Annotated in this window: 56 protein-coding genes (2 of these 56 only partly in view); 33 read left to right on the forward strand and 23 right to left on the reverse strand. The window is 72.0% G+C overall.

What is annotated here, in order from left to right; translation table 11 throughout:
- Window positions 1-1,261, forward strand: the 3' portion of a protein-coding gene (locus tag JJI54_RS06130; protein WP_203071847.1) for an NADP-dependent isocitrate dehydrogenase. It extends 206 nt beyond the left edge of the window; only the last 1,261 of its 1,467 coding nucleotides appear in the window; the start codon falls outside the window, past its left edge; it ends in the stop codon at window positions 1,259-1,261.
- Between the two features lie 199 nt (window positions 1,262-1,460).
- Here the strand turns inward: JJI54_RS06130 and JJI54_RS06135 are convergent, their stop codons facing one another.
- From JJI54_RS06135 to phaR, 3 genes are all read right to left on the reverse strand, one after another.
- A complete protein-coding gene (locus JJI54_RS06135; protein WP_203071848.1) occupies window positions 1,461-2,183 on the reverse strand; it encodes a hypothetical protein in 723 nt (240 codons plus the stop codon).
- A 163-nt stretch (window positions 2,184-2,346) separates the two neighbouring features.
- Entirely contained in the window at window positions 2,347-2,817 is a 471-nt protein-coding gene (locus JJI54_RS06140; RefSeq protein WP_203071850.1) for a helix-turn-helix domain-containing protein, read from the reverse strand.
- Window positions 2,818-3,067: 250 nt separating this feature from the next.
- Window positions 3,068-3,679 (reverse strand): polyhydroxyalkanoate synthesis repressor PhaR, encoded by a 612-nt coding sequence (phaR, locus tag JJI54_RS06145; protein WP_203071852.1) that lies wholly within the window; start codon window positions 3,677-3,679, stop codon window positions 3,068-3,070.
- 173 nt (window positions 3,680-3,852) lie between these two features.
- Here phaR and JJI54_RS31885 point away from each other — a divergent pair, with 173 nt between their 5' ends.
- The 4 genes from JJI54_RS31885 (at window position 3,853) to JJI54_RS06160 (ending at window position 9,339) form a co-directional block, all read left to right on the forward strand.
- Window positions 3,853-4,413, forward strand: coding sequence for a hypothetical protein (locus JJI54_RS31885; RefSeq protein ID WP_226381387.1), 561 nt, complete (start codon window positions 3,853-3,855; stop codon window positions 4,411-4,413).
- Complete coding sequence (locus tag JJI54_RS06150) at window positions 4,298-5,440, forward strand: alpha/beta fold hydrolase (RefSeq protein WP_226381388.1); 1,143 nt, start codon at window positions 4,298-4,300, stop codon at window positions 5,438-5,440. Before JJI54_RS31885 ends, JJI54_RS06150 begins: the two co-directional genes overlap by 116 nt.
- 88 nt (window positions 5,441-5,528) lie before the next feature.
- Entirely contained in the window at window positions 5,529-6,704 is a 1,176-nt protein-coding gene (locus JJI54_RS06155) for an acetyl-CoA C-acetyltransferase (RefSeq protein ID WP_203071855.1), read from the forward strand.
- Window positions 6,705-6,846: 142 nt separating this feature from the next.
- On the forward strand, window positions 6,847-9,339 hold the full coding sequence (locus JJI54_RS06160) for a calcium-binding protein (protein ID WP_203071857.1): 2,493 nt from the start codon (window positions 6,847-6,849) through the stop codon (window positions 9,337-9,339).
- A 30-nt stretch (window positions 9,340-9,369) separates the two neighbouring features.
- Here JJI54_RS06160 and JJI54_RS06165 read toward each other — a convergent pair whose 3' ends face one another.
- Both JJI54_RS06165 and JJI54_RS06170 read right to left on the reverse strand, forming a co-directional pair.
- Window positions 9,370-9,993: a protein phosphatase CheZ gene (locus JJI54_RS06165; protein ID WP_203071859.1), complete on the reverse strand. Its 624-nt coding sequence runs from the start codon at window positions 9,991-9,993 to the stop codon at window positions 9,370-9,372.
- 130 nt (window positions 9,994-10,123) lie between these two features.
- Window positions 10,124-10,879, reverse strand: a complete 756-nt coding sequence (locus JJI54_RS06170; protein WP_203071861.1) for a class I SAM-dependent methyltransferase — start codon at window positions 10,877-10,879, stop codon at window positions 10,124-10,126.
- Window positions 10,880-10,944: 65 nt separating this feature from the next.
- Between JJI54_RS06170 and gloB the strand changes: the two genes are divergently transcribed.
- The 4 genes from gloB (at window position 10,945) to JJI54_RS06190 (ending at window position 13,256) form a co-directional block, all read left to right on the forward strand.
- On the forward strand, window positions 10,945-11,679 hold the full coding sequence (gene gloB, locus JJI54_RS06175; RefSeq protein WP_203071863.1) for a hydroxyacylglutathione hydrolase: 735 nt from the start codon (window positions 10,945-10,947) through the stop codon (window positions 11,677-11,679).
- A 10-nt stretch (window positions 11,680-11,689) separates the two neighbouring features.
- Complete coding sequence (locus JJI54_RS06180; RefSeq protein WP_203071865.1) at window positions 11,690-12,286, forward strand: glutathione S-transferase N-terminal domain-containing protein; 597 nt, start codon at window positions 11,690-11,692, stop codon at window positions 12,284-12,286.
- A gap of 1 nt (window position 12,287) precedes the next feature.
- Entirely contained in the window at window positions 12,288-12,896 is a 609-nt protein-coding gene (locus JJI54_RS06185) for a class I SAM-dependent methyltransferase (protein ID WP_203071867.1), read from the forward strand.
- Window positions 12,897-13,043: 147 nt separating this feature from the next.
- Window positions 13,044-13,256: a hypothetical protein gene (locus tag JJI54_RS06190; protein ID WP_203071869.1), complete on the forward strand. Its 213-nt coding sequence runs from the start codon at window positions 13,044-13,046 to the stop codon at window positions 13,254-13,256.
- Window positions 13,257-13,300: 44 nt separating this feature from the next.
- Here the strand turns inward: JJI54_RS06190 and yddG are convergent, their stop codons facing one another.
- On the reverse strand, window positions 13,301-14,146 hold the full coding sequence (yddG, locus tag JJI54_RS06195) for an aromatic amino acid exporter YddG (RefSeq protein ID WP_203071871.1): 846 nt from the start codon (window positions 14,144-14,146) through the stop codon (window positions 13,301-13,303).
- 85 nt (window positions 14,147-14,231) lie between these two features.
- Between yddG and JJI54_RS06200 the strand changes: the two genes are divergently transcribed.
- Entirely contained in the window at window positions 14,232-14,735 is a 504-nt protein-coding gene (locus tag JJI54_RS06200) for a hypothetical protein (RefSeq protein WP_203071872.1), read from the forward strand.
- A 37-nt stretch (window positions 14,736-14,772) separates the two neighbouring features.
- Here the strand turns inward: JJI54_RS06200 and JJI54_RS06205 are convergent, their stop codons facing one another.
- From JJI54_RS06205 to phbB, 3 genes are read right to left on the reverse strand one after another with little or no spacing between them, the layout of a single operon-like run.
- Complete coding sequence (locus JJI54_RS06205) at window positions 14,773-15,159, reverse strand: carboxymuconolactone decarboxylase family protein (protein ID WP_203071874.1); 387 nt, start codon at window positions 15,157-15,159, stop codon at window positions 14,773-14,775.
- The gene (locus JJI54_RS06210; RefSeq protein ID WP_226381389.1) at window positions 15,152-15,784 is read right to left on the reverse strand and encodes a YciI family protein; all 633 of its coding nucleotides are present in this window, start codon (window positions 15,782-15,784) and stop codon (window positions 15,152-15,154) included. Before JJI54_RS06210 ends, JJI54_RS06205 begins: the two co-directional genes overlap by 8 nt.
- Window positions 15,785-15,828: 44 nt before the next feature.
- Window positions 15,829-16,551 carry an acetoacetyl-CoA reductase gene (phbB, locus tag JJI54_RS06215; RefSeq protein ID WP_203071876.1) on the reverse strand — a complete coding sequence of 241 codons (723 nt, stop codon included), beginning with the start codon at window positions 16,549-16,551 and terminating at the stop codon, window positions 15,829-15,831.
- Between the two features lie 539 nt (window positions 16,552-17,090).
- On the opposite strand from phbB, the gene JJI54_RS06220 reads away from it, so the two are divergent.
- Window positions 17,091-17,276: a hypothetical protein gene (locus JJI54_RS06220; protein WP_203071878.1), complete on the forward strand. Its 186-nt coding sequence runs from the start codon at window positions 17,091-17,093 to the stop codon at window positions 17,274-17,276.
- A gap of 6 nt (window positions 17,277-17,282) precedes the next feature.
- Here the strand turns inward: JJI54_RS06220 and metW are convergent, their stop codons facing one another.
- The 3 genes from metW to JJI54_RS06235 form a co-directional block, all read right to left on the reverse strand.
- On the reverse strand, window positions 17,283-17,882 hold the full coding sequence (gene metW / locus JJI54_RS06225; RefSeq protein WP_203072346.1) for a methionine biosynthesis protein MetW: 600 nt from the start codon (window positions 17,880-17,882) through the stop codon (window positions 17,283-17,285).
- Window positions 17,883-17,992: 110 nt separating this feature from the next.
- Entirely contained in the window at window positions 17,993-18,946 is a 954-nt protein-coding gene (locus JJI54_RS06230; protein WP_203071880.1) for an isopenicillin N synthase family dioxygenase, read from the reverse strand.
- Between the two features lie 11 nt (window positions 18,947-18,957).
- On the reverse strand, window positions 18,958-20,835 hold the full coding sequence (locus tag JJI54_RS06235; RefSeq protein WP_203071882.1) for an ABC transporter substrate-binding protein: 1,878 nt from the start codon (window positions 20,833-20,835) through the stop codon (window positions 18,958-18,960).
- Between the two features lie 166 nt (window positions 20,836-21,001).
- Here JJI54_RS06235 and JJI54_RS06240 point away from each other — a divergent pair, with 166 nt between their 5' ends.
- Window positions 21,002-22,549: an ABC transporter substrate-binding protein gene (locus tag JJI54_RS06240; RefSeq protein WP_203071884.1), complete on the forward strand. Its 1,548-nt coding sequence runs from the start codon at window positions 21,002-21,004 to the stop codon at window positions 22,547-22,549.
- Between the two features lie 34 nt (window positions 22,550-22,583).
- On the opposite strand, the gene metX is transcribed toward JJI54_RS06240, so the two are convergent.
- Window positions 22,584-23,738 carry a homoserine O-acetyltransferase MetX gene (gene metX, locus JJI54_RS06245; protein ID WP_318987451.1) on the reverse strand — a complete coding sequence of 385 codons (1,155 nt, stop codon included), beginning with the start codon at window positions 23,736-23,738 and terminating at the stop codon, window positions 22,584-22,586.
- 146 nt (window positions 23,739-23,884) lie between these two features.
- Between metX and hisC the strand changes: the two genes are divergently transcribed.
- The 3 genes from hisC to JJI54_RS06260 all read left to right on the forward strand — a co-directional run bounded on the left by hisC (window position 23,885) and on the right by JJI54_RS06260 (window position 26,529).
- Window positions 23,885-24,970, forward strand: a complete 1,086-nt coding sequence (hisC, locus tag JJI54_RS06250) for a histidinol-phosphate transaminase (RefSeq protein WP_203071885.1) — start codon at window positions 23,885-23,887, stop codon at window positions 24,968-24,970.
- On the forward strand, window positions 24,963-25,850 hold the full coding sequence (locus JJI54_RS06255) for a prephenate/arogenate dehydrogenase family protein (protein WP_203071887.1): 888 nt from the start codon (window positions 24,963-24,965) through the stop codon (window positions 25,848-25,850). Before hisC ends, JJI54_RS06255 begins: the two co-directional genes overlap by 8 nt.
- A gap of 280 nt (window positions 25,851-26,130) precedes the next feature.
- Window positions 26,131-26,529 carry a (R)-mandelonitrile lyase gene (locus tag JJI54_RS06260; protein WP_203071888.1) on the forward strand — a complete coding sequence of 133 codons (399 nt, stop codon included), beginning with the start codon at window positions 26,131-26,133 and terminating at the stop codon, window positions 26,527-26,529.
- Here JJI54_RS06260 and JJI54_RS06265 read toward each other — a convergent pair.
- Window positions 26,514-27,821 (reverse strand): MFS transporter, encoded by a 1,308-nt coding sequence (locus JJI54_RS06265; protein WP_203071890.1) that lies wholly within the window; start codon window positions 27,819-27,821, stop codon window positions 26,514-26,516. The two genes, JJI54_RS06260 and JJI54_RS06265, sit on opposite strands and share 16 nt — an antisense overlap.
- A gap of 182 nt (window positions 27,822-28,003) precedes the next feature.
- On the opposite strand from JJI54_RS06265, the gene atpH reads away from it, so the two are divergent.
- The 8 genes from atpH (at window position 28,004) to JJI54_RS06305 (ending at window position 36,321) form a co-directional block, all read left to right on the forward strand.
- Entirely contained in the window at window positions 28,004-28,609 is a 606-nt protein-coding gene (atpH, locus tag JJI54_RS06270) for an ATP synthase F1 subunit delta (protein ID WP_226381390.1), read from the forward strand.
- Window position 28,610: 1 nt separating this feature from the next.
- Window positions 28,611-30,149: a F0F1 ATP synthase subunit alpha gene (gene atpA / locus JJI54_RS06275; protein ID WP_203071892.1), complete on the forward strand. Its 1,539-nt coding sequence runs from the start codon at window positions 28,611-28,613 to the stop codon at window positions 30,147-30,149.
- Window positions 30,150-30,187: 38 nt separating this feature from the next.
- Window positions 30,188-31,072, forward strand: a complete 885-nt coding sequence (locus JJI54_RS06280; protein WP_203071894.1) for a F0F1 ATP synthase subunit gamma — start codon at window positions 30,188-30,190, stop codon at window positions 31,070-31,072.
- Between the two features lie 16 nt (window positions 31,073-31,088).
- Entirely contained in the window at window positions 31,089-32,516 is a 1,428-nt protein-coding gene (atpD, locus tag JJI54_RS06285; protein WP_226381391.1) for a F0F1 ATP synthase subunit beta, read from the forward strand.
- A 190-nt stretch (window positions 32,517-32,706) separates the two neighbouring features.
- Window positions 32,707-33,117: an ATP synthase F1 subunit epsilon gene (atpC, locus tag JJI54_RS06290; RefSeq protein WP_203071897.1), complete on the forward strand. Its 411-nt coding sequence runs from the start codon at window positions 32,707-32,709 to the stop codon at window positions 33,115-33,117.
- Window positions 33,118-33,269: 152 nt separating this feature from the next.
- Window positions 33,270-34,133 (forward strand): ferritin-like domain-containing protein, encoded by an 864-nt coding sequence (locus JJI54_RS06295; protein ID WP_203071899.1) that lies wholly within the window; start codon window positions 33,270-33,272, stop codon window positions 34,131-34,133.
- Between the two features lie 2 nt (window positions 34,134-34,135).
- Entirely contained in the window at window positions 34,136-35,275 is a 1,140-nt protein-coding gene (locus JJI54_RS06300; RefSeq protein WP_226381392.1) for an endo-1,4-beta-xylanase, read from the forward strand.
- A gap of 59 nt (window positions 35,276-35,334) precedes the next feature.
- Entirely contained in the window at window positions 35,335-36,321 is a 987-nt protein-coding gene (locus tag JJI54_RS06305) for a Bug family tripartite tricarboxylate transporter substrate binding protein (protein ID WP_203071901.1), read from the forward strand.
- 138 nt (window positions 36,322-36,459) lie between these two features.
- Here JJI54_RS06305 and JJI54_RS06310 read toward each other — a convergent pair whose 3' ends face one another.
- The 4 genes from JJI54_RS06310 to JJI54_RS06325 form a co-directional block, all read right to left on the reverse strand.
- Window positions 36,460-36,942 (reverse strand): RNA pyrophosphohydrolase, encoded by a 483-nt coding sequence (locus JJI54_RS06310; RefSeq protein ID WP_203071903.1) that lies wholly within the window; start codon window positions 36,940-36,942, stop codon window positions 36,460-36,462.
- Between the two features lie 31 nt (window positions 36,943-36,973).
- A complete protein-coding gene (locus JJI54_RS06315) occupies window positions 36,974-38,170 on the reverse strand; it encodes a divergent polysaccharide deacetylase family protein (protein WP_203071904.1) in 1,197 nt (398 codons plus the stop codon).
- A 22-nt stretch (window positions 38,171-38,192) separates the two neighbouring features.
- Complete coding sequence (locus JJI54_RS06320) at window positions 38,193-39,602, reverse strand: S41 family peptidase (protein ID WP_404817598.1); 1,410 nt, start codon at window positions 39,600-39,602, stop codon at window positions 38,193-38,195.
- A 180-nt stretch (window positions 39,603-39,782) separates the two neighbouring features.
- Window positions 39,783-41,195 carry a murein hydrolase activator EnvC family protein gene (locus JJI54_RS06325; protein ID WP_203071906.1) on the reverse strand — a complete coding sequence of 471 codons (1,413 nt, stop codon included), beginning with the start codon at window positions 41,193-41,195 and terminating at the stop codon, window positions 39,783-39,785.
- 18 nt (window positions 41,196-41,213) lie between these two features.
- On the opposite strand from JJI54_RS06325, the gene JJI54_RS06330 reads away from it, so the two are divergent.
- The 3 genes from JJI54_RS06330 (at window position 41,214) to wrbA (ending at window position 44,495) form a co-directional block, all read left to right on the forward strand.
- Complete coding sequence (locus JJI54_RS06330; RefSeq protein WP_203071908.1) at window positions 41,214-42,737, forward strand: acyl--CoA ligase; 1,524 nt, start codon at window positions 41,214-41,216, stop codon at window positions 42,735-42,737.
- A complete protein-coding gene (locus JJI54_RS06335) occupies window positions 42,734-43,711 on the forward strand; it encodes a 2-dehydropantoate 2-reductase (protein WP_203071910.1) in 978 nt (325 codons plus the stop codon). Before JJI54_RS06330 ends, JJI54_RS06335 begins: the two co-directional genes overlap by 4 nt.
- Before the next feature lie 166 nt (window positions 43,712-43,877).
- On the forward strand, window positions 43,878-44,495 hold the full coding sequence (wrbA, locus tag JJI54_RS06340; RefSeq protein WP_203071911.1) for an NAD(P)H:quinone oxidoreductase: 618 nt from the start codon (window positions 43,878-43,880) through the stop codon (window positions 44,493-44,495).
- Between the two features lie 69 nt (window positions 44,496-44,564).
- Here the strand turns inward: wrbA and JJI54_RS06345 are convergent, their stop codons facing one another.
- Both JJI54_RS06345 and JJI54_RS06350 read right to left on the reverse strand, forming a co-directional pair.
- Entirely contained in the window at window positions 44,565-45,335 is a 771-nt protein-coding gene (locus tag JJI54_RS06345) for a fumarylacetoacetate hydrolase family protein (RefSeq protein ID WP_203071913.1), read from the reverse strand.
- A 28-nt stretch (window positions 45,336-45,363) separates the two neighbouring features.
- Entirely contained in the window at window positions 45,364-46,581 is a 1,218-nt protein-coding gene (locus JJI54_RS06350; protein ID WP_203071915.1) for an MFS transporter, read from the reverse strand.
- 122 nt (window positions 46,582-46,703) lie between these two features.
- Here JJI54_RS06350 and JJI54_RS06355 point away from each other — a divergent pair, with 122 nt between their 5' ends.
- The 5 genes from JJI54_RS06355 to JJI54_RS06375 are packed head-to-tail and all read left to right on the forward strand — an operon-like array spanning window position 46,704 to window position 50,683.
- On the forward strand, window positions 46,704-47,546 hold the full coding sequence (locus JJI54_RS06355) for a polysaccharide deacetylase family protein (RefSeq protein WP_203071917.1): 843 nt from the start codon (window positions 46,704-46,706) through the stop codon (window positions 47,544-47,546).
- Entirely contained in the window at window positions 47,546-48,325 is a 780-nt protein-coding gene (locus JJI54_RS06360; protein WP_226381393.1) for an SDR family NAD(P)-dependent oxidoreductase, read from the forward strand. Before JJI54_RS06355 ends, JJI54_RS06360 begins: the two co-directional genes overlap by 1 nt.
- A gap of 1 nt (window position 48,326) precedes the next feature.
- On the forward strand, window positions 48,327-49,145 hold the full coding sequence (locus tag JJI54_RS06365) for an alpha/beta fold hydrolase (RefSeq protein WP_203071919.1): 819 nt from the start codon (window positions 48,327-48,329) through the stop codon (window positions 49,143-49,145).
- Between the two features lie 11 nt (window positions 49,146-49,156).
- Window positions 49,157-49,720 carry a carboxymuconolactone decarboxylase family protein gene (locus tag JJI54_RS06370; protein WP_203071921.1) on the forward strand — a complete coding sequence of 188 codons (564 nt, stop codon included), beginning with the start codon at window positions 49,157-49,159 and terminating at the stop codon, window positions 49,718-49,720.
- 3 nt (window positions 49,721-49,723) lie between these two features.
- Window positions 49,724-50,683, forward strand: coding sequence for a Bug family tripartite tricarboxylate transporter substrate binding protein (locus tag JJI54_RS06375; RefSeq protein WP_203071923.1), 960 nt, complete (start codon window positions 49,724-49,726; stop codon window positions 50,681-50,683).
- Here the strand turns inward: JJI54_RS06375 and JJI54_RS06380 are convergent.
- From JJI54_RS06380 to JJI54_RS06390, 3 genes are read right to left on the reverse strand one after another with little or no spacing between them, the layout of a single operon-like run.
- The gene (locus JJI54_RS06380; protein WP_203071925.1) at window positions 50,673-51,659 is read right to left on the reverse strand and encodes a ketopantoate reductase family protein; all 987 of its coding nucleotides are present in this window, start codon (window positions 51,657-51,659) and stop codon (window positions 50,673-50,675) included. The genes JJI54_RS06375 and JJI54_RS06380 overlap by 11 nt on opposite strands.
- Complete coding sequence (locus JJI54_RS06385; protein WP_203071927.1) at window positions 51,656-52,471, reverse strand: alpha/beta fold hydrolase; 816 nt, start codon at window positions 52,469-52,471, stop codon at window positions 51,656-51,658. Before JJI54_RS06385 ends, JJI54_RS06380 begins: the two co-directional genes overlap by 4 nt.
- 17 nt (window positions 52,472-52,488) lie before the next feature.
- Window positions 52,489-53,463, reverse strand: coding sequence for a Bug family tripartite tricarboxylate transporter substrate binding protein (locus tag JJI54_RS06390; protein WP_203071928.1), 975 nt, complete (start codon window positions 53,461-53,463; stop codon window positions 52,489-52,491).
- A gap of 179 nt (window positions 53,464-53,642) precedes the next feature.
- On the opposite strand from JJI54_RS06390, the gene JJI54_RS06395 reads away from it, so the two are divergent.
- Complete coding sequence (locus JJI54_RS06395) at window positions 53,643-54,062, forward strand: CBS domain-containing protein (RefSeq protein ID WP_203071935.1); 420 nt, start codon at window positions 53,643-53,645, stop codon at window positions 54,060-54,062.
- 38 nt (window positions 54,063-54,100) lie between these two features.
- Window positions 54,101-54,601: the 5' portion of a catechol 2,3-dioxygenase gene (locus JJI54_RS06400; RefSeq protein ID WP_203071936.1), read on the forward strand. Its footprint extends 471 nt past the window's final position; 501 of the gene's 972 nt are visible here — the first part of the coding sequence; it begins with the start codon at window positions 54,101-54,103; its stop codon lies beyond the right edge, outside the window.

Here is a 54,601-nt window from a genome sequence, read left to right on the forward strand (position 1 = left end):
CGTGGCGCTGAAGGGGCCGCTCGAGACCCCCGTCGGCTTCGGCGAGAAATCCGCCAATGTCACGCTGCGCAAGGTGTTCGAGATGTATGCGAACATCCGGCCCGTGCGGGAGATTCCCGGCATCCGCACCCCCTTCGCCGGGCGCGGCATCGACTTCGTCGTGGTGCGGGAGAATGTCGAGGACCTCTACGCCGGCATCGAGCACATGCAGACGCCGGGTGTCGCCCAATGCCTGAAGGTGATCACGGAAGCGGGGTGCGAGCGCATCGTCGCCATGGCCGCCGCGCTGGCGGAGGCCGAGGGCCGCAGGAAGGTCACCGTGGCCACCAAGGCCAACATCATGAAGCTGACGGAAGGGCTGATGAAGCGCGTCGGCGAGCGCGTGCTGAAGGAGCACCCGTCCCTCGTCCATGAACACATGATCGTGGACAACGCCGCCCACCAGATGGTCGTGCGGCCCGAGCAGTTCGACGTCTGCGTCATGACCAACATGAACGGGGACATCCTGTCCGACCTCGCCGCCGGCCTGGTCGGCGGCCTCGGCGTCGCGCCCTCGGCCAATATCGGCGACGAGGTCGCGATGTTCGAGGCGGTGCACGGCTCCGCCCCCCAGATCGCCGGCCAGGGCCTGGCCAACCCCACCGCGCTGCTGCTCTCCGCCGTGATGATGCTGCGCCACATCGGCGATTTCGCCACGGCGCGGCGGGTGGAACACGCCCTCTACGTGACGCTGGAGGAGGGGCGGGACCTGACCGGGGACATCGCCGCCCCCGGCCAGGGGGTGGGGACGGATGCCTATGTGGCGCGCGTCATCGCCAATCTCGGCCGCGAATCCGCCCGCGTGCCGGCGCGGGACTACCGCCCCATCGCCATGCGCCACTGGCCCGCCGCCCCCTTCGCGAAGCCGGCCGGGAGCCGGGAGGTGGTGGGCGCCGATGTCTTCATCGAGACCACGGAAGACCCCGCCGCCCTCGGCGCCGCCCTGGCCGCGCTGGCGGAGGGCACGCCCTTCGCGCTGCAGACCATCGCCTCCCGCGGCGCGCAGGTCTGGCCGCCGCAGGGGGGCACGACCTTCCTGGTGGACCAGTTCCGCGCCCGCTTCCGCCTGCGCGCCCCGGCCGCGGACCCGAACCCGGCGGTGCTGGAGTTGCTGGGGCGCATCGGCCAGGGGCGCCGCTGGATGCATGTGGAGCTGCTGCAGCGCTTCGATGGCGTGGACGCCTTCAGCAAGGCGCAGGACGAGATCACGGCGCGGGCCTGATTCCGCTGGCGCCCGGCGCCGTGTTCGTTTTATGTTCCAGCCATCACGCGCCCGGATTCCGCCCGCCACCCCGCCGGCGCCCCTTCGCGGGGGCGCGCCGGGCCGGGAATTTGTCCAAGGCGGGCCCGCGAATCGCGACTAAAGGCGGCTAATCGGCATAAACGGCTAAAAGGGGTTAGTGGCCTCAAAGCCACATCCCTCAGCTGCCGGGGATCCAGACCTCGATCGTCTGCGGCGATGGCTGGGGCTGGTAGGCCCGGAAATCCTGGATCGCCCAGCCGCGGCCGAGCCGCCCCGCGATCCGCGCCGCCGCCGCCTGGTCCTCCTCATGGAAGTAGCGCACCACGGGGGTGGAGGGCACGAAGGGCGCCGTCCGCGTCGCCTGTACCTCCAGCCCCGCCTCCCGCAGCCGCCCGGCCACCTCCTCCGCGGCGGAGGCCCCCTGGGCGGAGGCCGCGCGGTGATGCAGCACGATGCGCAGCGGCGGCTCCGCCGGCGCCGCGGCGGCGGGCGCCACGGGGGCCAGGCGCGTCAGCTGCGCGGGCGCGGGCCCGGCGGGCTCCGCCGGCATCGCCTTCTGCGCGGGCAGGGCGCGCCGCGCGGCCTCCACCTCCGCCCGCAGGGCCTCGACCTCCCGCTCCAGCCCCTCCCGCGCCTGCCGCAGCGCGGCCAGCCGCGCCTCCTCGGCCGCGATCTCCCCGCCGCGGGACGGCAGGGGCGTGGCGGGCGGGGGGGTGAGGGGGAGCGGCGTCGGCGGCGGCACCATGCCGGCGCCGGCCAGGCGGGCGGGCGGCGCGCCATCGGCGGCGAAGAGCGTGACGCCCACCACCACCGCCAGCACGCCCGCGCCGATCCAGGGCAGGCGGCGATAGGGGCGGGCGACGCGCCGCCCCGATTCCGCCCTGCCGACCCGTTGCCGCATCCCATCCATTCCCCACCCGCGCCCCGGGATGGGGCGCCGCAGGGGGCCAACGCGGCGGCGCGGCGGCTGTTCCGCCGCGCGGCGCGCACACTGCGGTCAGGAAGACCCGTCCTGCCCTGGATTCAACGGCTTCGGGGGCAGGCCGCGGGCGGGAAAGGGCGGGTCAGCCGCCCTCGCGTTCCGCCTGGGACTGGGCGGCCAGGGCGCGCGCCATCTGGGACAGCGCCTCCTGGTGCTTCTCGTTGTCGATCAGGGCGAAGTTGCGCGCCAGCTCCAGGCACATGCGCTGGCGCGGCGATGCCTCCTGCCCAGGGCCTTCCACCGCCAGCCCGTCGAAGAACCAGGAGACGGGAACGCCGAGCACCTGGCCGATCTCGAACAGCCGTCCCGCGGAGATGCGGTTCAGCCCGCGCTCATACTTGTGCGCCTGCTGGTAGGTGACGCCGATCATCTTCGCCAGCTGCTGCTGGGACAGGCCCATCATCACCCGGCGCTCGCGGATCCGCGCGCCGACATGGCGGTCGGCCGCATTGGCGCGCTGGCCCGGCCTCTCCCCCGGCGTCGCCGCGGGGGCGGAAGCCTGGGGGGCCGCCTTGGCGCTGCCGTTGCGCCGCTCGGTCTCGGTGGTCGCCATGCTCTGTGTCCCTGCCGGTGTTTGACGCACCGTGCAATGCGATAGATGCTCATGCGTTCGCCCAAGGCGCGCATGACAACGCTGTGATTATCGACTTTTCGGCGCGCCCCGCCGGATCGGATGCCGCCCCGGCCCCGCCCGCGACGCCCACGGAAGGGGGGCGGGCGCGGCGGCTCTGGAAGCGGTCCGGCCAGGGGGCGGGCGGCCTGGTGGCAGCCGGCCTTGCAAGACGCGCGCCAAGCCGCGGGGCCTAGTCCGCCGTTCCCTTGCGGGATGCCTTCAACTGGTCCAGCTGCCGGCGCAGCGCCTCCACCTCCGCCTGCAGCGCCGCCAGCCGGGCCGATTCCGGGGCCGGCTCCGGCGCCTCGGCGCCGGTGCGGAAGGGGGCGAAGAGGTTCATGGCGCGCTCCATCATCGCCATGTTCTGCTTGCCCACTTCCTCCAGCCCGCCGAAGGGCATGAAGCCGCCCATGGTCTGCTCCACGGTCCGCCGCACCTGGTCATGCTGGCGGGAGAAGGCGCCCATCACGCTTTCGAGGTAGCGGGGCACCAGCGACTGCATGCTGTCCCCGTAGAAGCCGATGATCTGGCGCAGGAAGGAGGTCGGCAGCAGGTTCCGCCCCTTCGCCTCCTCCTCCACGATGATCTGCGTCAGCACGCTGCGGGTGATGTCCTCCCCCGACTTGGCGTCATAGACGACGAAGTGCCGGCCGTTGCGCACCATGACGGCCAGGTCTTCGAGCGTGACGTAGGAGGAGGATTCGGTGTTGTAGAGCCGCCGGTTCGCGTACTTCTTCACGACCACCGGGGGGGTCGAGGGGCCTTCCGTCTCCGCCGTCGCCTGCGTGGTGTCGTTTGCCATCCGTTTGCCTTCCCGAAGCGGGTGCACCGCCGCCGATGATGCTAACATGGTGATTGATGCAGTGCGAAAGCCCTGATGCGTAAATATGCGACCGGAATGCCGCCCGCGCTGGTACCCGCTGCCCTGGCCTGTCCCCCTGGCCGGCGCCGGCAGGCCATCCCTGGCGCTGCCTGATGCCCGCCGACCGCCCGCAGGACGCCACCCCGACGCCGGAGGGGGAGATGGAGCTCGATCGCCTGGCGGAGGATTGGATCACCCTCTGGCAGACCGAGATCGCGGGCCTCGCCGCGGACCGGGAGGTGGCGGAGGGCCTGGCCGGCATGGCCGCCGCCTGGTCGGCGCTGGGCGCCGCCTGGCTGCGCGCCGCCACCACGCCGCCCTTCGGCCGCACGCCGCCGGGCGGGCCCGATCCCTTCGCCGCCTTCCGCCCGCCTTTCGGGCCATCCGGCTTCCCGCCGCCCAACTTCGCGCCACCGCCCGGCTGGGCCGCGGGCTGGGGATACCCCCCGCATGATGGCGCCGGAGGCCCGCCACCGCCGCCGGGGCCCCCGCCCGCTGCCGCTGCACCTGATGCTGGGGCTGGGCCGCGGGATGGCGGCGATCGGCAGCACGGGCCTGATGCCGTCGCCGAGCGGATCGCCGGGCTGGAACGGCGGCTGGCCGATCTCGAAGCCGGCGCAGGCGGAGATGGCGCGGATCGCCGCCGCCCTCGCCGCCGGCGGCCACCCGCCTGAGGCCTTCCGCGCCGCGGTGATCCGGCGCCTGCTGCGGGCGGACCGGGCGCTGCTGGCCGGCATCGCCGCCTATCGCCGCCACCCCTTCGCGCGCGACCTGCCCGACCCGCCGGCGATCTGGGGAGAGGGGGAGGCCCGCATCCTGGACTACCAGGCCCCCGGGGCGCCCGGGCCCCTGGCCCTCTTCGTCCCCTCCCTCGTCAACCGGGCGCAGGTGCTGGACCTGATGCGCGGCCGGTCGATGATGCGCTTCCTGGCCGGGCAGGGGGTGCGGCCGCTGCTGCTGGACTGGGGCTGGCCCGGCGCCGCGGAGCGCGACTTCTCCCTGACCGACTACATCGCCGGGCGGCTGGAACGCGCGCTGATGGCCCTGCCCGGGCCGGTGGTGCTGGTGGGCTACTGCATGGGCGGGCTGCTGGCGCTGGCGGCGGCGCTGCGGCGGCCGGACCGGGTGCGGGCCATCGGGCTGCTGGCCACGCCCTGGGACTTCCACCCGACGCCGGCCGATGCCGGCCGCGCCCGCGCCGCCGCCGCCCTGCTGCCGGGGCTGGAGCCGCTGATGCAAGCGACCGGCACGCTGCCGGTCGATGCGATCCAGACCCTCTTCGCGGGCCTCGATCCCTTCGGCATCCCGCAGAAGTTCCGGGCCTTCGCCCGCCTCGACCCCGCCTCCGACCGCGCCGCGCAATTCGTGGCGCTGGAGGACTGGCTGAATGACGGCGTGCCGCTCGCCGCCCCCGTGGCGAGGGAGGCGCTGGGCGGCTGGTACGGCGCCAATACGCCGATGCGGGGCGCCTGGCGGGTGGCGGGCGCGGTGGTGGATCCCGGCGCGCTGGCCATGCCCGCCTTCTGCGCCATCCCGCATCGCGACCGCATCGTGCCGCCGGACAGCGCCCGCGCCCTGGCCGCCCGCCTGCGCCACGCCACGGTGCACGAAGCCGCGGCCGGCCATATCGGCATGGCGGCCGGCGGCCAGGCGGAACTGGCGCTGTGGCGGCCCCTGCTGGACTGGCTGCGCGGCCTGTAGCCGGGCCCTGATGCTTGTAGCGGCGCCCCGCCCGTCCCACACTGCACCGCAATACCCAGTCACGCCTCATCAAGGAGTCCAAGGACCCATGACCGAAATCGTCATCGCCTCCGCCGCCCGCACGCCGGTGGGCTCCTTCAACGGCGCCTTCGCCAGCCTCTCCGCCCATGCGCTCGGCACCGTCGCCATCCAGGCCGCGCTGGAGCGTGCCGGCGTGAAGCCGGAGGAGGTGGATGAGGTCATCCTGGGCCAGGTGCTGCCCGCCGGCGCCGGCCAGAACCCGGCCCGCCAGGCCGCCGTCGCCGCGGGGATCCCGGTGGAGCGCACGGCCTTCGGCATCAACCAGCTCTGCGGCTCCGGCCTGCGCAGCGTGGCGCTGGCCGCGCAGCAGATCGCCTGCGGGGATGCCGCCATCGTCGTCGCCGGCGGCATGGAGAGCATGACGCAGGCGCCGCATTGCGCGCAGCTCCGCGCCGGCCAGAAGATGGGCGGGCTGGAGCTGGTGGACACCATGCTGAAGGACGGCCTCTGGGACGCCTTCCAGGGCTACCACATGGGCAATACGGCGGAGAACGTCGCCCAGAAGTACCAGCTGACGCGGCAGGAGCAGGACGAATTCGCCGCCGCCAGCCAGCGCAAGGCGGGCGAGGCGATGAAGGCCGGCCGCTTCAAGGACGAGATCGTGCCCGTCACCGTCAAGGGCCGCCGCGGCGACACCGTGATCAGCGAGGACGAGTACCCGAAGCCCGAGACGACGATGGAGATCCTGGGCAAGCTCCGCCCGGCCTTCGACAAGAACGGCACCGTCACCGCCGGCAATGCCTCCGGCATCAATGACGGCGCCGCCGCGATCGTCGTGATGTCGGCGGCCGAGGCCGCGAAGCGCGGCGTGGCGCCGATGGCACGCATCGTCAGCTGGGCGACGGCGGGCGTCGATCCCTCCATCATGGGCACGGGCCCGATCCCGGCCAGCCGCAAGGCGCTGCAGAAGGCGGGCTGGTCGATCGACACGCTCGACCTGATCGAGGCGAACGAGGCCTTCGCCGCCCAGGCCTGCGCGGTGAACAAGGACCTCGGCTGGGATCCGGCCAAGGTGAACGTGAATGGCGGCGCCATCGCGCTCGGCCATCCCATCGGCGCCTCCGGCGCCCGCGTGCTGAACACCCTGCTGTTCGAGATGCAGCGCCGCGGCGCCCGGCGCGGCCTGGCCACGCTCTGCATCGGCGGCGGCATGGGTGTCGCGATGTGCGTCGAGCGCGCCTGACCGGTTGAGGGCCTGACGTCGAGGGGGGCCGCGTCCATCCGGGCGCGGCCCCTTTCGTTGCGTGCTGTTTCACGGCCCCTGGACGCCGATGCGCGCCGGCACCGATGCTCTCCCGCAAGCATTGGCGACGGGATCGGGCACCATGGCGCTGTTTCACATCCGGCCGCTATCGGGCGGCCCGCTGGTACGATCGGGCACGGCCGGGGCCGACAATTTCCTGGTGCGGGATCCCGCCAACCTGCTGGTCCCGGGCCTGGCGCAGGATGCGGGCGCGGGCTTCGACACGCTGCGCTTCCGCGTCGCGGGCGACCTCACGCTGGGCGACGACGCCTTCCAGGGCCTGGCGAATTTCGATCGCCTGATGGTGCACACCGCCGGCACCGCCACCTTCACGCTCGGCCCCGCCGCGCTGGCCGCCTTCAGCGCCGCACCCCTCATCACCATCGCCTCCGGCGCCGGCCGCCTGGTGGTGGAGGCATCGAGCGCCGCCGGCCCGCTGCGCATGCTCGGCCGCGGCGGCAACGACGCGCTGCATGGCGGCACCGGCAATGACCTCATCAATGGCGGCGCCGGCGACGATACGGTCTCGGGCGGCGGCGGAAGGGACCGGCTGACGGGCGGCACGGGCGACGATGTCTTCGTCATCGGGCCGGAGGCCGGCCACACCCTGGTCTATGATTTCGGCCGGGGCGCGGACCGGCTGGACCTCAGCGCCTTCGGCATCACCGATTTCGCCGGCGCCATGGCCAGCGCCCGCCAGGCCGGCAGCCAGGTGCGCCTCGAGCTCGGCGGCGGCGTGACCGTGGCGCTCCGCCAGACCACGCTCGCCAGCCTGGACGCCGCGGACTTCCTCTACGCCGCCGCCACGGCGCCGGTCACCATCACGGAGGATCGGAGCCATGACGGCGAAGACGGCACGCCGCCGGGTGGCGACGGGTCATCGCTGTCCATCCAGCTCTACGGCGCCGCGGACCTGGTCACGGGCGGCACGGCGGCGGACAGCGTGCAGCGCAGCGGCACCGTCACCGGCGGCGATGGCGCGGATGGCGCCGCGGGCCCGGCCGGCGCGGCGGGGGCGGAGACGCTGACCCCTGGCGACCCGCTGACCACCCGCGTCACCGGCTATGGCGAGGCAGGCCAGGCCGGTGGCGATGGCGGCGCGGGCGGGGAGGCGACGGCCATCGCCGACGATGCCGGCGCGCGGCTCGGCGTGGCGGGCATGGCGCAGGACAGCTCGGTCCTGCAGGTCGCGGCCCAGGGCGGCTCCGGCGGCGCGGGCGGGCAGGGCGGCGCGGGCGGCGCCTCCGCGCATGAGGAGGATACGGAATTCTTCGTCGCCGGCTCCTCCGTCAGCCTCACCAACCATCTGGCGGGCCAGGGCGGCGCGGGCGGGGCGGGCGGCATGGGCGGCGCGGGCGGCCGCGCGACGGCCCTGGTGACCGACTATGCCGGCGACCACACCGCCGCCATGCAGCACGCCGTGACCGCCCTGGCCACCGGCGGCCAGGGCGGCGCGGGCGGGGCCGGCGGGACGGGCGGCATCGGCGCCTTCGACGATGACCTCTCCGGCGCGCGGGATGGCGGGGAAGGCGGCGCGGGCGGTGCCGGCGGCGCGGGTGGCGATGCCGTGGCGCGGGTGCTGGGCGTGAAGGGCGCCGCCAGCCCGGATGTGGACTGGACGCTGACCGCCACCGCCACCGGCGGGCGGGGTGGCGATGGCGGCGCGGGCGGCGAAGCGGCCTTCAACCGCACCTCCACGCTGCGCAACGATGACGGCACCATCACCGGCGGCGTGGTGGAGGAAGGCCGCGACATCGGCGGCGATGGCGGCCGGGGCGGCGATGGCGGCGATGCGGAGGCCGAGATCAGCGGCGCCTATATCAGCACGCCCGACCTGGTGGAGACGCTGGTGCGGCTGGAAGGCGCGGCCACGGGCGGCGCGGGCGGTGCCGGGGGCGCGGGCCATGCCGGCATCGGCAGCGACGGCAGCGCGACGGTGGACGGCATCACCACCAACAGCCATGCCGGGGTGGCGGGCCTCGATGGCGCGGCGGGCGCGCGGGGCGCGGCCACCATCATCATGCGGGACAACACCATCCTGACCGGCGATGGCCGGGACATCGTGCAGGTCGCCACCTTCTTCGACGGGGCGACCCACACGCTGGTGTTCGACGGCAACCGCTTCGATGGCGGCGCGGATCGCGACAGCCTCGACCTCTCCGCCGTCTATGGCGGCTTCGGTGCCACGGTGGATGTGGCGGCGGGCCGGCTGACGCTGGGCGGCACCGGGGCCAATGTGATGCGGGGCTTCGAGGATTTCGTCGGCACGGAAAGCGCCGACCGCTTCATCGATGGCGTGGGGGAACAGGTCTATCGCGGCGGCAGCGGCGCGGATGTCTTCGTCTTCGCCCCCGGCCACGGCCAGGACAGCATCAAGGACTTCACGCAGGGGGAGGACCTGATCGACCTGACCGCCTTCGGCTATGCCGATTTCGCCGCCGTGCAGGCGCTGATGGGCGCTTCGCCGCCGGGCTACGAGTACCCCTATGTGGTCGTCAGCACCTCCGGCGGCACGGGCCTCAGCCTCAGCTTCGCCGTGGATACCGTGCTGACCGCCGCCGACTTCATCCTGTAGCGCGGCATCCCGTCGCGCGGGGGCCGCGCCTCAGCTGTTCAGCAGGGCGTCGATGTCGTCCTGGCCCAGGTCGCCGCCGGACGGCGCCTCGACCGTGCGGATCGCGGTCGGCACATGCACGCTCTGCCGCGGCGAGTCCGACTTGCTGCCATCCGGCACCATCGTCTCCAGCATGTTCTCCACCTGCTGCAGGTGCTGGATGGCGCGGCGGATGCGCTGGCCGGTCACGTCCTGGAAGCTGCAGGCTTCGAAGATCGAATTGACGCGCGCCGCGATGGCGGCGACGGCGGAGGCATCCTGGCTGCCGCCCGCGACCCAGTCCTGGATCGCCTCCGCGGCTTCCATGATGGTGTTGGCGGCGGCTTCCGTCGCCTGCACCACCGCTTCCAGCTCCAGCCCGCTGTTGCGCGTGGCGGCGGCCGGCACGGCGATGAGCTGCGAGATCTGTTCCTGGATGCGCGCCAGCTCGCCCGCCATGCGGGATTCGCCCATGTCGGCGATCTCCACGCTGGCATGCAGCTCCGCCGACAATTCGGCGATGCGCCGGTCCACGAAGCTGTGGAGTGCCGAGAGTGCCGGATCGAGTTCCGCCCGAAGGGCCGCGCGAATGGCGGCTTCCGAGGTCTCGGCGCCCGGGTCGATCGTCATGGACATGCAGCATCATCCCCGTCGCGCCGGCCCTCACCAATGGTGGCGCGGTAGGAGAGGGATGACATGCTGGAATGAACAACCCGTTGCCGGGTGCCAAATGTGGTCATGTCCCTGGCCGTGCCGCGCGCCGCGCTCAGGCCGCGGCCGGCACCATCACGCGGCGGCGGCGCATCGCGACCGCGCCCGCCGGCATGGCGGAGAAGAGGTCCTTCTCCGCCTCCATGATCGCGACGCCGGCGATGCGCGGGCAGAGCGTCCGCCCCGCGCGCTCCACCGCCGGGGCGGCGGCGCGCAGCAGGCGCAGCCCGTAGGGCGGCAGGAACAGCGCGGCGTCCTCCGCCTCCACCCGGAACAGGTGGCGGGCCAGCAGCCGCGTCAGCTGCCCGGCGGAATAGGGCTGCCCATGGCCGAAGGGCGTGCGTTCCAGCTGCGCCCAGAGGCCGAGGCGGTTCGGCACGACGATGATCAGCCGCCCATCGTCGCGCAGCACGCGCCAGGCCTCCCGCAGCAGGCGCCGGGCGTTCTCCGCCGCTTCCAGCCCATGCACCAGCAGGATGCGGTCGATGCTCGCATCGGCGAAGGGCAGCGCCTCCTCCTCCGCCACCAGCGCGGCGGAGGGGCGGGCGGCGCCGGGCCAGGGGCCGGGCAGCACGGGCGGCCAGGCGGTGGGCGGGTGGCCATGCGCGGCATGCGCGGTGGTCAGCGCCAGGCAGGCCCGCGCCTCCGCCTGCCAGAGGCCGAGATAGGGCGCGGCATGGCCGATGCCGAGCACGGTCATGCCGGGCAGCGCGGGCCACAGCCTGGCCAGCCGGGCGCGCACCAGGCGCGCCGCCGCCTCCCCTCCGGCGGAGGCGTAGAACGCCTCCAGGGCATGGACCTCGATCGTCATGCCGGGGATATAGGGGATGAAGCCCCCGGTTTGGACGGGGGCGCAGGACCGGGAGCCGGATTGCCATGTCGGTCAAGGTTGAGGCGGTCCCCTGCCTCGAGGACAACTACCTCTGGCTGCTGAAGGACGGGCCCACGGGCGCCATCGGGATCTGCGACCCGGGCGAGGCCGGGCCGGCCATCGCGGCGGTGGAGGCGGCGGGCGGCACGCTGGATGCCATCTTCCTCACCCACCATCACGGCGACCACATCAACGGGGTGGAGGAGTTGCGCGCCCGCTACCCGCAGGCGCGCGTCATCGGCGGCAAGCCGGACCTGCACCGCCTGCCGAAGCTGGACGAGGCGGTGGGCGAGGGCGACGAGGTGGTCTTCGGCGCCGCCCGCGCGACCGTCATGCACCTGCCCGGCCACACCACCGGCCATATCGCCTTCCACTTCGCCGCCGACCATTTTCTTCTGTGCGGCGACATCGTCTTTGCCCTGGGCTGTGGCCGCCCGCTGGAAGCCGGGGGGATGGAGGCGCTGTACAAATCCTTCAAGCGACTGGCGAAACTGCCGCCCAATACGCGCTTCTGCTGCGGCCATGAATACACCGAGACGAATGCCCGCTTCGCCCTGACCATCGAGCCCGAGAACAAGGCGCTGCGGGCGGAGGCCGAGGCGGCCGCGGCGCTGCGCGCGGCCGGCCGGCCGACCGTGCCGACCACGCTGGCGCAGGAACTCTCGGGCAATCCCTATTTCCGCGCCCGCGACCTGGCGGAATTCACCGCCCGGCGGGAAGCCAAGAACCACTTCAGGTGAGGAACAGCCGGTGAAACTGCACTACGCCCCCGCCAGCCCCTTCGTCCGCAAGGTGCTGGCCTGCGCCATCCTGCGGGGCATCGACGACCGGATCGAGACGGTGATGACCGATCCGCATTCCTCCCCCGCCCACCTGCTGCGGGACAACCCGCTCTCGAAGATCCCGGCCCTGGTGCTGGAGGATGGGCGGGCGGTCTATGACAGCCCGGTGATCTGCGAATACCTGGACACGCTGGGCGATGCGCCCGCGCTGTTCCCGCCCACCGGCAGCCCGGCGCGGCTGACGGTGCAGATCCGCCACGCGCTGGCGGATGGCATCATGGATGCCGCCGTGGCGCGGCGCGGCCAGTCCGCCCACCCGCAGGACGAGGCCCGCGCCGCCTTCATCGCCCGCCAGAAGGCGGCGGTGGAACGCGGCCTGGCGGCGCTGGAAGGGAGCCCGCCGGCCGGGCTCGGCGATGTCGGCTCCGTCGCCGTCGCCTGCGCGCTCGGCTACCTCGATTTCCGCTTCGGGCATGAACCCTGGCGGGACGCGCATCCGAAGCTGGCCGCCTGGTATGCGGAGGTCTCCGCCCACCCGGCGCTGTCGCGCACCGCGCCGGGCTGAGATGAGCACCAGCCTCGCCTGGGACGAACGCTACGCCGGCGGTGGCTTCCAGTTCGGGGAGGCGCCGAACCTCTACCTCGAAAGCCTCGGCCCGCGGCTGCGGCCGGGGATGCGGGCGCTGGCGCTGGGCGATGGGGAGGGGCGGAACGGCGCCTGGCTGGCGGGCCAGGGGCTGGACGTCACCTCGCTCGACTGGTCGCCGGTGGGATCGGCCAAGGCGGCCGCGCTGGCGGCGCGGCGGGGGGTGGCGATGCGCTGCGTCACCGCCGATGCCAGCGCCTGGGCGTATCCGGAAGCGGGCTTCGACCTCGTGGCCTGGATCTACCTGCACCTGCCGCCGGCGGACCGCGCGGCGGCGGCGGCGGGCGTGGTCCGCAGCCTCGCGCCCGGGGGGCTGCTGGCGCTGGAATGCTTCACCCCCGCCCAGCAGGGCCGGCGCAGCGGCGGGCCGAAGATGGCGGAGCTGCTCTGGTCCCGCGCCATCGTGGAGGATCTCTTCGGCAGCCTCACGGTGCTGGAACTGCTGGAGGGGACCGTCCACCTCGATGAAGGCCCGCGCCACCAGGGCCCCGCCGAGGTGGTGCGCGCGCTGCTCCGCAAGCCGGGCTGAGGGACCGCCGCCGACTTTGTCGGGAAGCGTCGGCGCCCCCCGGCGGTTAACAGGTTTGTTGCGGAGCCAAGGGCAATTGGGACCTGCACGGATGAGCCGTGCCGCCCGGAATAGCCGGGCGGGACTGGGGACGGACAGGAGGTTGCGGTGGCGAAGCAGGAAGCGATGGGCGTTGGTGGGGCGCTCTGTGAACCGGTGGCCGTGGGCATGGGCGCCGAGGGTTTCAGCATCGACCTGGTGACGCGCGCGGGCGAACGCCTGATGCTGCGCATGGATGCGGCCTCCGCGGGCCAGCTGGCGGCGCTGGTCAGCGCCTGCCTGGCGAAGCCGGCGCGGGCCCGGCGGGCGCTGGCCGCCTGATCACCGCGCCTTGGCGGCCTGACTACCGCGCCCTTGCGGCCCGACTACCGCGCCTTGGCGGCGACGAAGCCGCCACCGGCGACCATCAGCGTGGCGACCAGCACGCGGATGGACAGCGTGCCCTCCCCGGCCGCGATGAGCAGCAGGGTGGAGGCGACGGGAACGGCATAGGCCAGCGTGCCGAGCAGGCGCGGATCCCCGCGCTTCATGCCGATGTCCCAGAGGAAGAAGGCCGCGCCCACCGGGCCGAGGCCGAGCAGCAGCACCGCGATCGCCTGCCGCGCATCGGGCATCACCGTGGCCTCGAAGGCCAGGTGCGCCAGCAGGGCCAGCGCGGCGGTCGCCAGGCAGAAGCCGGCCACCGCTTCCGTCGGCACGCCGGCCAGCTTCGCCGTGCCGGATGTGACGGAATAGACCGCCCAGGTGACGGCGCAGCCCAGCGCCGCGAGGAAGCCGGGCAGGGCCTCCGGCGGGAAGCTCGCCCCCGTGCCGACCAGGATGGCGCAGCCCGCGAAGCCGAGGCCGACGCCGGCCAGCCGCGCCGGGCCGAGCGCCAGGCCGCGCAGCGGCGCGGCCAGCAGCACGATCAGCAGCGGCCAGAGGTAGTTGATGAGGTTCGCCTCCACCGCCGGCGCCAGGGCGAGCGCGATGAAGTAGAGCGCGTGGTAGCCGAACAGCCCGCCCACGCCATGCGCCCAGGCGAGCGGGCTCTGCCGCAGCGCGCCGAGCCGCCCCGTGGCCGCGACGACGGCGAGGCCGACGATGCCCCCGACCGCGAAGCCCATGGCCGTGATCTGCAGCGGCGGGATGCCGGCGGCGAGGCGCGAGAGCAGCGCGAGGAAGGCCCAGAGGGCAAGGGCGCCGCAGCCGGCGAGGGTGGCGGGAGACATGCGCCCGCTATAGCGCCTGGCGGTGCTGCTGCGAGCCTCCCGCCCCGTCCTTGCGCGCGGCCGCAACGAACCCGCACACTGGGCCATGTCGGACCAGCCCGCTCCGCGCCGCATCATCCTCCTGGCCCTGCTGGGGGGCCTCTGCCTGGCGCCCCTGACAGGGGCGAGCGCGCAGACAGCGCAGGACCAGGCGGTGGCGCTCGATGCCGTGCGCCGGCTTGGGCTGGGCCGGAACCTGTCGCAACTCGCGGTCCAGGCGGGGATGCGGACCCAGACCTACACCATGGTCGCCACGCAACTTGGCCCTTTCCGCGCCCATGCGCTTCTGTCGCAACACGTCCAGGAGGTCGCCCCGCGCTACCAGGAGGCGTGGGACCGGAATCTCGCTGCCGCGCATCTGGAGCGTCTGACGGCGCCGGAGCTCGCCTCCCTCGCGGAACTTGGCCCGCGTTCGCCAGCCGTGCCCAAGTGGATGGCCGAGCAGGCTGCGATCGGCACCGCCATGCAGGCGCGGTCGAGCGATCTGCTGCAACGGATGCTCGCGGAGGTGCTGGCAGGCATCTTCCAGTCCATGCCGCCTTCGCGCTGAACGGGATGCCCGCGGTCGCGGCAGGCGCTCGCTGGCGTCAGTCGAATTGCGGGTCCACCGGCACGCGCAGCGCCTCCGCCAGCCGGTTCGTCTCCGCCGCCATGCCGACGATGGCGAGCAGCTCCCCGTACTGCGCCTCCGTCATGCCCTTGGCCCGCGCGGCCGCGGTGTGGCTGGCGGTGCAATAGGCGCAGCCGCTGGTCATGGAGACGGCGAGGTACAGCATCTCCTTCACCACGGGATCGATCGCGCCCGGGCCCATGACGGCGCGCAGGCTGTCCCAGGTCCGGCGCAGCAGCGGTGGATCGACGGCCAAGGCCTTCCAGAAATTGTTGACGTCCTCGACGCCGCGCGCGGCCTTGATCTCGTCGAAGACCGCCCGCGCCTCGGGCGCCGCCTCCGCGTAGGACAGCAGCCTAGGCATGCGGCAGGGGCTTGTAGGGCAGGGGCCGGAAGCTGGTGCCGTACAGCGCGATGTCGCGCCAGACATCGCCGGCCACATAGGGGTCCGGCGCCATCCAGTCGCGCACCGCGGCATGCGTCAGGTGGCGCGTCACGGCGATGGAGCCGCGCATCGTCCCCGCCGCATCCAGCAGCGCGCCGCCGAACAGCAGCGTGCCATCGGCCGCCATGGGGCGGACGCGGTCGAAATGCCCCTGCCGGTTCGCCAGGCGCCGTTCCAGCGCGCCCGCATCCGTGCCGTCCCAGGCGATGGCGATGGTGTGGGTCCGGCCCTGCGGCACCGCCTGCGGCCAGCCCTGGTAGGGCAGGGGGGCGATGCGGAAGGGATGCGCCTCCACCCGCTGCCAGACGCCCTGGTGCGCGAAGGGCTCGGCGGCCAGGTAGGCGTCGCGCGCGGCCTCCTCGCCCGCGATCATCATCAGGGAGCCGAGGCTGCGCCCGGCCTCGTCATGCAGCGGCAGGCCGAGCAGCAGGCGCCCAGCCTCGGCTTCCGCGGTGATGAAGGCGACATGCGCGTCGCGCGCCGCCGCGCGGCGGGCGGGGGCATCGGCATCCGTGCCGTCGAAGGCGATGATGGCGGTGGTCATGGCGGTCTCCAGGGCGGGGGAGGACGCGCCTCCCCCCGCCGGCCTCAGTACATGTGCTGGCCGCCGTTGATGGACAGCGTGGAGCCGGTGATGAAGTCGGCCTCGTCCGCCGTCAGGAAGGCGACGCCGCGGGCGATGTCCTGCGCGGTGCCGAGGCGGCCGCGCGGGATGCGGGCGATGATCTTCTCCAGCACGTCGGCGGGCACGGCGCGCACCATCTCCGTGTCCACATAGCCGGGCGCGACGGCGTTGACCGTGACCTGGTTGCGGGCACCTTCCTGCGCCAGCGCCTTGGTGAAGCCGTGGATGCCGGACTTGGCGGCGGCGTAGTTCACCTGGCCGAGCTGCCCGGCCTGGCCGTTGACGGAGCCGATGTTGACGATGCGGCCGAACTTCCGGCTGCTCATCCCGTCCCACACCGCCTTGCACATGTTGTAGCAGCTGCCGAGGTTGGTATCGATCACGTCGTCCCACATCTGGCGCGTCAGCTTGCGCATCATGGCGTCGCGCGTGATGCCGGCGTTGTTCACCAGGATCTCGATGGGCCCGACCTCGGCCTCGATCTTCTGCACGGCGGCGACGCAGGCATCGTAGTCACCGACGTCGAACTTGTAGCAGGGGATGCCGGTGCGCTCCGTGAAGGCCTGCGCCGCGGCATCGTTGCCGGCGTAGGAGGCGACGACCTTGCGGCCCGCCGCCTGCAGCGCCTCGCTGATCGCGGCGCCGATGCCACGCTGACCGCCCGTCACCAATGCTACCCGTGCCATCCCGGCTCTCCTGTCTTGGTTGTCGCGGTGCCTGGGGCACCGCCCGCTTCCCTGCATGCCACCGGGCCCAGGGCCGGCGGACACCCTCCATCCTCGCCCGCCCGGCGCGGGAGAGCAAACGGGCATCCGGCGCGAGAAACACGACGTTTTGATTCATATCAAGGCGTCAACGAGTGGCGCTGCCTAACCTTCCCCCTGTCCCGAGGCGCCCAAGGCGCCGCACGGACGTTCCTGGACGTTTCCTCCCTGAACTCAGCCCCGGCGGGCAACCCGCCGGGGATTTTTTTGCGCGCGGCGGCCATGGAGCATGCCGGGCCGGCGTGGGGTGCGCCGGCCGGGGCGCGCGGGGCCGGGATCAGCGGCGATCGCGCCATGGCGCGCCTTGTCGCGCGGCGCGGGCGGTACAAGGTGTGGCTGATGCGGCGATTACAACTTCCAGTGGAAAACGGCGGGATGCGATTTTGTCTTCACGGATATGTGATCGGTATGCAATACGCTTAACACCGGCCGCGCTTGGGCCCTACCCCAGGACCAACACCATGCAGACCACGCTGCCTGCTTCCTCCGATGGCGAGAAGACCGACCAGGCTGCCATCATGCTGATGCTGGCCTATGTCGAGGCGGAATGCAGACGCCTCGGCGCCGATGCCGCGGCGCGGCATGCCGCCATGGCGGCATCCCTGCTGCCGTCCCAGGGCGCGCCGGCGGGCGCCCGGCTGCACTGAGGCGCTTCAGCCCCGCCGCAGCAGGAACAGGGCCTGTTCGCCGAACAGGTTCGCCAGCCAGGGCGACCGTTTCCAGGGCGTGCTGAGGCCCTTGTCGTCCACCGCCAGCCACTTCTCGACCACATAGCCCTCCATCGCGCAGAGCGCGAAGAAGTCCCGGATCGTGCAGGGATGGATGTTCGGCGTCTCGTACCAGGGCCGGCTCCAGGTCTCGTTGTCCGGCATCCGGCCATCCAGCAGCAGCTTCACCCGCAGCTGCCAGTGCCCGAAATTGGGGAAGGAGACGATGGCCCGCCCGCCGATGCGCAGCATCTGGCGCAGCACCTCCCGCGGCCGTTCCACCGCCTGCAGGGTGCGGGACAGCACGACATAGTCGAAGGCGCCGTCGGGATAGAAGGCGAGGTCGGTATCGGCATCGCCATGGATCACCGGCAGCCCGGCCGCGACCGCTTCCGTCGCCTCCGCCATGTCGATCTCGATGCCCCGGGCATCGGCGGCCTTGTGGCGGGTCAGGTGCTCGATCAGCGCGCCGTCGCCGCAGCCGATGTCGAGCACGCGGGCGCCGGGCTGGATCATTTCCGCGATCAGGCGGAGGTCGAGGCGCATGTTCTTGGCGACGAAGCGCACCTCGGCGGCGTCGGGCACGGGCATTCCCATCCGTTGCAGGCGTCGCGGGGGGGTCTAGCTTTCCCCCCGCGCGGCGTCCAGCAGCGGGATCAGGACGTCGCTTCCTGCCAGGACAGGCGGCGGGCCTTGAAGTTCCGGTACACCTCCTCCCCGGCCACGATGGGGGCGAAATCCTCGCCGGCCGGGGCTTCCCCCACCAGCGTCACCGGGTCGATGCGGGTGTGGTAGGAGGGGTGGACGAAGAGCGGGATGGAGTAGCGTTCCCGCCCCGACCGGTTGACCACCTTGTGCATCGCCGCCTGGTAGCGGCCATTGGTCCAGCGGCGCAGCAGCTTGCCGGCGTTGACCACCATCGCCTCCCGGTTCGGTACCACCGGCAGCCAGTCGCCGGAGGGGCCCTGCACCGCGAGGCCGCCATTCATGTCCTGCACCAGCAGGGTGATCAGCCCCTCATCCGCATGGGCGCGCACGCCGATATCGGTGCGCTCCGCGATCGCCTCCGCCGGCGGGTAATGGATGACCCGCATGTTGGAGTAGCTCTCCCGCGCCGCCTCCGCGAAGAAATCCTCGGCCACGCCGAGATGCAGCGCGACGGCGGCCAGGATGTGCTGGCCGCATTCATACATGGCGCGGTAGCAGGCCTCGACCCTTTCGCGGAACCCCGGCATGTCGGGCCAGGGCGTCTCCGCATGGAAGGGCAGGGCGCGGAGTTCCGGGTCCGCGGGCCGGGCGAAATGGCCGATGCTGAAGGCCTCGTGCCCGCCCGGCTTCTCCCCGGGCATGGCGCTGTCGAACATCGGCACATAGCCGCGGTTGTTGCGGCGGTCCTGCACCTGGCGCTTCCAGGCTTCCGGCCGGTCGAAGAAGGCCTCCGCCGCCGCGAAGGCGCCCTGCAGCGCCGCCTGCGGCACGCCATGGCCCACCAGCTGGATGAAGCCGTAGCGTTCGAAGGCGGCGCCGATGGCCTTGGCCGCATGGGCGCGGTCGGCCGCCGTGCCGTGCAGGAAGGGCTCGAAATCAAGGGTCGGGATCGCGTCGTTCATGGCGGCGTGCCTCAGCTGGTCACCACCAGGCGACGCTCCGCGGCGGGCGGCAGGAAGGCGTCGGTATAGACATCCTCCGGCTTCAGCTTCGGCGCCATGCCATAGGCTTCCTCCACCGCCGCCAGGCCCTGCTGGAAGCGGGCGGGGACGACGGCGGAGAGGCCGTTGGCCAGGACGTGGTCGGAGACGATCTGCTCCCGCAGCGAGACCTGCTGGCGCTCGGCCTCGATCGCGACATCGGTCAGGGGCTCGGCGGTCTTCAGGGCGGCGATGCAGCCGGCGGGGTCGCGATAGGCTTCCCGCAGCGAGCGCATGCCGCCGGCGACGACGGCGCGGACCAGTTCCGGGTTGCGCCGCGCATAGTCGCGCGTGGTCAGCCAGCAGGTGCCGTAGAGCGGCAGGCCGAAATCGCGGTACCAGAGGATGCGCTGCTGCGGCCAATCCATGCCGAGCGCCTTCAGCGACATGCCGGTGCTGGTCGCGGCGCCGGTGATGCCGTCCGCGCGGCGCTGCACCAGCATGGGCTCCCGCAGCTCCGGCCGCACCGTCAGCCAGTTGACCTTGCTGGCATCGAAGCCGGCGGCGCGGGCGAAGGCCGGGAAGATCTGGCGGCCGGCGTCGCTGTCGGGCGCCGCCAGCGTCCGGCCCTCGAAATCCTTCGGCGCGCGGATCGGCCCATCCTCCCGCACCGTGGCGCAGAGCAGGCTGCGGTCGCCGAAGACGCCGACGACGACGAGGCCGGCATTCGGGTTCTCCGCGATGAACTTGATGACGGGGTTGATGTCCGCCTGGGCGATTTCATAGGCGCCGCCCGCCACATCGATGGGCACCCGGCCCGACCCGAAGCCGCGGTCGATCTGCAGCTCGATGCCCGCATCGCGGAAGAATCCCTTCTCCCGCCCGTAGAGCATGAAGGCGTTGGGGCCCTGGAAGGCCCAGTCCACCTGGTACTTCACGCGGGGAAGCCCCTGGGCGCGGAGCGCGGGGGCGGCGAGCAGGCTGGCGGCGGCAAGACCGAGGGTGCGGCGGGCGATCGGCATGGGCGGAGCCTCCGGGCTGGGTGCCCGGGGCCCTGCAAACCACGGGCCAGCCTTCAGGCGGCGGCGAGGGGCCGGGGCGGCAGGTTCGTGGTCGTGCCGCCGCTGGTCGCGGTCCAGCCGCCATTCGAGATAACCAGGGCGGGGGAAGCGGCGGAGCCTTTGCTGCCAGCGCCGCACATCGACCATGGCCGTCGGCGGCGCCCAGACGATGTCCATGCCGCGGTGGCGGATGCGGCGATAGACATGCAAATGCCCGCAGGCGATCACCCTCACGCCGCCCCCCGCGCAGGCCTCCAGGAAGCGCGCGCGGGGCGCGGGCGGCATGACGCTGGTGGTGAAGGCGGTTGCCGCCGGATCGCCGTCGAAGGGCGGCATATGGACGAAGACCATCGCGTCCTGCCCGCCCCGCTTCGCGAGCGTCTCCGCCAGGAAGGCCTCCTGCGCCGCTTCCTCCGGCAATCCGCTGCCCATCAGCGCGGTGTCGAGGCCGATGAGGCGCCAGCCCGCCGCATCCATCGACCACCATTGCGGCCCGACATGGTCCCGCCAGGCCTGGATGCGTGCCGCGTTGATCGGCTGGGCGAGGCGGGAGAAGGCCGGCGCCTCCCCGATATCATGGTTGCCGGGGATGGCCGCCCAGCGGATGCCGAGGCCACGCAGCGCCGCGGCGCCGAAGGCGAGGTCCGCCGGCGCCGCCGGGCCGTTGAAGGCGACGTCGCCGCCATGGACGATCAGGTCCGGCGGGTCGGCGCGCATCGCCTCCGCGAAGACCGCCCAGTTGTCGGCGAAGTAGCCATGCGTTGGCGAGAGATGGGTGTCCGTCACCTGCACCAGCCGTAGCGCGCCCATATCCGATCCGGTCCCCTGTGGCGGCCGCAATCTGCGGCGGGCGCGTGACAGGGGCGGGACGGGGGCGTGACGTTTCGGCGAAGGCGGCTGTCACGCGCCGGACGCCGAAGCGTCGTCGGCGCATCACACCAGGCTGGCACACAGGGGCGAACCGAGGAGCCCCGCCATGGCCGCCACCCGCCGCGCCGTCCTGACCCTGCCCGCCATCGCCGCCGCGCCTCGCGCAGCCTTCGCGCAATCCGCCGATCCGCGGCCGGTGCTGACCATCGGCGTCGCCGAATTGCCGCCGACGCTGGAGCCGGCGCGGGAGCTCTCCAATGTCGGGACCCGCGTCACCTACTCGATCTTCGACACGCTGATCCGGCGCGACTTCCTCGGCACGCCGGATGGCGGGGGCTCCGCGCTGAAGCCGCATCTCGCCACCGCCTGGGAACGCAACGGGCCGCACCAGCTGACACTCCGGCTGCGCGACGACGTGCTGTTCCACAATGGGGACCGGCTGACGGCGGAGGATGTGGTCTACACCTTCACCTCCCGCCGCATGTTCGGCCCGGATGCGCTGATGCCGGAGGCGCGGTCCTACTTCGCCACCCTGGCGGGGGTGGAGGCGCTGGGCCCGCATGCCGTGCGCTTCACGACGCGGGTGCCCGACGTGCTGCTGGAACAGCGGCTCGCCAGCTGGTGCGGCTGGATCGTCAACCGTCGCGCCTATGAGGAGCGGGGCTTCGACGGCTTCAGCCGCGCCCCCATCGGCACCGGCCCCTTCAAGGTGCGGGAGCTGCAGACGGACCAGCGCATCACGCTCGATGCCTTCGACGACTATTTCATGGGCTGGCCGACCGCGCGGGGCGTCGTGTTCCGGCAGATTCCCGAACTCGCGGCCCGCGTCGCGGCGCTGCAATCCGGCGGCGTGGACCTCATCACCAATGTGCCGCCGGACCAGGTGGCGCAGCTGCGGCGGACGCCGGGTGTCACGGTCCGCAACGTCGTGCTCGCCAATGTCCATGTGCTGACCTTCGACGAACGCGGTGCGGGCATGGGCGACCGGCGGGTGCGCCAGGCGCTGGGCCTGGCGCTGGACCGCAAGCTGCTGGTGGACACGCTGTGGGACGGCGCCGCCGTGGTGCCGCCGAGCCACAATTTTCCCGAATACGGCCCGATGTTCCTGCAGGGCCGGTCACTCCGCTTCGACCAGGCGGCGGCGCGGCGGCTGCTGCGGGAGGCGGGGTATCGCGGCGAGGAGATCGCCTATCGCACCATGCCCAACTACTACACCAATGCCCTGAAGGCGGCGCAGGTGGCGGTGGAGATGTGGAAGGAGGTCGGCATCAACGCGAAGCTCCAGGTGGTGGAGAACTTCGCGCAGATGCGCGGTGCGGGGCAGCAGATCGGCAACAACTCCAACTCCACGCGGCTGCCCGACCCGCTGGGCTCGCTGTGGATCTCCTGGGGGCCGTCCAGCTGGTTCCAGGTGAGCGGCGCCTTCCGCAGCACGGAGGCCTTCAACGCCGCCGGCCGCGCGCTGGAGGCCGAGACGGACCCCGAGGCACGGAAGGCACTGTTCCAGCGCATGCTGGATGCGTGGGAGGAGGAGGCGCCGGGCACGGTGCTGTACCAGCCCGCCGAATTCTACGCGATGCGCAGCCGCGTGCAGTGGCGGCCCTACACCTTCTACTTCATGGACCTGCGGCCGGATAATCTGCGCTTCGGGTAGGCCCTAGACGCCGACGAGTGTCTTGGCGCTCCGGCTAGACGCCGACGCGCTCGGCAGCACCCTTCAGGAACCCGCCGAGCGCCCGGTGGAAGACCGGCTCGTCCAGCAGGAAGGCGTCGTGGCCCTTGTCGGTCGCGATCTCGACGAAGGAGACATTGGCCGCGGCGGCGTTCAGCGCGCGGACCAGGGCGCGGCTTTCCTCGGTGGGGAAGAGCCAGTCGCTGCTGAAGGAGGCCACCAGGAAGCGGGTGCGGGTGCCGCGGAAGGCGTTCGCGACCTCCCCCCCATGCTCCGCGGCCAGGTCGAAGTAATCCATGGCGCGGGTGATGGTCAGGTAGCTGTTGGCGTCGAAGCGGCGGACGAAGGTGCTGCCCTGGTGGCGGAGGTAGCTTTCCACCTCGAACACGTCCTCGAGGAAGGTCAGCGCCGAGGCACCCCGCAGCCGGCGGCCGAACTTCCGCCCCAGCGCCGCCTCCGACAGGTAGGTGATGTGGGCGACCATGCGGGCGACGGAGAGGCCCTTGGCCGGGATGCGCCCATCCTCCCAGTAGCGGCCACCCTTCCAGTCGGGGTCGCCATGGATGGCGGCGCGGCCGACCTCATGGAAGGCGATGTTCTGGGCGGAGTGGTAGGAGGCCGTCGCGATGGGCGCCGCGGCCACCACCATGTCCGGGTAGGTCGCGGCCCATTCCAGCACCTGCATCCCGCCCATGGACCCGCCGACGACCGCCAGCAGGCGATCGATGCCGAGGTGATCGACCAGCCGCTTCTGGGCGCGGACCATGTCGCGGATGGTGATGGAGGGGAAATCGATGCCCCAGGGCCGGCCCATGGGCTGGCCCTCGGCATCCGTCATCTCCTCGGCGGGGCCGGAGGAGCCCATGCAGCCGCCCAGCACATTGGCGCAGATGACGAAGAAGCGGTCGGTGTCCACCGGCTTGCCGGGGCCGACCAGCGTGTCCCACCAGCCGGACTTGCCCGTCAGCGGCTGGGTTTCCGCCACATACTGGTCGCCGGTCAGCGCGTGGCAGATCAGCACGGCGTTGGTCCGCAGCGCATTCAGCCTGCCATAGGTGCGATAGGCGACGGCGAGCGGCTTGATGACCGCGCCGCTGTCCAGCGCCAGGCCATCGGCGAAGACGGCGCGCTGGTGGTCGAGCTGGGGAAGGGGGGCCAGGGCCTCGGTCACATCGGTCTCGGGGCGTTTCCGCGGCAGGAATAGGCGGGGTGGCCGGTTCCGGCAACCGCCGCGTGCAAGGGGCACTCCTTGGCGGGGCGGGCCGGCGCGTCTATGGATCACGCCCCCTTTCCCGCCTTCGCCCAGGGACCCCTGCCATGACCGTCATGCCGCGCCCGTCCATCCTCTCGGTCGAGCCCTATGTCGGCGGCGAGTCCAAGGTCCCGGGCGTCAACCGCATCATCAAGCTCTCCTCCAACGAGGGCGCCTTCGGCCCGCCCCCCTCGGCCATCGAGGCGATCGCCGCCAATGCGCGGGAGGCGCATCGCTACCCCGATGGCGGCGCGACCGCGCTGCGGGAGGCGATCGGCAAGCGCTTCGGCCTCGACCCCGCCCGGATCGTCTGCGGCAACGGGTCGGACGAGCTGCTGGCCATGCTGATCCTGGCCTATGGGGGCGAGGGCACGGAGCTGGTCATGTCCGCCCATGGCTTCATGATGTACGAGATCACCGGCCGCTGGGCGGGCTGCCAGGTCATCAAGGTGCCGGAGCGCAACCTGACCGCCGATGTGGACGGGCTGCTGGCCGCGGTCGGGCCGCGGACGCGCCTCATGTTCCTGGCCAACCCCAACAACCCGACCGGCAGCATCCTGCCGCAGAGCGAGGTGGAGCGGCTGCGGCGGGAACTCCGCCAGGACGTGCTGCTGGTGCTGGACTCCGCCTACGCCGAATACGTCACGCGGCCGGACTACGACCCCGGCCAGAAGCTGGTGGACGCCACGCCCAACACGGTGATGACGCGCACCTTCAGCAAGATCTTCGGCCTGGGCGGCATGCGGCTCGGCTGGGCCTATGCGCCGGCGCCGATCGTGGACATCCTCGGCCGCGTGCGCGGGCCCTTCAACGTGAACGCGGCCGCCATGGCGGCCGGCATCGCGGCGCTGGCGGAGCCCGGCTGGATCGAGAAGTCCATCGCCCACAACACGGAATGGCGCGCCAAGGTGGCGGCCGCGATGGAGGCCGCCGGCTTCAAGGTCTGGCCGAGCGAGGGCAATTTCCTCCTGGTCGATTTCGGCGACGGGGCGCGGGCCAAGGCGGCGGATGCGCATCTGCGCGCCCGCGGGCTGATCGTGCGCGCCATGGGCGGCTACGGGCTGCCCCAGTGCCTGCGCGTCACCATCGGCGCCGCCGAGGAATGCCAGATGGTCATCGACGCCCTGACCGATTTCAGCCGGAATGGCTGAGCCCCTCTTCGATCGCCTCTGCCTGCTGGGCATCGGGCTGATCGGCTCCTCCATCGCGCGCGTGGCGCGGGTGCGGGGCGACCTGGCGCGGACCGTGGTGGCGCATGCCAAGACGCCGGCGACGCTGGCGCGGGTGCGGGAACTCGGCATCGCCGATGTGGTGGAGGAGGACCCCGCGAAGGCCGTGCAGGGCGCGGATTGCGTCATCTTCTGCGTGCCGGTCGGCGCCTATGCCGAGGTGATGGCGGCGGTCGCGCCCCAGCTGAAGCCCGGCGCCATCGTCACCGATGTCGGCAGCACCAAGATGAGCGTGATCCGGGACCTCGGCCCGCTGATGCCGGCGGGCTGCCACCTGGTGCCGGCGCATCCCATGGCGGGCACGGAGTATTCCGGCCCCGATGCGGGTTTCCCCGAGCTGTTCCAGGGCCGCTACACCATCATCACCCCCGTCGCCGGCACGGATCCCGAGGCCGTCGAGAAGGTGCGGGAGCTGTGGCGGCGCTGCGGTTCCATGATCGAGACGCTGGACCCCGCCACCCATGACAAGGTGGTGGCCATCGTCAGCCACCTGCCGCATCTGCTGGCCTTCACCATCGTCTCCACCGCCGACGACCTGGCGGAGGAGACGAAGGAGGCGGTGCTGAAATTCGCGGCCTCCGGCTTCCGGGACTTCACCCGCATCGCGGCCAGCGATCCCACCATGTGGCGCGACGTCTTCCTCAACAACCGGGAGGCGCTGCTGGAGATGCTGGCGCGCTTCACGGAGGATTCGCATGCGCTGGGCCGGGCCGTGCGCTGGGGCCAGGCGGAGTTCATCGAGGACCGCATCCGGCGCGGCCGGAAGATCCGGCAGGGGCTGATCGAGCGGAAGCAGGCGTGAGGGTGTGTGGCTTTTAAGCCACTAACCCCTTTAGCCCGATTATGCCGTTTAAGCGCCTTTAGCACCGTTTTTCGGGGTGCCGATCCTTTGGGTCCCGATCCCTGAGGGCGCCGTCCGGTCGCGGGTGGCCCGATGGCGAAGCGAACATAGCCGGAACACCAGCGGGATTCCAGGATAATCGCGCATCGTGAAGCCGGGCTTCATGGTGCATGCGGATCATCCCGGCTGGCGGTGGCGTGGTGGCGGCGCCATCTGGGGCCTGAACCGAGGGAGTTGGGCCATGGACATCACGCGCGCGGGCACCCTGCCTTCCACCCGGGGGCCGGCCGAGTATTTCACCGGCACGGTCCGCATCGACCCGTTGTTCAGCCCGCCGGAGCCGGCCCGGGCGGCGGGTGCGCTGGTGACCTTCGAGCCCGGGGCCCGCACCGCCTGGCACACCCATCCTTATGGCCAGACCGTGATCGTGACCTCGGGCTGTGGCTGGGCGCAGCGGGAGGGTGGCCAGGTGGAGGTGATCCGCCCGGGTGACGTGGTCTGGTTTCCGCCCGGGGAGAAGCACTGGCATGGCGCCACCGCGACCACGGCGATGAGCCACATCGCGGTCCAGGAAAAGCGCGACGGTTCCCCCGTGACCTGGCTGGAACACGTCTCCGACGCCGATTACCGCGGACCCTGAACCCCGCGGTCCAGGGTCCCGCCGGACCCTGGCGAGGGGGGTAAGGGGGGAGCAGCGCTCCCCCCTTCCGACGGCCGTCGCAGCACGAGGATGCCGGCCGCCGCCTGCAGGATCAGGGCGAGGCTGATGGCGGCCGTGGTGGAGGCCGCGTCCCGCATCAGCCCGAAGGCCAGCGGGGCGAGCGCGTAGAGCGCCTGGTTGATCGCCTGCATCAGGGCCACGACGCGCCCGACCTCCGCCGGGGGGAATTCCGCCTGGACGATGAGGGGCGGCAGCGAGAGCAGGTTGCCGACGCCGATGCCGAACAGCGCGCAGCCCAGCAGCAGCAGCCAGGCTTCCCCGCCCGCCAGCATCAGCGCGAGCGAGCCCGCGACCTGGGTGGCGAAGGTGGCGGCCGCGGCCAGGCGGCGCTTTTCCCCGGCCGGCAGCAGCCAGCCCGTGACGGTGCGGCCGAGCAGGGCGAAGACCGTGACCAGGGAGACGGCGAGGCCCGCCCCCTGCACGCCGAGCGTGGGGGCGAGCAGGGAGACGAGGTGCGTCACCAGCCCCATCTGGGCGAAGAGGCCGATGGCGAAGGCGGCGGAGAGGCCGATGAAGCGGGGGTCCCGCAGCAGGGCGGCGCGGTCCCGCGCCGGGGCGGGGGCCTGGGCGGGGGCGGGGCGGGCGGTGGCTTCCCCATCCGGGTGCTGGCCGAATTCGGCGGGGCGGCGGCCCAGCACCAGGCCGGCCAGCGGCCAGACCACGGCGAGCAGCAGGGCGGCGACCACCAGGGTGGCGGTGCCGAATCCCCAGCCCGCGATCAGCCAGGCCCAGAAGGGCGTCATGGCGATGCCGCCGACGCTGGCGCCGTTATAGGCCATGGCGAGGGCGGCGGGGCGGCGGCGGTCGAACCAGGGGATCAGCATGGCATTGATGGCGGCGCCGCTCGCCAGGGCCCATCCCGTGCCGGTCAGCGCCGCCGCCGGTGCCAGCAGCCAGGGATGGGGCGCCCAGCCCCAGCCCAGCAGGCCGAGCGCGGAGGCGGCCGCGGCGGCGCGGGTGGTGGCGGCGATGCCGAAGCGGCGGTGCCAGTCTGGCAGCAGGGCGACGAGGGCGGCCGAGACCAGGAAGTGGAAGGTGACGGCGGCGGAGAGCCAGCCGATGGGCCAGGCGCGGTGTTCGGCCAGCGTCGCGATGAAGATTCCGACGCCGTAGAAGCCGATGCCCCAGGCGAAAATCGCCAGGGCGAAGGCGGCGGCGACGACCCTCCAACCATGGAAGGGTTGGGATGGAAAGGGTGTGCTGGCGGGCATTTGCGGGATGCTGGACGGGGTCGGGGCGCCTGTGAACCGCCATCTTCTGTGAACGGGATGTGTTGCCGCACCGCAATACGCATGCTAAGGCGCGCCCGCCGCGGGACGGGGGTTAGCAAACGCTTACTCCCCTTGATGCGCGATCCGCAGACGCTCTGCCCAGAGACAGGACCGGGACCACCTTGGCCTCCGCAGCGATCAACGCAGACTCGGCCTCCACCAAGGCCCCGAACCCCACCGGGCTGTCGGAGCGCTATGCGCTCGCGCTGTTCGGCATCGTGGACGATTTGCGCCAGCGGGAGCCGGGTGCGGCCGACCGCGTGGCCAAGGACCTGGAGACGCTCTTCGCGCTGTGGCGCGACGATGCCGGCTTCCGCGCCTTCGTCGCCGACCCGCGCTACGACGCGGCGGAGCAGAAGCGCGCCGCCTTCGCGGTGCTGGAGCGCGCGGGGGTGGGCACGGAGGTGCGCAACCTCGTCGGTGTCCTGATCATCAACCGGCGGCTGTCCAGGCTGCCGGAAGTGGCGGCTGCCTTCGGCGCGCTGCTCGCGGCGCGCCGCGGCCAGCAGATCGCCGAGGTCGCGACCGCCCATCCGCTGTCCGACACCCAGCGTGCGCAGATCACCGCGCGGCTGACGGAAGCCGGCTATTCCGGCGTGCAGCTGCGCGAGAGCGTCGATGCCACCCTGCTCGGTGGCCTCGTCATCCGCATCGGCTCTCGCCTTTACGACAACTCACTCAAGTCCAAGCTGCAGCGCCTGCAGTACGCCATGAAGGGGGCCGCTTAACATGGAGATCCGTCCTGCCGAGATTTCGGAGATCCTGAAGGCTCAGATCTCCGGCTTCGACGCCGAGGCCAATGTGGCCGAAGTGGGCACCGTGCTGACCGTCGGCGACGGCATCGCGCGCGTCTTCGGGCTGCAGAACGTGATGGCCGGCGAGCTGGTGGAATTCCCCGGCGCCGGCATCAAGGGCATGGCGCTCAACCTCGAGACCGACAATGTCGGCGTCGTCATCTTCGGTGACGACAAGGGCGTGAAGGAAGGCGACACCGTCTCCCGCACCGGGGAGATCGTGGACGTCGGCGTCGGCAAGGGTTTCCTCGGGCGCGTCGTCGATGCGCTGGGCAACCCGATCGACGGCAAGGGCCCGATCCAGGCGACGTCGCGCATGCGCGTCGAGGTGAAGGCGCCGGGCATCATCCCGCGCAAGTCCGTGCATGAGCCGATGCAGACGGGCATCAAGGCGATCGACGCCCTGATCCCGATCGGCCGTGGCCAGCGCGAGCTGATCATCGGTGACCGCCAGACCGGCAAGACCGCCGTGATCCTGGATACCATCATCAACCAGAAGGCGGCCAACGCCGCCGCGGGCGATGACGAGCACAAGAAGCTCTACTGCATCTATGTCGCCGTCGGCCAGAAGCGCTCCACCGTCGCGCAGCTGGTGAAGACGCTGGAGGAGAACGGCGCGCTCGAGTATTCGATCGTCGTCGCCGCCACGGCCTCCGACCCGGCGCCGATGCAGTTCCTGGCGCCCTATACGGGCTGCACGCTGGGCGAATACTTCCGCGACAACGGCATGCACGCCGTCATCTTCTATGACGACCTGTCCAAGCAGGCAGTCGCCTATCGCCAGATGTCGCTGCTGCTGCGCCGTCCGCCGGGCCGCGAGGCCTATCCGGGCGACGTGTTCTACCTGCACAGCCGCCTGCTGGAGCGCGCGGCGAAGATGAACGACGAGTTCGGCAAGGGTTCGCTGACCGCCCTGCCGGTCATCGAGACGCAGGCCGGCGACGTCTCCGCCTACATCCCGACCAACGTGATCTCGATCACGGACGGGCAGATCTTCCTGGAGACGGAACTCTTCTTCAAGGGCATCCGCCCCGCCGTGAACGTCGGCCTCAGCGTCTCCCGCGTCGGCTCCGCCGCGCAGGTCAAGGCGATGAAGCAGGTGGCCGGCAAGATCAAGCTGGAGCTGGCGCAGTACCGCGAGATGGCGGCCTTCGCGCAGTTCGCCTCCGACCTCGACAGCACCACGCAGGCCCTGCTGGCCCGCGGCGCGCGGCTGACGGAGCTGCTGAAGCAGCCGCAGTACCGCCCGGTTCCGGTGGAGGAGCAGGTGATCAGCCTCTTCGCCGGCACGCGCGGCTACCTCGATGCGCTGCCCGTCTCCAAGGTCGGTGCCTTCGAGCGCCAGATGCTGTCCGAGATCAAGGCGCGCGCGCCTGAGATCGTCGCCTCGATCCGCAACGACCGCGAGATCAAGAAGGACGTCGAGGCCAAGCTGATCGCCTTCCTCGACGGCTTCGCCAAGTCCTTCGGCTGAGGCGGGGCCCAAGGGGAAAGCGAAGGGGATAGCGGCGTATGGCCAGCCTCAAGGCGCTGCGGGCTCGGATCACCTCGGTGAAGAGCACGCGGAAGATCACCCAGGCGATGAAGATGGTCGCGGCGGCGAAGCTCCGCCGCGCCCAGATGGCGGCCGAGGCCGCGCGCCCCTATGCCGAGCGCATGGAGCGCATGCTGGCCTCCCTCGGCGCTTCCGTGGCGGGCAGCCCGGACGCGCCGAAGATGCTGGTCGGCACCGGCAGCGACAAGGTCCACCTGCTGGTCGTGGTCACGGGTGACCGCGGCCTGGCCGGCGCGTTCAACACCAATGTCAGCCGCTTCGCCCGGACGAAGATCCGGGAGCTGGAGGCGGAGGGCAAGACGGTGAAGGTGCTGTCCGTCGGCCGCAAGGGCGCCACCTTCCTGAAGCGCGAATACGGCAGCCGGGTCGTCGGCGAGATCAGCTTCCAGGGGAAGAAGCGCGTCGATTTCAGCGATGCGCAGGAAATCGCCGCCCGCGTCACGGCCATGCTGGATGCCGGCGAGTTCGATGTCTGCACGCTGGTCTACAACCGCTTCCGCAGCGTCATCAGCCAGGTGCCGTCCGCCCAGCAGATGATCCCGGCGATGCTGCCGGCGGGGGAGGCCGCTTCGGCCACCGGGCCGCAGGCGCTGTATGAATACGAGCCGAGCGAGGAGGAGATCCTCGCGACGCTGCTGCCGCAGAACCTGGCGATCCAGATGTACCGCGCGATCCTGGAGAACCAGGCGGGCTTCTTCGGCAGCCAGATGACGGCGATGGACAACGCGACCCGCAATGCGGGCGAGATGATCAACAAGCTCACGCTCAACTACAACCGCACGCGACAGGCCAACATCACCAGGGAGCTGATCGAGATCATCTCCGGTGCCGAGGCGGTCTGAGGGAAAGCACGCAGCCATGAAGAACAATGTCGGCAAGGTCTCGCAGGTTCTCGGCGCCGTGGTGGACGTCCAGTTCCCCGCCGAGCTGCCCGCGATCCTGAACTCGCTGCACGTCAAGATCGACGACCGCACGCTGGTCCTCGAGGTGGCGCAGCACCTGGGCGAGCGCACGGTGCGCACCATCGCCATGGACACGACGGACGGCCTGGTCCGCGGCGCCGAGGTGGTGGACACCGGCGCCGGCATCTCCGTGCCCGTGGGCAACGAGACGCTTGGCCGCATCATGAACGTGATCGGCGAGCCGATCGACGAGCGCGGCCCGGTGGGCGCGCAGAAGACCTACACCATCCACCGCGACGCCCCGGCCTTCGAGGACCAGGCGACGAGCGCGGAGATCCTGGTGACGGGCATCAAGGTGGTGGACCTGCTGGCCCCCTACCTGAAGGGCGGCAAGATCGGCCTGTTCGGCGGCGCCGGCGTGGGCAAGACGGTCACCATCCAGGAGCTGATCAACAACATCGCGAAGGCGCATGGCGGCGTGTCCGTCTTCGCCGGCGTGGGTGAGCGGACGCGCGAGGGCAACGACCTCTACCACGAGATGGTCGATGCGGGCGTCATCAAGCTGGGCGAGGGCACGACCGAAGGGTCGAAGGTGGCCCTGGTGTACGGCCAGATGAACGAGCCGCCGGGTGCGCGCGCCCGCGTGGCGCTGTCGGGCCTCTCGGTCGCGGAATACTTCCGCGACGAGCAGGGCCAGGACGTGCTGTTCTTCATCGACAACATCTTCCGCTTCACGCAGGCGGGCGCCGAGGTGTCGGCGCTGCTGGGCCGCATCCCCTCCGCCGTGGGCTACCAGCCGACGCTGGCCACCGACATGGGCGCGCTGCAGGAACGCATCACCTCCACGAAGAAGGGGTCGATCACCTCCGTGCAGGCGATCTACGTGCCGGCGGACGACCTGACCGACCCGGCGCCGGCGACGTCCTTCGCGCACCTCGACGCCACCACCGTGCTGTCGCGCTCCATCGCGGAGATGGCGATCTTCCCGGCGGTGGACCCGCTCGACTCCACCAGCCGCGCCATGGACCCGCGGATCGTGGGCGAGGAGCACTACAACACGGCCCGCGAAGTGCAGAAGATCCTGCAGACCTACAAGTCGCTGCAGGACATCATCGCCATCCTGGGCATGGACGAGCTGTCGGAAGAGGACAAGCTGATCGTGGCGCGCGCGCGCAAGATCCAGCGCTTCCTGTCCCAGCCCTTCCACGTGGCCGAGGTCTTCACCGGCACGCCGGGCGTCTTCGTGAAGCTGGAGGACACGGTCCGCAGCTTCGCCGCCATCTGCCGCGGCGACTACGACCACCTGCCGGAGGCCGCCTTCTACATGGTCGGCACGATTGAAGAAGCCGTTAAGAAGGCGGAGACCTTGAAGGCGGCTGCGTAAGCGGCTTCTTCAATCGTCTTTATTTGATGCCCTCAGACGCCGGGCGGCGGCATCCGCCGCCTTGGCTTCGCCGCGCAACGGGTGCGTGGGTTGCGGGGGCAGTTGGGCGGCGCCGGCCGCGTTGCGGCCGGATACTCGCGGGGCAGCGCCGTTCCTGCCCTGGTGTTGCTGACGGCGCGAGGGACTGACCATGGCCACCTTCCAGCTCGAACTCGTCTCCCCGGAGAAGCTGCTGCTCAGCCGGGCGGTGGAGATGGCCGTGCTGCCCGCCGCCGAGGGCGAGATGGGCGTGCTGCCGGGCCATGCGCCGATGATCGTGACGCTGCGCGGCGGCGTGATCGCGGTGACCGAGGGCGGGCAGATCACCGAACGCCTCTACGTCGCCGGCGGCTTCGCGGAAGTGACGCCCGACCGCTGCACGGTGCTGGCGGATGAGGCGACGCCGGTGGCGCAGCTCTCCAAGGCCGGCGCCGAGGCACGGCTGAAGGAGGCCGAGGCCGCCTATGCCGCCGCGGGCGCCGAGACGCCGGAGAAGCGCGACGCCGTGATGGCGAAGCTGCTGGCCGCGCGCGTGGCCGTCACGGTCGCCGAAGCGGCCTGAGCCCGACCGATGCCGCGACAGGGCCGCGCCGCGATGAGCGGCGCGGCCCTTCGTGTTTCGGCATGGCGTGTTTGAGGACCGCTTGAATCCGCGGCCCCGCCGCCGAACATCGAGGGGCACAGGGGGCGCGCAGCAGGGGTGGCGATCCGTCGATGAAGCACTGGCATATCGATCAGGTGGCCTGGCACAGCTTCGACCGCACGAAGCTCGATCCCGGCGTGGTGCCGCTGATCAAGGCGGCCGCGATGGTGGAGCGCAACGCGGCGGACTACGTCACCTACCTCACCCGCGTCTTCGCCGATGACCCCGCCTTCCAGGCCGCCGCGGAGCATTGGGGGGTGGAGGAGACGCAGCACGGCGACACGCTGGGCCGCTGGGGCATGCTGGCCGATCCGGGCTGGGATTTCGAGGCCGCCTTCGCCCGCTACCGCGCGGGCTACCAGATCGACCTCAAGGCCGATGCCTCCATCCGCGGGTCCCGCACCGGGGAGCTGATCGCCCGCTGCATGGTGGAGACCGGGACCAGCAGCTACTACACCGCGCTCGGCGAGGCGACGGAGGAGCCGGTGCTGAAGGAGATCTGCCGCCTGATCGCGGCGGATGAATACCGGCACTTCAAGCTCTTCTACGACCACATGAAGCGGTACCTGGCGCGGGAGAACCTGTCCTTCCTCCAGCGCCTCAAGGTCGCGGCGGGGCGGATCGGGGAGAGCGAGGATGACGAACTCGCCTTCGCCTTCCATTGCGGCAATGAGAGCGAGGACACGCCCTACAGCCATGACCGCTGCATCGCGGGCTATATGAGCCGGGCGATGGGCTATTACCGCTTCCGCCACATCGAGCGCGGCATGGGCATGGTGTTCAAGTCGATCGGGCTGGAGCCGCGCGGGCGGCTTTCCGCCGTGGCGGCGCGGGGCGCCTGGAAGCTGCTGGAATGGCGGCGCGACCGCTTCCGGCAGGAGATGGCGAAGGCGGCCGCGGCGAATGATTCGCGGTCCCCCGCGATGGCGGCCTGACCTTGGACCTCACGCGGCGCGCGGCCGCGCCCCTGCTGCTGACCCCCTTCCTGGCGCAGGCGGCGCTGGGGCAGCCCTTCTCGCCCTCCAGCGCGCCGGACCGGCCACTGGGGGAGATCGCGACGGGGCGCGGCATGACCTATGGCTGCGCCGTCACCGCCAAGCTGATCGCGGAGGAGCCGGACTTCGCCGCCCTGGTCGCGCAGGAAGCCAGCGTGCTGGTGCCGGAATACGAAGGGAAGTTCGCGGCGCTGCAGCCGGAGGAAGGGCGGTTCGAGACCGGGCCGCTGGATGCGCTGCTGGCCTGGGCCGCGCATTTCCGCAAGACGGTGCGCGGCCATGCGCTGGTCTGGCACCAGGACCTGCCGCCCTGGGCCGTGGCCGCGATCGGGGAGGGACCTCGCCGCGCCCGCGCCGTGATGGAGGCGCATTTCGACCGCGTGCTGGCCCATACCCGCGCCCGCATCCGCGACTGGGACGTGGTGAACGAACCCATCGCCAACCCGCCGGGCTCCGACGTGCCGGAACCCGCGGGCAACACCACCGACCTGCGGGATACGCCCTGGCTGCGGGCGCTGGGGCCCGACTACATCGCGATCGCGCTGCGCGCGGCGCGGGAGAGGGACCCGCTGCTGCGCATCACGCTGAACGATTACGGGGTGGAGGACGACACGCCCTCCTCCGAGGAGAAGCGCCAGCGGCTGCTGCGGCTGCTGCGCGGGCTGCGCGCCCGCAACGTGCCGCTGGATGCGGTGGGCATCCAGGCGCATCTGCAGCTGCGCAATCCGTTCCGGCCCGACCAGTTCCGGGATTTCGTGCGGCAGATCCGGGCGCTCGACCTGCAGGTGCTGATCACGGAGCTGGATGTGCGGGAGCAGCGGCCGCCGGTCGGCGACTTCCCGGCGCGGGATTTCGCCGTGGCGCAGCGCGTCCACGCCTTCGCCTCCGCGGCCTTCGAGGGCGGGGCGCGGACCCTGCTGACCTGGGGCATCAGCGACCGCTGGTCCTGGCTGCACCGGGACCAGGCGGTGGCGCTGGCGGCCGGCGATGTGCATCGCGGCCTGCCCTATGACTGGGAGCTGAATCGCAAGCAGATGTGGCGCGCCCTGGCCCGCGCCTATCTGGGCCTGCCCGCCGGCTGAACGGTGACGAAACGACCGCGCCTTGCCATGGTGCGCGCAACCACGGGAGACCCACGACGATGCTGAGCCGCCGCGCCGCCCTGATGACGCCGCTTGCCCTGCTGGCGACACCCGCCCTGGCCCAGGCCCCCTGGCCGAGCCGCCCGACGCGCATCGTCGTGCCGATCGCGGCCGGCGGCGCGCTGGACCTGACGGCGCGGATGCTGGCCGAACGCCTGCAGGCGATGCTTGGCCAGCCCTTCGTGGTGGAGAACCGCGCCGGCGCCGGCGGCAACATCGGCAGCCAGCATGTCGCGCAATCCGCGCCGGACGGCCACACGCTGATGCTGGCGGCGGCGAATACGCTGGCGGCCAACAAGTTCCTCTACGGCAACCGCATGCCGATCGACCCGCTGCGGGAGCTGGGCCCGGTGACGCGGGTTTCCACCGGCACGATCCTGATGGCGGTGAACGCGCAGCGCCCCTGGCGCAGCTTCGCGGAGCTGATCGCCTTCGCGAAGGCCAATCCGGGCCGCGTCTCCATGGGGTCCTCCGGCACCGGCACCACCAGCCACCTGTTCATCGAGCGGGTGAAGCGCGCCGCGGGCGTGGACATCACCCATGTGCCCTATCGCGGCGGCGGGCCGGCCGTGCAGGATCTGGTGGCGGGCAACATCGACATGATGTTCGACGTGATGCCGGCGCTGATGCCGCATGTGCGCGAGGGCCGCGTGCGGGCGCTGGCCGTGGGGTCCGCCGCGCGCGTGACCTATGTGCCTGGGATCGAGAATGTGCCGGGCATGGATGAGCTGCTGCCGGGCCAGGGGATCGACGCGCAGGCCTGGTATGCCGTGGTCTCCCCGGCCGGGCTGCCGGCGCCGGTGCTGGAGAGGGTGCATGCCTCGATCGTGCAGGTGGTGCGCGCCCCGGATTTCGCCGAGCGCCTGGTGCCGATCGGCTTCCAGCCGGTGGTGGATGCGACGCCGGCCGCCTTCCTCGCCTTCTGGCGGGCGGAGGAGGATCGCTGGAAGCAGCTGGTGGAGATCAGCGGGGCGACGGCGGAATAGAGGCCGGCGGGACGGGGAAGTGCCGCTCCCCCCTCGCCAGCCTCCGGCCGGACCCTGCGCCGGGACCCATTGACGATGGTCCAGGGGGCTCTGCCCCCTGGCGGATGGGGTGCGGGGAAGGCAGCGCCTTCCCCGCCATCACCGGGCGAGCGGTCCGAAGGCCCGCACCAGCTCCTCATAGATCGCGCGCTTGAAGCTGACGGCGAGGTCCGGCAGCTCCTCGATCCTGGCCCAGCGCCAGGCATCGAATTCCGGGTGCGGATCGGCGTCGAGCCGGATGTCGCTGTCCGCCCCGGTGAAGCGCAGCGCGAACCAGCGCTGGCGCTGGCCGCGATACTTCTGCGCCATGCGCATGCGCTGGAGTTCGGGCGGGAAGTCGTAGGTCAGCCATTCCGGGTGTTCGGCGATGATCTCCGCCTTGCCGGTGCCGATCTCCTCCGCCAGTTCGCGCAGCACCGCGACGCGCAGGTCCTCCCCCTCATCCACCCCGCCCTGCGGCAGCTGCCAGCCGCCAGAGCTTCCTTCGGCATTGGGCATGTCCGCGCGGCGGGCGACGAGGACCAGGCCATCCCGGTTGAACAGGACGGCCCCGACATTGGGGCGGTAGGGGAGGGGGCTCATGCGGCGCTTGTAGCGCCGCGCCCCCGGATCGTCACCGAGTCGCGGTGGCGGGCGCGGCCTGTTCGGCGGGGCGGCGGAGCATGGTGGTGACGGGGGCCAGGACGGCGCCGCGTTCCTCCAGCCCGCTGGCCCAGGAGAGGATGGCGGCGACGGCCGCGGGGGTGGGGTTGCCGACCAGGCCGAGGGCGGAGCTCGGCGTGCTGGCGCGGGCCAGCGCCTCCAGCTCCGCCAGGCGGCGCTCGATCTCGCCCCGGGTCTCGGAGGGTTCGTCCAGCAGCACATCGACGGTGCGGCCGATGGCGCGGGCGGGCTGGGGGGCGCCCGGGCGCGGATCGATGTAGAGCAGGCCGCGCCCGTGCAGCGCCTGCTGCATCTGGGCCAGCAATTCGCCGTTCTGGGCGAAGCGTTCGCCCCGCATGCGGGACAGCGCGCCGATGGCGCCCACCTGCGCGGGCGTGCGGGAGAGCGCCCATTCCAGGCGCTCGATATTCTCGCCGATCGGCAGGGTGGTCAGCAGGGCGCGGTCGCCGGGATCGGCATCGCGGCCATAGCCCGCGGGTTCCAGGGGCAGCGCCGTCAGCACCTCCATCCCCCGGGCGCGGGCGCGTTCCAGCAGGGGTTCGGGGCGGGTGGCGTAGGGGCTGAAGGCGAGGGTGACGGCGCCGGGAAGGCGGCGGATCGCTTCCTCCGAATGCTGGGCGAAGGCGCCCATGTTGCCGACGATCAGGCCGATGCGGGGGCGGCGATCCTCCCGGTCGAAGGGCCTTGCATAGGTGCGGATGGCGGTGCGGCCATCCGGGCCGAGCTTCGGGATGGGCGCGCCGTGGCGGGAGGGTTCCAGCAGCTGCGGGTCCGGCGGCGGGATGGCGGGGTCCGCCGCGGCGCGGCGCGTGGCGGGGGCGGCGAGCGGGGGCGGTTCCGGCGCCAGGACCGGCGCCGGGGTGCCGGCTGGGGTGCTTGCGGGCGCGCCGGCGGAGGCCCCGGCGGGGGTGGCGGCGGCGCTGGCGGGCGCGCTGGCCTGGGTGGCGGCGCCCGGTGCCGGGGGTGGCGCGGCGGCGGGTGGCGGGGAAGGCGCGGCTTCCGCCACAGGGGTGGCGGGGGTCGCCTCCCCGGCTTCCGCCGGCGCGGCGGGCGGGCCAAGCCATTGCAGCGTGATGGCGCCGGCGCCCAGGCTGAGCAGCAGCCCGGCCCAGAATCCGGCCAGCGCCTGGCGGCTTGTCACCCTCATCGGCCGCCAGGCATCGGTGGGATCAGCGCTGGGCGCGGCGCTGCGGCTGGGCGGGGGCGGCGGCGATGGCGCGCAGCAGCTGGGCCGCCTGTTGCAGCTGGTGGTCGGTTTCCGGCTTGGTCGGGTCGAAGGCCGCGGCGCCTTCGGCCGGGGCGCGCACCACGCGTTCCAGCACGCCCGCCGGCAGGTTCAGCGGCGGCAGGGGCGGGGGCGCGGGCTGCGGCGTGGCGGCGGCGCGTTCGCCATCGTTGCGCAGCGCGCGGCGGAGATCGGCTTCCCGGTCCCGCGCGGGGGCATTCGCCTCCACCCGGGCGGCCAGCACCTCGATATCCGGCTCGATGCCCGTGGCCTGGATGGAGCGGCCGGAGGGGGTGTAGTAGCGCGCCGTCGTCAGGCGGATGGCGCCCTGGCCGGGGATGGGCATCACGGTCTGGACGCTGCCCTTGCCGAAGGACTTCACGCCCATCACGATTGCGCGACGATGGTCCTGCAGCGCGCCGGCGACGATTTCGGAGGCGCTGGCGGAGCCGGCATTGACCAGCACGACCATCGGCAGGCCCTGGGCGATGTCGCCCGGCCGGGCGTTCCAGCGCTGCGCGTCTTCCGGGCGGCGGGCGCGGGTGGAGACGATCTCCCCCTGGTCCAGGAAGTCGTCCGCCACCTGCACGGCCTGGTCGAGCAGCCCGCCCGGATTGTTGCGCAGGTCCAGGATGACGCCCTTGAGGTTGGTGCCCGCCTGGTTGCGCATGGAGGTCATGGCCCGGCGCAGCGCGCCTTCCGTCTGCTCATTGAAGGAGGAGAGGCGGACATAGGCGATGTCGTTCCCCTCCAGCCGGAAGCGGGCGACCTGCGGGCGGATGACGTCGCGCGTCAGCGAGAGTTCGACCGGGCGGCTTTCGCCTTCCCGGCGGATGGTCAGGCGGATCGCGGTGCCGCGTTCGCCGCGCATCTGCTCCACCGCTTCCTGCAGGGTCAGGCCCTGGGTGGACTGGCCGTTGAGATGGGTGATGAGGTCGCCGGGGCGCACGCCGGCCCGGGCGGCGGGGGTGTCGTCGATGGGCGAGATGACCTTGACGTACCCCCCCTCCTGCGTGACTTCGATGCCGAGGCCGCCGAATTCGCCGCGCGTCTGCACCTGCATGTCGCGGAAGCTGCGCGGGTTCATGTAGCTGCTGTGCGGGTCGAGGCCCTGGAGCATGCCGTTGATCGCGTTCTCGATCACGTCGCGGTCGGTCACAGGCTCCACATATTCGGCGCGGATGCGTTCGAAGACGTCGCCGAAGAGGTTGAGCAGCCGGTAGGTCTCCGCCCGCCCGCCATCCTGCGCCCAGGCCTGGATGGTGGGCAGCGCGATCACCGGGCCGATCACGGCGCCGGCGACGAAGGCCGCGGTCACGGCCCCGAAGGTGCCGAGGCGCCGGCGCCTGGACACCGGGGGCGGGGCCGCTGGCGCCATCACCGGCCCGAGACTCGGTATCCGCGCATCGCCCTTGGGGCCGCGCTGATCATCCTGCCGTCCAGACACGTCGCCCATGCGACCACCCGCATCCTTGGGTCCGGGCCGACGGGCCCATGACCTGACCAATATGACCCGGGGAGATGACCCCGGGGTTTACCCCCGCGCCGCGAACCAGGGCCGCGGATCCACCGGCTGCCCGTTGCGCCGAAGCTCCACATAGAGGGAACCGCCCGCAGCGCCAGCCCCGCCCAGCACACCGATCGGCTCCCCCGCCAGCAGCCTCTGCCCGGCCGCGGCGTCGAGCCGATCGAGGCCGGCCAGAACAAAATGGTATCCTCCCCCGCAATCCACAATCAACAGTAGCCCGAAGGATCGGAAGGGCGCCGCGAAAACGGCGCGGCCATTGCAGGGGGAGACGACGCGCGCCCCCCCCGCCGCGGCATAGGTCAGGCCCCGGTGCGGGCCGCCGGCGACGGCTTCCCCCCATTGGGTGGCGACCCGCCCGGCCACCGGCACGGCGCGGCCGCCGGAGGGCACGACGGGCGCGGCCGGGGCCGCGGCCTGGCGGGGGGGCGGTTCCGCCGCGGGGCGGCTGGCCGCGCGGGCGCGGGCTTCGTCGCGGGCCCGGGCTTCCTCCGCCGCCGCGCGGGCGCGGGCGGCTTCGGCCAGGCGGCGTTCGCGCGCTTCCTCCGCCGCGCGGCGGGCGGCTTCCGCGGCGCGGGCGGCGGCATTGGCGCGTTCCTCGGCCTCCCGCCTCACTCTTTCGCGCTCCAGCCGGGCCAGGACCTCCGCCAGGTCACCGGCGCGGGCGGCGGCTTCGGCGGCGCGGGTGGCGGCGCGTTCCTCCTGCTCCTCCGCCGCGCCGCGGCGGCGGCGGGCCTCGGCGAGTTCGGCCTCCAGCGCCGACTCGGCCTCCCGCGCCGCGGCTTCGGCGGCGGCGAGCGCCGCGGCTTCCCGCGCGGCCAGGGCCTCCGCATCCCGCGCGGCGGCTTCGGCGCGGCGCAGCGCGGCGGATTCCTCCTCCAGCCGCCGGACCAGGCCGCGCAGCACGAGCGCGCCGCGCAGCGTGTCCTCGGGCTCCCCGGGCACGGCCAGGACGGTTTCCGCGGGCCAGAGGGAGAGGCGGAGCATGACGGGCAGCAGCGGGCGCAGCGCGGCGGCGCGGGCCGCCATCTCCGCCCCCGCGGCCTGGACCTGGCGGCGGGCGGCGATCAGGTCCTGCCGCGCCTGGTCCACCGCCGCTTCCGCGGCCTGGGCGCGGGCGGCGGCTTCCACCCGCCGGCCGGCCAGCGCGATCTCCTCCTCCGCCAGGGCGCGGGCGCGGTCGGTGGCGGCTTCGGCGGCGCGGCGGCGTTCGGTGGCGGTGCGCTCGGCCTCCCGCAGGTCGCGCGCGGAGGGCTGCGCCAGGGCCGGGGTGGCCAGCATGGCGAGGCAGAGCAGGGCCCAGGGGCCGGGCGGGATCATCCAGCGGCGGATCGGCACCGGCCCTGGGTAGCACCAGGGGCGGCGCCGCGGCCAGTTCGCGCCCTTCCGCCCGGCCAGCGCCGCCGCCATACTCCGGGGCAAGCAAGGGGAGACTTCCGGATGGTTGCCTACCGCACCACGGCGGAACTGCTGCAACAGGGCGAGGCGGGCGCCGCCGCCATCCGCGCGACGGAGGGGCGGGCGAGCCTGACCTACGGGGCCCTGCGTGGCCTGGCGGAGGCGACGGTCGCCGCGCTGAACGCGCGCGGCATCGGGCGGGGCGACCGGGTGGCGATGGTGCTGCCGAACGGGCCGGAGATGGCCGCCGCCTTCGTGGCGGTGGCCGCCGGCGCCACCACCGCGCCGCTGAACCCGAGCTACCGGGGCGAGGAATTCGAATTCTACATCGAGGATCTGAGGGCCAAGGCGCTGATCGTGCTGAAGGGCAACGAGACGCCGGCGCGGGGCGCGGCGGCGAAGCTCGGCGTGCCGATCATCGAGCTGGTGCCGGATGCGGCCGCCGGCGCGGGCGCCTTCACGCTGGAGGGCGGGCCCACGGGCAGCGCTTCCGCCCCGGGCATGGCGGGGGAGGATGACGTGGCGCTGGTGCTGCATACCTCCGGCACCACGGCGCGGCCGAAGATCGTGCCGCTGACGCAGGGCAATATCTGCGCCTCCGCCCGCCACATCGGCGCGACGCTGGCGCTGACGCCGGCCGATGCCTGCCTCAACATCATGCCGCTGTTCCACATCCACGGGCTGATCGCGGCGGTGCTGTCCTCGCTGGGGGCGGGCGCTTCCGTCTGCTGCACGCCGGGCTTCGACGCGCTGAAGTTCTTCCGCTGGATGGATGAGGAAAGGCCGTCCTGGTACACGGCCGTGCCGACCATGCACCAGACGATCCTGGCGCGGGCGGACCGCAATGCGGAGATCATCAAGCGCGCGCCGCTGCGCTTCATCCGATCCTCCTCCGCCTCCCTCCCCGGGCCGGTGATGAAGCAGCTGGAGGAGGTGTTCGGCGTGCCGCTGGTGGAGAGCTACGGCATGACGGAGGCGAGCCACCAGATGTGCTCCAACCCGCTCTCGGGCCCGCGCAAGCCGGGGCTGGTCGGGCTGCCGGCGGGGCCGGAGGTGGCCATCATGGATGATGACGGCACCATCATGGGCAAGGGCGGCATCGGGGAGGTCGTGATCCGCGGGCCGAACGTGACCAAGGGGTATGAGGCCAACCCGGAAGCCAACGCGAAGGCCTTCACCAACGGGTGGTTCCGCACCGGCGACCAGGGGATGTTCGACGAGGACGGCTTCCTGATGCTGACGGGGCGGCTGAAGGAACTCATCAACCGGGGCGGGGAGAAGGTCTCGCCGCTGGAGGTCGATGGCATCCTCTCCGACCACCCGGCCGTGGCGCAGGCGCTGACCTTCGCCATCCCCCACGCGAAGCTGGGCGAGGAAGTGGGCGCGGCGGTGGTGCTGCGGGACGGCATGGAGCTGACGGAGCGGGAGCTGCGCGACTTCGCGGCGAAGCACCTGGCCGACTTCAAGGTGCCGCGGAAGGTGGTGTTCCTGCCGGAGATCCCGAAGGGGGCGACGGGCAAGCTGATGCGCATCGGGCTGGCGGAGAAGCTGGGGCTTTCGCTGTGAAGATCTGCGTTTTCGGCGCTGGCGCGATCGGCGGGCTGATGGCGGCGAAGCTCGCCGCCAAGGGCGACCACGAGGTCACGGTCATCGCCCGTGGCCCGCACCTGGCCGCCATGCAGCAGAAGGGCCTGGTGCTGCGGAGCGAGGGCACGGAGATCACCGTGCCCGTCCGCGCCGTCGCGACCGCGGAGGAAGCGGGCGTGCAGGACTACGTCGTCGTCACGCTGAAGGCGCATTCGCTGCCGGGCGCGGCGAAGCAGATGCAGCCGCTGCTGGGGCCGGAGACGGCCATCGTTTCCGCCGTCAACGGCATTCCCTGGTGGTATTTTCACAGGCTTGCCGGCCCGCATGAAGGGCGGCGGGTCGAGAGCGTGGACCCCGGCGGCGTGGTCAGCGACTTGCTCGCCCCGTCCCGTGCCATCGGCGCCATCGTCTATCCGGCGGCGGAAGTGCCGGAGCCCGGCGTGATCGAGCACACCTATGGCGACCGCTTCACGCTCGGCGAACCCGATGGCAGCCGCAGCCCGCGCGTGGCGGCGCTCAGCGAGGCGCTGATCGCGGCGGGGCTCAAGGCGCCGGTGCGGCCCAAGATCCGCGACGAGCTCTGGGTCAAGCTCTGGGGCAACATGGCCTTCAACCCGATCAGCGCGCTGACGGGCGTGACGCTGGACGTGCTGATCGGCGATCCCGGCCAGCGGGCCGTGGCCCGCGCCATGATGCTGGAAGGCCAGGCGGTGGCGGAGAAGCTCGGCGTGCGCTTCGCCATCGACGTGGACAAGCGCATCGCGGGCGGCGCGGAGGTGGGGGCGCACAAGACCTCCATGCTGCAGGACCTGGAACGCGGGCGGCCGATGGAGATCGACGCGCTGCTCGGCGCCGTGGTGGAACTGGCGGGGCTGGTGGAGGTGCCGGTGCCGACCTGCGACACGGTGCTGGCCCTGGTGCGGGCCCGGGCGCGGGTGGCCGGCTGCTACTGAGGCGGCGGATTCCGTCAATCGGCGCGCCCCTGGCGCATGGTAGGGCCGTGGTGATGCCCGGCGGGTCATCCGCCGGGCTTCTGATCATCATCACCGCCGGCTGATGGCGCGCCACGCGGCGCGGCGCGAGAAGGCGGCCAACGCAACCCGATTGGGAGCCTGTCCGATGACCCGCGTCCTCGTGCTCTACTACTCCGCCTATGGCCATATCGAGACCATGGCCCAGGCCGTGGCCGAAGGCGCCCGCGCCGCCGGCGCCGAGGTGGACATCAAGCGCGTGCCGGAACTGGTGCCGGAGGAAGTCGCGCGCAAATCCTACTACAAGCTGGACCAGGCCGCGCCGATCGCGACGGTGGACGACCTGCCGAACTACGACGCCATCATCTTCGGCAGCGGCACGCGCTTCGGCAGCGTGACGTCCCAGATGCGGAACTTCATCGACCAGGCCGGCGGCCTCTGGGCGCGCGGCGCGCTGAACGGGAAGGTGGGCTCCGTCTTCACCTCCTCCGCCACGCAGCATGGCGGGCAGGAGAGCACCATCCTGACCTTCCTGCCGACGCTGATGCATCTCGGCCTGGTCATCGTGGGCCTGCCCTACGCCTTCCAGGGGCAGATGGGCGTGGGCGAGGTGAAGGGCGGCAGCCCCTACGGCGCCTCCACCATCACGGATGGCGATGGCAGCCGCCAGCCCTCCGCGGTGGAACTGGAGGGCGCGCGGTTCCAGGGGCGCTACGTCGCCAAGGTGGCGGCGGCGGTGAAGGCGGGCGGGAACCTGTTCGCTTGATCGCAGGGGGGCGCCGCCCCCCTGCAACCCCCCGCCAGGGTCCAGCGGGACCCTGGACCGCGAGGCCCTTCAAGCGCTGAACGTGTTCCGAAGGACGCCGATGCCCTCGATCGTGACCTCGACGGTCATGCCGGGGCGCATCGGCAGCGCGCCGACGCTGGTTCCGCAGGCGATCAGGTCGCCGGGCTCCAGCGTGATGTCCCGCGACAGCAGCGACACGATCCGCGCGGGCGGGATGATCATGTCCGCCGCCGGGTAATCCTGGCGGATGCGGCCATTGAGCGCGACCTTCACGCGCAGCGTGGACCAGTCGAGCCCCGTGGCGATGGCGGGGCCGACCGGGCCGAAACTGTCCGCGCCCTTGGCCCGCGCCCATTGCGGGAAGGAAGCCTCGGCCGTCAGCGTCTCCAGCGCCGTCACATCGTTCACGCAGGTCAGGCCGAAGATCGCCGCCGCGGCTTCCTCCTCGCTCGCATTCGACACGCGCTTGCCGATGACCAGGCCCAGCTCGCCCTCATAGATCACGCGGCCGGTGTAGCCGGGCGGCGGCGTGATGGTGGCGTCCGGCCCCACGACGCTGCGCGGGGACTTCAGGAAGAACAGCGGTGACTCCGGATGCGTCAGCCCCTGCTTGGCGGCCGCCTCGGCGAAATTGTTCCAGAGGCCGATGAAGACCGCGGGGCGCACCGGGGCCAGCAGCGTCGCCTCGGCCAGCGGGAAGGCCGGACCCGCGGGCGTGGCGCCGGCGAAGAGGTCGCCCTCATGCGGCTGGATCGCCTCGCCCTCCAGCGTGCCGAAGCCTTCCTGCCCGTTGCGCGCGTAGCGGACCCAGAGTGCCATGCCCGTTCCCCCGTGATGCGCGGCAGCTTTAGCCACGCCGGATGGCGCGCCGCAACAGCAGCGCCGCCCCCAGCCCCACCACGCCCAACTGCCCCGCCGCCAGCAGGAAGGCGAGCGTCCAGCTGCCGGTCAGCGACACCATCAGCGCGAAGAAGACCGGCGCGGCGAGGTAGCCGAGGAAGGTGAAGAGCGTGGAGCCGGAGGTGGCGGCCGCCACCTGCGCGGGCTGCACCAGGCGCGCGACCTCCGACATGTAGATGCCGTTCCAACTGGCGGCGACGAAGCCCGCCAGGCCGGACAGCGCGTAGATCAGCCAGGGCGCGGCATCGCCCGGCATCAGCGCGAAGGCGATGCCGGCCGCGCAGGCGACGCCCGCCTGCACCAGCAGGTTCAGCGAGGGCTGGCCCGTGCGGTCCGCGAGCCAGCCGAGCACGATGCGCGCCACCACGCCCGCGCCCTGCATGCAGGCGAAGGCGGTGCCGGCCTGCACCAGGCCGATGCCGTGGTCCACCGTCAGCCAGGTGACGGTGAAGGTGAAGAGGCAGCCCTGCAGCGTCGCGAAGCTCATCGCCAGCACGGTCAGCGGCGGCAGCGCGCCATGCAGGCCGAGCGCCGCGATGGGGGCGAGCCAGGTGGAACGGCGGAACAGCGTGAGGATCGTGAGGCGCTGCGTGGGATCACGCTCCACGTCGAGCGTGCGTTCCAGTGGCTGGATGATGGCGGCGGCGAGCAGCGCGACGGCGATGGTCGCCAGCAGCGCCACCACCCAGCCGAACTGCGCGGCGATGGGCGCGGTGGCGAGGCCCGCCAGCGCACCGCCCAGCGGCGCGCCCGCCTGCTTGACGGAGAAGATCAGCGTGCGGTGGCCGGGCGGCGCCGTGGCCGCCAGGATGCGGCTGCCCGCGGGGGGCGAGGGGCCATAGCCGATGCCGAGCAGCAGGGAGGCCAGCACCAGCGCGGCGGCGGAACCCTGCGCCGCCACCAGCATGGCCATCGCCGAGATCGCAGCCCCCGCCTGCAAGGTGCGCACCGGCCCGAAGCGCGCCAGGAAGGGCCCGCCCAGCAGCAGGAACAGCACGGTGCCGAGGGCCACCAGCGCGGCGAGGTTGCCGATCGCCTCCGGCGGCAGGCCGGCGCTGGCGGTGATCAGCGGCGCCACCACGGGCAGCGATTGCGTGAGGAAGGAGGCGACGGTCTGCATCAGCAGCGTCGCCGACAGCGCGGCGATCCAGGCGGGGATGCCCATCACGCAACGCGCCGGTGCGGCGGGGGCAACGCCTTGCGGCGTGCTGGGGTGGCGTCCATGCTCCGCCACGATAGTCACGTCAGGCGCGCGGCGCGAAGTCCCCGCGCGCGGGGGAGCCGCCCATGCCGCGCCACATCGCCTGCCTCTCCTTCGATTTCGATACCTGGTCGGGCTTCGCATCCCGCGGCATGACGACGCCGACGCCGGTATCCCGCGGCGAGTTCGGCGTGGTGGGCGCGGGGCGCATCCTGGACCTGCTCGGCAGCCGCGGCATCAAGGCGAGCTGGTATGTGCCCGGCGTCGTCATCAAGACCTATCCGCGGGCCTGCGAGCGCATCCTGAGGGAGGGGCACGAGATCGGTCACCACGGCTGGAGCCATGTGCCGCCCGCGGCGCTGGAGGCGCAGAAGGAGGCGGATGAATTCGCGCTCGCCGTCGAGGCCATCAAGGAGCTTCAGGGCAAGGGGCCGGTCGGCTACCGGTCACCCTCCTGGGACCTCAGCGACCGCACCATCGATCTGATCCGCCAGCACGGATGCCAGTACGACAGCAGCATGATGGGGCATGACTGCCAGCCCTATTTCGCGCGGCGCGGCGATGTCTGCGTGGCGGACCAGCCGCTGCAATTCGGGGAGGTGACGGACCTCGTGGAGATTCCGATCTCCTGGTCGCTCGACGACCATCCGCATTTCGAGTTCTTCCGCGTTGGTGGCGCGGTGATGCCGGGGCTCGCGAATGCGAATGCGGTGCTGGAGAACTGGCTGGCGGATTTCGAATACATGACCCGCACCAATGAATGGGGAATGCTGGTCTTCACCTTCCACCCTTACGTCATCGGCCGCGGCCACCGCATGATGATGCTGGAGAAGCTGATCGACGGCGTGGCGAAGATGGGGGCCGAGTTCCGCACGCTGGAACAGGTGCAGCAGGAATACCGGGACCGTGTCGCGGCGGGGCAGGCGTGATGCTGGCGGGGAAGGTCGCCTTCATCTCGGGTGGTGGTGGCGGCATCGGCAGCGCGGCGGCGCGGGCCTTCGCGCAGGCGGGCGCGGCGGTGGTGGTGGCGGACCTGCTGGCGGACCGGGCGGAGGCGGCGGCGCGATCCGTGCGCGATGCCGGCGGTGAAGCGCTGGCCGTGACGATGGATGTGACGCAGGACGAGAGCGTCGCGGCGGGCGTCGCCGAAGCCGTCGCGCGCTTCGGGCGGATCGACGTGCTCTACAACACCGCGGGCGGCACGGACCCGATGGATGGGCCGGTGACGGAAGTACCGCTGGAGGCCTTCGACCGCACCATCAACCTCGATCTGCGCGGCACCTTCCTGTGCTGCCGCCACGTGATCCCGCACATCATCGCGGCGGGTGGTGGCGCGGTGATCAACATGTCCTCCGGTGCCGCGCTGCGGGGCGCCAACCCCGCGCATTGCTACAGCGCGGCCAAGGGCGCGATCCTGTCGCTGACCCGCGCGCTGGCGGGGCATTACGCGAAGCAGGGCGTGCGGGTGAATTGCATCGCCTCCGGCCGCGTGATGACGGAGCGCGTCATCCGCACCTTCGGCACGCTGGAGGAAGCGGCGGTGCCCGGGCGCGATCCGCAGGACCCCGTGAACCGCGCGAAGGAATATCCCTTCTGGATCGGCGATCCCGAGCATATCGCGGCGACGGCGGTGTTCCTGGCGACCGACGCCGCGCGGATGATCACCGGCGCCACCATTCCCGCCGATGGCGGGCGATCGGCCTATTGAGATGACGGAACGCGCCCACTTCACCACCAGCGATGGCGAGCGGATCGCCTACTACATCGATGACTTCACCGATCCCTGGCGCACGCCGCCGGTGATGCTGCTGCTGCATTCCGCCATGGGCAATTCGCAGCGCTTCTATTCCTGGGTGCCGGGGCTCGCGCGGCATTTCCGGCTGGTGCGGATGGATCTGCGCGGGCATGGCGCGTCATCCGTGCCGCCCGCCGACAAGCAATTCGACATGGACCGGCTGGTGGCGGATGTGACGGAGCTGATGGCGCTGCTGGGGCTGGAGGCCGCGCATGTCACGGGCAATTCCGCCGGCGGCTATGTCGCGCAGAATCTCGCGCTGAAGCATCCGGAGAAGGTGCGGAGCCTGGCGCTGGTGGGATCGACGCCGGGGCTGAGCCCGAGTGCGCGCGGCTGGCTGACGCGCATCGCGCAGGAGGGGCTGACGCCCTTCCTGACGGACACCATCGCCATGCGCTTCGACCTGGCCACCACCGATCCCGGCCTGGTCGAATGGTTCCTGAAGCAGACGGCAGAGAACGATGCCGGCTTCCTCGCCCGCTTCATCGGCTACAACACCACGCAGGATTGGAGCGGCGAGCTGCACCGCATCGCCTGCCCCACCCTGGTGATCTTCCCGGGGGGCGAGACGGTGGGGGAGGCGAATGTCTATGACCTCATGCGCGACCGCATCCCGGATGTGCGCATGGCGGAATACGAACACATGCCGCACAACATCGCGGACATGATGCCGGATCGCTGCGTGGCCGACATCCTGGCCTTCCACCGCGACAGATTCGGCCATCCCGTATGAGGAGCGACGCCATGCGACTGCCGGATGCCGATCCCGCGCAATCCCCCGAACTCGCCGCGGCCTATGCCGAATTCCTGCGCACGCGGGGCATCGTCTCCAACGTCATGAAGTCCTTCGCCCATGCGCCGGCGGGGCTTTCGGCGATCGTCGATCTCGGCAGCTATTGCCGCTACGGCACCGACCTGACGGAGAAGCAGAAGGAGCTGGTGATCCTGATCACCGGGCGAGGCGTGGCCTATGCCTGGCACCACCACGCGCCGCTCGGCCTCAAGGCGGGGCTGAGCGAGGCGCAGCTGCAGGCGCTGCGCGATGGCCGCGTGCCGGAGGGGCTGGAGGAGGCGGAGAGCGCGCTCTGCGCCTATGTCTTCGCCTATGCCGCGCTGAAGGGCGTGCCGGCCGATGTCTTCGCGCGGATGCGGGCGGCCTTCTCCCCTCGCCGGATCACGGATGTGAACATCACCGCGGGCTACTACCTCTGCCTCGCCTCCTCCATCATCGCGATGGAGGTGCAGCCGGATGCGCCGCAGGTGCTGGACGCCGCCACGCATTTCCACGCCACCGCCGAGAGAGGCTGAGCCATGATCCGCCGTCGCACCCTGGCCCTGGCCGCGCTGGCCACGCCGTCCCTGGCCATGGCGCAGGATCGATGGCCGCGGCGGCCCATCACGGTGATCGTCGCCTACCCCGCGGGCGGCGCGAACGACATCGTCGCGCGGTCGGTGGCGGAGCCGATGCGGGCCGTGCTGGGCCAGCCGCTGGTGATCGAGAATCGTGGTGGCGCGGCGGGCACGCTGGGTGCGGCGCAGGCGGCGCGGGCGGCGGCGGATGGCTACACGCTGTTCATGGCGGCGGGCGCGCATACGCTGGCGCCGGCGCTGATGCGCAACCTGACCTACGACATCGTCACGGATTTCCGCCCCATCAGCCGCGTGGCGGCATCGAGCTTCATGCTGGTGACGCGGCCGGACCTGCCGGCCTCGGATGTGCCTTCCCTCATCGCGCTGCTGCGGGCGGCGCCGGGGCGGTACAACTTCGCCTCCTCCGGCGCCGGCGCGCCGCCGCACCTCGCGGCCGTGCTGTTCCAGGAGATGACGGGCACGCGCATGGAACACGTGCCCTATGCCGGCGATACGCCCGCGCTGACGGACCTGGCGGCGGGGCATGTGGACCTCGGCTTCATGTCGCTCTCCGCCGTCAAGGCGCTGGTGGATGCGGGGCGGCTGAAGGCGCTGGCGGTGACGGACCCCGCGCGCAATCCGATCTATCCGGCCATCCCCACCGTCGCGGAGGCGGGGCTGGCGGGCTACGAGATCGGCACCTGGTGGGGGCTGGTGGCGCCGAAGGGCACGCCGGAGGAGGTGGTGGCGCGCTGCAACGCCGCCGTGGTGCAGGCGCTGCGCGCGCCGGAGGTGCTGGCGCGCTTCGGCGAGCTTGGCATCACGCCCGTCGGCAGCACGCCGGAGGAATTCGCCACGCGCATCCGCGACGACGTGGAGCGCTTCGGCCGCATCGTGCGCAGCGCGGGGCTCAGCCCGTAAGCGCTTCCAGCCGTTCGACCACGCCCTGGTTGAGCGGCGCGGCCAGCCCGTGCCGGGCGGCCTGCTCGACCACCGCGCCGTTGATCAGCGTGACCTCCGTCCGCCGCCCGCGCGCCAGATCCTGCGCCATGCCGCTGATGGCGGCGGGATCGACCTTGCGCCCATAGGCCAGCAGCCCCGCATCCACGGCCGAGGCCGCGCCCGCATCGCCGCGCGCGGCGGCGGTCCAGGTGGCGCCGGGGATGCCGCAGATCGCATCCAGCGTGACGCCGGCGGCATCCGCCACGGCCACGACTTCCAGCGCCACCGCCTGCATCGCCGCGCGCATCGGCGCTTCCGTGAACAGCGCGTGCAGGTTGGTGCGATGCAGCGCGCAGAGCGGCGAGGTCATGGCGTTGAAGACCAGCTTGGTCCAGCGCGCGGCCGGCAGGTCATCCACCGCTTCCGCCCTGTCCACCTGGCCGAGGCGCTGCACCATCGCCTGGATGCGTGGCGTGGCGGGGCCGGCGACCTCGCCGATGCGGAAGCTGGCCGCGCCGCCATCATGGCGGCGGCGGTGGCGTTGCAGGCGGCCGGGTGCGACCAGATTGGCGAAAAGGCCGGTGACGATGCAGCCCATGACGCGATCCGCGCCGATCCGCGCCGCCAGGTCGAGATCCGCCAGCGCGTTGAGCGTGACGAGGTAGCGCGCGCGGTGCGTACCCTCCAGCGCCGCGACCATCGCCGGCGAATCCGCGAGCTTGGTGCAGAGGATGACGAGGCCGGGCGCCATGGCGGGTACCTCCGCCGCGCTGTCGATCATCGGCAGGTCGATGCGGAAATCGCCGGAGGGTTCCTCCACCGCCAGGCCATGCGCGCGGATCGCCTCGCGGTTCGGGGCCCACGGCTCCAACACCGCCACGGCCTCTCCCGCGCGGGCGAGATGGGCGGCGATGTAGCCGCCGACCGCGCCGGCGCCGATGACGAGGATCGTCACGCCCGCGCCGCCAGGAAGCGCAGCACCTCTGCCGCGCAACGCTCCGGCGCCGCGTCGCCGATGTTGTGGGGCATGCCGTCATACTCGACGAGTTCGGCGTTCGGGATGGCCTTCGCCATCACCTCATAGGTGTTGTTCTCCCCGATCGGCTCATGGCCCGGCGCGACGATCAGCGTGGGGCAGGCGATGCGGGGCAGGTCCTCGGTCCAGTCGCGGGAGGACATGTGCGTGACGAAGCGGCCGATCCAGGCGGGGTCGTTGCTGCCGACCTGGCGGCAGAACCAGTCCACCAGCGCGGGATCGGCATCGGGGCCGAAGCGGTCGCTGGCGGTGGCGCGGACGAAGGCCTCGATCCCGACCTGGCCGATGCGCGCCGGCCAGGTGGCCGCCTGGGTGCCCTTCAGGCCGGGGGTGGAGGCGAAGAGGCTCAGCGTCGCGACGCGCTCCGGGCTCTCGATGGCCAATCGCTGGCCGACATAGCCGCCGGCGGAGAGCCCTACGACATGAACGCGCGGGACGGCGAGCAGGTCCAGCAATTCCCGCGCATCCTGCACCAGGCGTTCCAGGCTGAAGGGCATATCGGCGCCGGGCACTTCGGACGAGCCATGGCCACGGAGTTCCAGGCTGATGGTGGCGTGCTGGCGGGCGATGATCGGCGTCCAGGCATACCAGCGGCGATAGCGGCCCATGGCGGCGTGCAGCATCAGCACGGGAATGCCCTGGTCCCGCCAGGGATCGGTGAAGTCGTCGATCCGATACGCCAGGCTGATGCCGTCGCTGCTGGTGAAGCGCGACAGGGTCGGCTCGATCATGCGTGGAACTTTCCTGTTCAGTCGGGCCGGATGTTGGCGGTGCGGATCACCGCGGTGAAGCGCGCGGTCTCCCGCGCAATGGTCTCGGCATAGCGCGCGGCACCCGCACCGGCGGGCACGAAGCCGAGGTCGTTCAGGCGCTGCTTCAGGTCGGGGCGCAGCACGGCCTCGTTGAAGGCGGTGGCGAGGCGGTCGATCACGGGCTGCGGCGTGCCGGCGCGGGTCAGCACGCCCCAATGCGTGTAGAGATCGACGCCGGGCAGGCCGAGTTCCTTGAAGGTGGGCACATCGGGGAAGGCATCGGCGCGGGCATCGCCGGTGACGGCCAGCGCGCGCACGCGGCCGCTGCTGATATGCGCGGCGGAGGCGCTGAGCCCGTTGACGCCGAGCGGCACATGGCCGGCGATGATGTCGTTCATGGCGGGGCCGGTGCCGCGATAGGGCAGGTGCGTCAGGTCGATCCCGGCCTCGGCCTTCAGCATTTCGCCGACGAGGTGCGTCGGCGCGCCATTGCCGCCGGAGGCATAGGCGAGGGTGCCGGGCCGCGCCTTCGCCAGCGCGATCAGCTGCGGCAGCGTCGTGGCGGGCAGCGACGGATGCGCCAGGAGCACGACCGGCGCATGGGCCAGGATGGTGACGGGCGCGAAATCCCGCGCGGGGTCATAGGGCAGGGAAGGCAGCAGGCCGGGGTTGATGACGAAGGTGCTGTCGAGGGCGACCAGCGTGTAGCCATCGGGCTCCGCCCGCGCCGCGATCTCCGTGCCGACGACGCTGGCGGCGCCGGGGCGGTTCTCGATCACCAGCTGCTGGCCGAGCGCGCGGCTGACATAGGGCTCCAGGATGCGCACCAGATTGTCCGTGCCGCCGCCGGGGCCGAAGGGGATGACGACGCGGATCGGCCGGTTCGGGAAGGCCGGCTGCGCGGCGGCGGTGCCGGCCAGCGCGGCCGCGCCGAACAGGCCGAGGAGAGGGCGGCGGGCGAGCGTCGTCATGGCACCGATGTCCCTGCTGTATCCCAGGCAGCGTGCCGGTGTGGCGGTGGGGGCGCAAGGTTTTCGCCTTTCCGGAAGCGGGCGATGCCGCCGGGCGCGCGCATCCCGCGTTGCGGTGGATCAAGGCGCCGCGGGCCAGCCGGGCGCAGCCTGCGTCGAACCGGGGAGGAGGCCTTGCGATGCGTGACCGCAGCATGGGTGATCTGGTGAAGGACCAGCTGCCGCTGGCGATGCCGCCGGGGGCGAGCGTGGCGGAGGCCTGCGCGGCCATGCGCGCCCGGCGCGTCGGCGCCGTGCTGGTGGTGGAAGGGGACCGGCTGGTGGGCATCTTCACCGGCCGCGACGCGCTGCGCTGCCTGGCGGAGGCGCTGGACGCCAAGGCCACGACGCTGGCAGCGGTGATGACGCCGGACCCGACCACGCTGGACCCGCGCCGCGGGGCGATGGAGGCGCTGCGCGTGCTGGACGATGGCGGCTTCCGTCATTTGCCGGTCTGCGAGGATGGGCGGGTGGTGGGCATCGTCTCCCGCTACGATTTCCGGGCGCGGGAGCATGCGCGCCTGGATGAGGAAAGCGGCTTCTTCGAGCGGATGCGCTGAGACTATCCTGCCCGCGGACGAATCGCGGGAACGCCACCATGGAAACGCCGGAGCCGGTCTGGGACATCGCCCATCTCGGCCATGTGGAACTGCTGACGCCGAAGCCGGAGGAGAGCCTGCGCTTCTTCGTCGATGTGATGGGCATGACGGAAGCGGGGCGGCGGGGCGACAGCGTCTATCTGCGCGGCTGGGACGATTACGAACGCTATTCGCTGCAGCTGACGGCGAGCACGACGTCGGGCCTCGGCCATGCCGCCTTTCGCACGCGCAGCCCGCAGGCGCTGGCGCGGCGCGTGGCGGCGCTGCGCGCGGCGGGGCATGAGGTGACGGCGCATGAGGGCGAGTTCGGCCACGGCACGGGCTGGCGCTTCCGCGACCCGGACGGGCATCTCTTCGAGATCTACTACGAGACCGAATGGTACGAGGCGCCGGCGGCGCTGCGGCCCGCGCTGAAGAACCAGGCGCAGCGCTTTCCCGCGCGCGGCGTCAATGTGCGGCGGCTGGACCATTTCAACTGCCTGGCGGTGGATGTGCGGGCG

The sequence above is a fragment of the Falsiroseomonas ponticola genome, assembly GCF_016805305.1.
Classification (GTDB): Bacteria; Pseudomonadota; Alphaproteobacteria; order Acetobacterales; family Acetobacteraceae; genus Falsiroseomonas; species Falsiroseomonas ponticola.

Bases quoted from the DNA above. Each gene is read 5' to 3' on its own strand.
- JJI54_RS06330 (WP_203071908.1), top strand. From the start codon at position 41,214: ATGGTTGCCTACCGCACCACGGCGGAACTGCTGCAACAGGGCGAGGCG.
- JJI54_RS06135 (WP_203071848.1), bottom strand. From the start codon at position 2,183: ATGCGGCAACGGGTCGGCAGGGCGGAATCGGGGCGGCGCGTCGCCCGC.
- JJI54_RS06345 (WP_203071913.1), bottom strand. From the start codon at position 45,335: ATGGCACTCTGGGTCCGCTACGCGCGCAACGGGCAGGAAGGCTTCGGC.
- JJI54_RS06260 (WP_203071888.1), top strand. From the start codon at position 26,131: ATGGACATCACGCGCGCGGGCACCCTGCCTTCCACCCGGGGGCCGGCC.
- JJI54_RS06265 (WP_203071890.1), bottom strand. From the start codon at position 27,821: ATGCCCGCCAGCACACCCTTTCCATCCCAACCCTTCCATGGTTGGAGG.
- phbB (WP_203071876.1), bottom strand. From the start codon at position 16,551: ATGGCACGGGTAGCATTGGTGACGGGCGGTCAGCGTGGCATCGGCGCC.
- wrbA (WP_203071911.1), top strand. From the start codon at position 43,878: ATGACCCGCGTCCTCGTGCTCTACTACTCCGCCTATGGCCATATCGAG.
- phaR (WP_203071852.1), bottom strand. From the start codon at position 3,679: ATGGCAAACGACACCACGCAGGCGACGGCGGAGACGGAAGGCCCCTCG.
- JJI54_RS06210 (WP_226381389.1), bottom strand. From the start codon at position 15,784: ATGACCACCGCCATCATCGCCTTCGACGGCACGGATGCCGATGCCCCC.
- JJI54_RS31885 (WP_226381387.1), top strand. From the start codon at position 3,853: ATGCCCGCCGACCGCCCGCAGGACGCCACCCCGACGCCGGAGGGGGAG.
- JJI54_RS06360 (WP_226381393.1), top strand. From the start codon at position 47,546: ATGCTGGCGGGGAAGGTCGCCTTCATCTCGGGTGGTGGTGGCGGCATC.
- JJI54_RS06305 (WP_203071901.1), top strand. From the start codon at position 35,335: ATGCTGAGCCGCCGCGCCGCCCTGATGACGCCGCTTGCCCTGCTGGCG.
- JJI54_RS06280 (WP_203071894.1), top strand. From the start codon at position 30,188: ATGGCCAGCCTCAAGGCGCTGCGGGCTCGGATCACCTCGGTGAAGAGC.
- JJI54_RS06170 (WP_203071861.1), bottom strand. From the start codon at position 10,879: ATGACGATCGAGGTCCATGCCCTGGAGGCGTTCTACGCCTCCGCCGGA.
- JJI54_RS06255 (WP_203071887.1), top strand. From the start codon at position 24,963: ATGGCTGAGCCCCTCTTCGATCGCCTCTGCCTGCTGGGCATCGGGCTG.
- JJI54_RS06140 (WP_203071850.1), bottom strand. From the start codon at position 2,817: ATGGCGACCACCGAGACCGAGCGGCGCAACGGCAGCGCCAAGGCGGCC.
- JJI54_RS06165 (WP_203071859.1), bottom strand. From the start codon at position 9,993: ATGTCCATGACGATCGACCCGGGCGCCGAGACCTCGGAAGCCGCCATT.
- atpD (WP_226381391.1), top strand. From the start codon at position 31,089: ATGAAGAACAATGTCGGCAAGGTCTCGCAGGTTCTCGGCGCCGTGGTG.
- JJI54_RS06150 (WP_226381388.1), top strand. From the start codon at position 4,298: ATGCCGTCGCCGAGCGGATCGCCGGGCTGGAACGGCGGCTGGCCGATC.
- JJI54_RS06230 (WP_203071880.1), bottom strand. From the start codon at position 18,946: ATGAACGACGCGATCCCGACCCTTGATTTCGAGCCCTTCCTGCACGGC.
- JJI54_RS06385 (WP_203071927.1), bottom strand. From the start codon at position 52,471: ATGATCGAGCCGACCCTGTCGCGCTTCACCAGCAGCGACGGCATCAGC.
- JJI54_RS06310 (WP_203071903.1), bottom strand. From the start codon at position 36,942: ATGAGCCCCCTCCCCTACCGCCCCAATGTCGGGGCCGTCCTGTTCAAC.
- JJI54_RS06390 (WP_203071928.1), bottom strand. From the start codon at position 53,463: ATGACGACGCTCGCCCGCCGCCCTCTCCTCGGCCTGTTCGGCGCGGCC.
- JJI54_RS06185 (WP_203071867.1), top strand. From the start codon at position 12,288: ATGAGCACCAGCCTCGCCTGGGACGAACGCTACGCCGGCGGTGGCTTC.
- JJI54_RS06350 (WP_203071915.1), bottom strand. From the start codon at position 46,581: ATGGGCATCCCCGCCTGGATCGCCGCGCTGTCGGCGACGCTGCTGATG.
- JJI54_RS06365 (WP_203071919.1), top strand. From the start codon at position 48,327: ATGACGGAACGCGCCCACTTCACCACCAGCGATGGCGAGCGGATCGCC.
- JJI54_RS06155 (WP_203071855.1), top strand. From the start codon at position 5,529: ATGACCGAAATCGTCATCGCCTCCGCCGCCCGCACGCCGGTGGGCTCC.
- JJI54_RS06370 (WP_203071921.1), top strand. From the start codon at position 49,157: ATGCGACTGCCGGATGCCGATCCCGCGCAATCCCCCGAACTCGCCGCG.
- JJI54_RS06220 (WP_203071878.1), top strand. From the start codon at position 17,091: ATGCAGACCACGCTGCCTGCTTCCTCCGATGGCGAGAAGACCGACCAG.
- JJI54_RS06200 (WP_203071872.1), top strand. From the start codon at position 14,232: ATGTCGGACCAGCCCGCTCCGCGCCGCATCATCCTCCTGGCCCTGCTG.
- JJI54_RS06295 (WP_203071899.1), top strand. From the start codon at position 33,270: ATGAAGCACTGGCATATCGATCAGGTGGCCTGGCACAGCTTCGACCGC.
- JJI54_RS06160 (WP_203071857.1), top strand. From the start codon at position 6,847: ATGGCGCTGTTTCACATCCGGCCGCTATCGGGCGGCCCGCTGGTACGA.
- JJI54_RS06235 (WP_203071882.1), bottom strand. From the start codon at position 20,835: ATGGGCGCGCTACGGCTGGTGCAGGTGACGGACACCCATCTCTCGCCA.
- JJI54_RS06355 (WP_203071917.1), top strand. From the start codon at position 46,704: ATGCCGCGCCACATCGCCTGCCTCTCCTTCGATTTCGATACCTGGTCG.
- JJI54_RS06395 (WP_203071935.1), top strand. From the start codon at position 53,643: ATGCGTGACCGCAGCATGGGTGATCTGGTGAAGGACCAGCTGCCGCTG.
- JJI54_RS06240 (WP_203071884.1), top strand. From the start codon at position 21,002: ATGGCCGCCACCCGCCGCGCCGTCCTGACCCTGCCCGCCATCGCCGCC.
- metW (WP_203072346.1), bottom strand. From the start codon at position 17,882: ATGCGCCTCGACCTCCGCCTGATCGCGGAAATGATCCAGCCCGGCGCC.
- atpC (WP_203071897.1), top strand. From the start codon at position 32,707: ATGGCCACCTTCCAGCTCGAACTCGTCTCCCCGGAGAAGCTGCTGCTC.
- JJI54_RS06315 (WP_203071904.1), bottom strand. From the start codon at position 38,170: ATGAGGGTGACAAGCCGCCAGGCGCTGGCCGGATTCTGGGCCGGGCTG.
- hisC (WP_203071885.1), top strand. From the start codon at position 23,885: ATGACCGTCATGCCGCGCCCGTCCATCCTCTCGGTCGAGCCCTATGTC.
- JJI54_RS06205 (WP_203071874.1), bottom strand. From the start codon at position 15,159: ATGCCTAGGCTGCTGTCCTACGCGGAGGCGGCGCCCGAGGCGCGGGCG.
- gloB (WP_203071863.1), top strand. From the start codon at position 10,945: ATGTCGGTCAAGGTTGAGGCGGTCCCCTGCCTCGAGGACAACTACCTC.
- yddG (WP_203071871.1), bottom strand. From the start codon at position 14,146: ATGTCTCCCGCCACCCTCGCCGGCTGCGGCGCCCTTGCCCTCTGGGCC.
- JJI54_RS06375 (WP_203071923.1), top strand. From the start codon at position 49,724: ATGATCCGCCGTCGCACCCTGGCCCTGGCCGCGCTGGCCACGCCGTCC.
- atpA (WP_203071892.1), top strand. From the start codon at position 28,611: ATGGAGATCCGTCCTGCCGAGATTTCGGAGATCCTGAAGGCTCAGATC.